Consider the following 56,568-nt stretch of genomic DNA (forward strand, 5'->3'; position numbering starts at 1 on the left):
AGGTGGTAGCCGGCCATCCGGCGGTCGGCGAGCAGTGGTCGGGTCGTGGCGAGTGCGGCTTCGGGTCCGTCGACATGGAGTACGGCGACCGCGCGCGCCCCCGCCAGCAGGCCCACGACGAGCAGGCCCGCGGGCAACATGAAGGCCAGCGCCTCGGCCGTGAGCGTCGGGAACAGGTGGCGCACCACCCTGGCGTCACGCACGCCGACGTAGGTCGCGTAGAGCAGGATCGAGAGTCCGGCGACCGCGGTCCCGGTCGAGGCCAGGCCGAGGACGATCGGCGGGCGCACTGTGCGTGGCATCTGCGCAGGCTACAGCCGGATCTCGTAGATCAGTTTGAAGGGCGTCTGCGCCGTGCCAGAAGTGGCTGAAGCCGGCCTCGGTCGCCGGCGCACGGGTCGCCGCCTCACCCGCCTGCGCACCGAGGGAATGGCCCGCGTCCGCCCGGTCGGACAGGGCCGTGGCCACCCCGGTCCGGGTGATGCGGGCGGCCCCAGTTCGGATCGCCTCGGCATACGCCGCGGACCCGTCACAGCAGACGACCTGCACCCCGGGACGCTCACGCACCCACCCGGCCAACTTGTCCGCCTTCCGGTCGGGCAGCACGAGGCCGAGCTGGGCGCCTTCCCGGCCCGCTGGCGCGACGCGTAGCAGCGGCCGGCTACCGCATGAGCGGGAACTTGGTCCAGTGCCGGCCGTCCGACGACTGGTACAGCGCGTACGCCATCGTGTCGAGCGCGAAGTACCCGTCGCCGCTGCGGTTCCGGCGTACGGGCATCGCCGTCGGTGAGAGACCGTCCAGGTCCGCTGGGGCGAAGTGGCCGTTGCGCAGCTCGAGGTAGTTGAGTTCCTGGCCAACCTGCAGCGTGCGGGACGTGCCGACGAAGAGGGTGCCGTCCGCGGCGACGAACGACCTGTAAAAGCTTTCGGTGCGGGTGTACGCGATGACGTCGCCGGTGCGGGTCCAGCTCCCGTCGAGGTGCTTCGAGTAGACGTACAGCTGCCCCCTCTCGGCGTCCTCGTATATCTCGCGGTCCTCGACCATCGCGTAGAGCGTCGTGCCGTCCGCCGACGACTGGACCGAGATGCTTTCGTTGCAGTCCTTGGTGCACGGCAGATCGGTGAACGCGTGGGTCGTCCAGGTCCGGCCCCGGTCGTCGGAGAACGCCACCGCCGGCCGTCCGGTGTTCTGCGCCCGACCGGCGACCACGATGCGGTCGCCGCCAGACTGGATCTGGCCGAAGGGATCGACAAGGTTGTACGCCGACGGCATGATCAGGTCCGGTTGGTGCGCGAGCGGCGAGATCCGGCGGGTCTGCGGGTCGACCGCGGACAGCTTGCACGGAGCCAGCGCGACGTGCGCGCGGCACAGCACCGCGGCTCCGGCGGGCACGGCCGGTACCGTCGCCGATTCGTCCGCCAGGTCGGCGAATGTGCGGCCGCCGTCGGTGCTCAGCCGCATCGGCGGTGAGTCGTCGCCGCTCGAATTTGCCCTGGTGAGCACGACACCCACGCTCAATGCCGTCACGTCCTGCACCGCGAGGCTGCTGCGCGCGGTCCAGGTCCGGCCGCCGTCGTCGGTCCCGAAGATCGTGTTCGCCGCACGGGCGTACGCGTGCTGCGAATCGGCCACCTCCGCCCAGCCCACTGTGACGGTCCGCGTGGAGACGGACGGGGACGGCGAGTTGTCGGCGGGCGGCGGGGCGGTGTGCCGCTCGGGCAGCCACACGATCGCGGCCCCCACCGCGAGGATCGGGACGGTCGCAAGCGCGGTCGCGACCACCGTCCGCCGTCGGTGGCGCCGCCGCCCGGCGTCGAACAGCGCATCGGACGTGGCGCGCGGCGCCGGTGCCGGCGAGCCCGCAAGGTCGTCCAGCAGATGCCTCAGTTCTGACACGACTCCTCCTTCAGCCCCGCGCTGAGCCGCTCCCGCAAGGCACTGAGTGCCTTGGCGGTCTGGCTCTTCACGGTCCCCTCCGAGCACCCGAGCACCGCAGCGGTTTCGGCGACGTCAAGCCCCTGGTAGTACCGGCAGACGATCGTCGTCCGCTGCCGCGGCGGCAGCTGCTGCAGCGCCGCGGCGAACACCATCCGGCTCGCGCTCGACTCGGCGCCCTCGCCGCCGACGGCCCCGTCCGGCACGTCGGCGTACGAGCGCTCCCGCCGCCGCCACGACCTGCGCGTATCGGCGAGAAAGGTCCGGACCAAGCAGGTGCGCACGTACGCGTCGAGCAACTGCGCGTCGCGGATCCGATGCCAGCCGGCCGCGACCTTGATGAACGTCGACTGCGTCAGGTCGTCGGCCCAGTGCCAGTCGCCGCACAGCAGATACGCCGTGCGGCGGACCACGATGTGCCGCGCCGCGAAGTACTCCCCGAACCGCCGCCGGGCGTCGTCATCCAGTCGCATCCCGCCTCCTCGGCGTTTAAGTGCCTGGATCGCCCCGATGCGTTGCCCGCCGCCACAAAGTTTTTCACCGGAAGTCCGGCGTGATCATAGGCTCAGCCGCGAAGCTCTGCCCGGTGACGCCCGGCACCATGACGGCGGCATGAGCGTGCACCTGATCAAGTCCGGACGCGCCATTGACACCGGCATGTTCGGAGAATTCTTGGCGCCCACCCGATGGCTTACGCTGACCATCCCAGCGTTGCTGAGATGGTCAGCTCGGCGGCAACCGGAGCTATTTGGTTAGTCGATTAGGGCGTTGAGCTTGTCCAGCATCCACACCGCGGTGATCGCGGTGGCGACCAGGCCCATCCCGTGGCCGGGATAGCCGAGGTGATAGGCGATCGCGTCGACGGCGGCGCCTGCGGCGGCGCCGATCGACATTGCCACAGTGGTGATCAGCGCGGTGCGGGTGGTCCAAGGCTTCCTGGGCATCAGGTCCTCCAACAGATCTGAGTCGGTCTAGCTTGCGACTCCAGTGGACGTCCAGATGGCTGTTCACCAAGGTGTGTAACGAACATGGCTTCGCTCGGATGGCCGTGACCAGGGCGAATGCACACATGTCCACCCGCCTGCACTGAACACAACGAACGCGGTGAACAGAGCCGATAGTCTGCCTGGCGTGAAGGTCGAGGCGGTGCAGTGAAGATCGACCCAGTCCCGGTCGGCTACCACCGAGAACTGCTGACCCTGCTGACCACCCTGCGAGCCAACTGCGGAAATCCGCCATTGCGCGCCATCGCAGCGAAGGCTGGCAGGTCGCTGACCTGGGTGAGTGAGGTGATAGGCGGCCGCAAAATTCCCAGCGGTGACGCGGCCGCCGCCATCGCGAAAGCGCTCGGCGCAACCGTCAATGAGCAGCGACGGGCGCGCGCCCATGCTGAGGCAGCCCGCGAGGTGAGACAACAGACCCACGAGCGCTCCACCGCGCAGCAATTGCCGCGCCAAGCCCGCGGCGCCGACGTGAGTTTGGCCGACAAGCTTGAAGTGCCGAACGCCATTACCGGCGGCATCTTGTTCAACACAGTCGTGCAGGGCAACGCCGTGACGGTCATGCTGCCGGCGACGGTAGCGCAGGCGTTGCGTGGTCTGCCTCCGACATCGTCAACGTTCACGGGTCGCGACCGGCACCTTCGGCTATTGCTACAAGCCCTCGCTCCCGATGCTGAGGGCGGACCGGTGCTCGTCTCGGCCGTGGCAGGACTTGCTGGCGTTGGCAAGACCGAACTGGTAGTGCAGATCGCGAAACGCGCCGTAAGGAAGACCGGCTGGTTTCCGGGCGGGGTTTTGTTCGTCGATATGTTCGGCTATGACTCGCAGCGGCAACTATCTGCTGGCGCCGCGCTACTGGGCCTGCTGCAAGCATTCGGGATGCGAGGTGAGCACATCCCTGCCGACGAAGCCGACCGAAGCCTATTGTTCCGCAGTGTGCTGGCCGCTTACGTCGAGCGCGGACGGCGGATCCTCCTTGTGATTGACAACGCCGCCTCCGCCAATCAGGTAATTCCGTTGCTGCCGAGCGACGGGGTCACAGCGACGTTGATCACGTCGCGACATACCCTCGATGTAGGCGCTCGCCTGCACGATCTGACCGAACTGAACCACGCCGCTTCCGTGCAACTGTTGGCTCGCCTGCTGGATCAGGCCCGTGGCCCGGAGGACACCCGCGTTCAAGACGAGGCTGATGCGGTTGCAAAAGTCGCCGACCTCTGCGCAGGACTGCCGTTGGCGCTAAGGATCGCGGCGGCGCTGCTCGCCGACCACGCCACCCGGCCGGTAACCTCGCTAGCGCGTACGTTAGCTGCCGAGCACACTCGCCTCGATCGCCTTGCTCGACAAGACCGAGCAGTGAAGGCCGCGTTTGACCTATCTTACGAAAGCCTCGACCACCGGCAGGCGTTGCTGTTTCGGCTGCTGCCAGTCAACCCCGGCCCGGATGTCTCAACCGAAGCCGTGTCTCACTTGGCAGACCTTGCCGTCTCCGAGGCCGAACAGATACTTGAGGATCTTGCTCGCGCTCACCTCATAGAACCAACATCCACCTGGGGCAGATGGCGGCAGCACGATCTGGTCCGGCTTTATGCCCGACAAGTATCCGGCCGAACTGACGAGATCGCCACTGTGACAGCGAGGTTGCTCCGCTACTACCTATCAGCCGCTCGTGCGGCTGACGAACATCTTCTGGCTCTGCCTGAGCAGCCAGTGACACATCACTTCAACAGCCGAGAGGATGCCTTAGCATGGTTTGACGCCGAGTGGCTTAATCTAAAGGCTGCGGTGGACCTCGCCGCCACTGTCGACCAACCGAGTACTGCTGTTGACTTGGCCGCCACTCTTGGGTGCTATCTGCCCTTGCGTCGGAGGTTTGCGGAATGGACCGCCATCGGCGCTGTTGCAATCCGGCTAGCCCGCCAAGTTGGCGATCCCCATCGAGAAGGTTTAGCACTAAACAATTACGGCATCGCCCTGCGTCAAACGCGACGATTAGAAGAATCGATCGTCGCCCACCAGGAGGCGATAAGCGCCTTCCAGCGATGCGACGAAACGGTCGGCCGCCTCGGGGAAGCAAGGGCCTGGAACCATTTCGGCGTAACTCTTCATGACCTGCGACGTTTTGATGACGCTGTCAGCGCTCACCAGCAAGCCATTACCCTTTTCCAGAAGGTCGAAGACCATCGCGGCGAGGGATGGGCTTGGTGCCACCTCGGCGAAGACCTGCGTGAGAACGATCTCTACGAGGAAGCGCTCACCGCCCAAGAGCGGGCCGTTCGCCTCCTCGCAGGAATCGGCGAGCGTAGCGGCGAGAGCGCCGCGCTCATCGGCATGGGATTGGCGCTTCACGACTTAAAGCGTTTCCCTGAGGCCATCGACGCTCAGCAACGAGCCGGCGCCATCTGCCAGGAGGTCGGAGACCGCCAGACCCTTGGGTATACACTCAATAACATTGGCCTGACGCTGGCCGAGTTGGAGCGCTTCGACGAGGCAATCGAAGTATATCAAGGCGACCTTGCAATCTGCCGGGAACTTAGTGATCCCCATGGCGAGGCAGGGGTGCTCTACAGCATCGGCCGTGTACTGAATACAATGCAACGCTTCGACGAGGCCATCGATTTTTTTCAGCAAGCCGCCATACTCTTCCATGAAACCGACGACTGTTACTGGGAGCGCATCGCACGCTCCATGCTCGGCTGGGCCTGGGTCCAAGTTGGACGTTTCGACGAAGCCCGGAACACCTGGCTGATGGCTCTCGAAACGATTGCCGACGTCAGCGACGAGGACGATGACGCGACGACCCTGATCAGAAAATGGCTCGACGACCCGCCGCCACCATAAACACTTTGACTGATCTCGAACATAGGCGTCTCAATAGACCGTCCTGCAGTGACAGTACCGGTCTCGAGGCCACCCACAGTGGCGACCGCGGCGGCGACGGTGCCGGATCGGCCTGTGGCTGCATCGCGCATCCCGCCACACCGAAGGCCATCACCGACATGCTGACGAACCCGGCCAGGCGACACCGTAAGGGGGTAGGGATTTAGACACTCGAGCAGCGTAATCGCGGCAACTGCTGCGTGGGGCCGTCTGGCCGCTCCAGCGCCTCGCGGACGGCGGGTCCAAGCCGTTATCGGCGCACCCGCACAAGAACACACCCGGAGGTCAGTCCGTGTGGCAACGGATTGTGCCGCAGTAGCGGCCGGAGTACGCCGACATCGCAGCACCATATGATCGGCAAGCAGCGCCATAGAGGTCACCCTTCCTTACCGTGCGTCACGCCGATCGATGACACCAGCACCCGCGCAGCGGCAGATCAGTGCGGACATTTCAAGGTCAAAGCGGTGATTGATGAGGATGAGCCGCCGTATTCCGGGTAGCTCAGGCCAGGAGCAGCGCGGCTGCAGACCGAAAGTCAGCGAGGGTCTTCATGCTGTCCAGCCCATCGAGATAGCACTGGTACGCGGAGCCAAAGTGCGCGGCGGCGCGGTACACGACGTCGGTCTCGCTGGTCGCTCTAACGGTGAGCGTGTTGGTCCAGTGGGTCATCCAGTCATCGCGGACCGTTGCGAGACTGACGACCATCTCGCCAGGTCGCAGGATGTCAGCCAGCACTGGACGGTCCGGGGCGTTGAGCGCGTCGGCGAGCGCGTCGAACCGGTCGCCGTCGAGGCCGAATACCGTCACCTGAGCGCGATCGCTGGCGAAGACGGCACCGTCCAGCCGGGTCAGGTCATCGAACGAGGCGAGCGGAAACAGTCCCGCGAAACCACCGTGGTCGATTTCCCACTGATCCGGCGGCGGATGAATCCGCACACTGGCCCTGGCCGGCACGAACCCCCGGTCGCCGTCGGCGACGTCCAGGTCGTACTCCCATCGCACCAACCGCATCGCATCCCGGTCGACACCGAGTCCCACCGCGGCATTGTCACGGTCCCAGTGAGGGATTCCGCACCGGTACAGGCCTTCGGTGACGGCCCAGGCCACGGCCCGCCACACTGCCAGCCGTTCGCCGGCGAAGTTGCCGATGCAGTACAGGTCCATCGGGTTGAGCTCCGGATCGTCCGGATACGGCGCCAGATCTTGAAGTCCGCGCCACACCTCGTTCACGAGCGTCGAATCCGCCCGCGCGGTGTACGTATGCAGCCCGTCCCGGAACGCATGCTCAAACCGCAGGAAAGCCCACGAACCGCTGGTGCCGTCCGCGCTGCCCATTGTCCGCCTCCACCGTCCAAGGTGTGTCCCGCTACGACGGCGCCGAGTCTGCCACCGTGACAGGACTACGACGATCCAGTTACCTACCCCGACAGTCCCGGTCATCGGCAGGACATGAAGCCTCGGCCCCCGGTGCGTTGCTGACGTTCTGTGACGACCGCCCAGCAAGCCATAGCGCCCGACCGGCGGCAGAAGCGGACGTCAAGATCCTATGGTTGACTGCTCACCGACACGTTGGCGCATCGCGCACGGCATGATGATCGGGTGCGCAGTGTGGAAGAACTGATGGCGACGCCAGATCCGGCGTGGCCGGCGCTGGAGGCGGAGCTGCTGGCTAATCCGCAGATCACCATTCTGCCGGCTGCTGCTGGGGCCGGCCGGGACTGCTTGTACCGGCTGCAGGTTTCTGCACGGTCGCGGCTCGGCGCTTTGGCGTTGCACACAGGCGGGTTGCTCGTCGACGACGGCTGGCTGAGGGTGCTCGGCGGCGGCGATGAGGCTGGCCTGCCGTCATTGGCGCAAGCCAACGGCTTGCCCGGCGATGGTCGGCCGCCCGCTTCGCTCTTGGTGGGTCATGACGTCCTCGGCGGGAGGTTCGAGGTCAACGGCGTCGATCCAGCGGCGCTCGGTCGTCCCGGAAACGCCGGCGAGGTGTGCTACTTCGGCCCCGACACGCTGACATGGGAGCCGCTCGGTGCAGGTCACGGCGCCTGGCTGTCATGGATCGCCGAGGGCGGTACAGCGCAGTTCTACGCGTCGTTGCGGTGGACGGACTGGCAGGCGGAGACCCGCGCGCTGCCGCTGTCGCACGGCATCACGGTCTACCCGTTCCTGTGGTCCCGCGAAGCGCACGAGGACCTCGCCGCAACCACCCGTGGTCCGGCCCCGATAGTCGAACTGTTCTCGTTGCAGGACGAGTTCGCCGCTCGATTTGCCGAAGAACCAGACGCCACGGCGTTGCACATCCGCGTCGACTGAACAACCGCCCCGACGATCCGACGTCAACCTGCGCGGCAGCCGCCCACCACCAGAACGGCAAGCCTCCGCCTCACGAACGGTGACGCGCCGGGCGACGGCGGCGCCATTGACGGCGACGCCGTCACTGGTGGTGACCAGCACGGTTCTACCGACGCGCAGCAGTCGCGGCATGTCCGCGCATCCGATCATGGTGTTGGTGCTCGGGGCATGCTGGCCGTCCCGTTGGAGGACGTGCTGATGTTGGGGCTTGGGGCTGCGCGGCACGTGACCCGTCAGCGGGTCAGGCATGGATTCGCGCGCCGGGCGCCGGAGTGCGCTGCCCCGGCGCAGGCGACCGCGCCGCACTCAGCCTCGACCGCGCCGTGCTCGCATCCCCGGGCACGCCGGACTGACCCGCCCGGGCCTCGGCGGCGGCGGGCAGCGTTCGTGTGCCGGTACCCTCGCCGGGTGACCTCCAACGACGACCCGGCCGACGGGCACGCCCGATTCCACCAGCTCAGCGCCGCCGTGCGGGAGAGCGGGCCCGATGACGACCCGGCGCTGCTCGCAGCTCTGCTCGCCGAGCCTGACCGGATCATGGCGGAGTCGGTGCTGACGTCTCTTGTGGACAGCCGGGCCGAAGGGCTGGGCTCGGCGGCGTCGTTCACCGCGTGGGCGGAGCCGGTGCTGGACGCGGTGGGCGCCGACGGGTTCATCGCACGGCGGGTGCAGGAGTGGGGCCTGTTCAAGACGCTGCAGTCCGGCGAGTCGGTGGATCGTGAGGCATTGGCGGCCGCGTCCAACTGGCTCCAGCGCAAAGTGGTCGAGGAGGCCGACTCAGCTGCGGTACTGGCGGTGCTGGGCGAGACCGGCCGCACGAAGCGGGTTCGCAACCTCGCGAAAACCCGCGCCGGACGCCTGCGATCCCCGGGCGGGTGACCAGCCGACTCGGCCGCACCCCGGCCCAGCGTACCGGCCACCGACCTGCACCGGCGCCCTCCGGACCCTGCCCCGGAGCGGCGTTGGTCACGCCCTGTTGGCGGTGCTGGCTGCGCCGCCGCGGCGGGACGCTTGACCGACCCCGTACCAGCCACGCTCCGCGATGGCACGCCTCGTGGCGATGCACCACAAGCCGCGCGCTGACGGCGGCATGACAGGATGGTGTGAAGCTCAAGCCAATCCGGTCATTCAGCCTCACGTGATACAGCGGGGATGTGGTGGAACGTCGGTATGCCGAATATCGGCCCGTGACGCCGTGGCGCAGGTTCCGACATCACGTCCAGTTGTGCCGCAGCGTGCAACTGAACCTGATCGGCTGGTCGACGATCGCGGTGCTGGCTCTGGCCGGCGCGGGAGTTGGATACGCCGGCTGTCGGTCTGCCGGTCTGCCGGTCGGACCCGGCCTAGCCGGAGGTGCCGCGACGGTACTGGCCGGTCTCCTCGTGCTGGATCGCTGGCGGTGGGCCCGGCTCCGTGGACACGGAGCAGCCGAACGCTGACCGCCACGCCGCTGAACCATCACTCCGCGGCGCGTGGATCGCGGCAGAAGACTGCGCCCGGCCTTGGTGTGGACATCTCGGTGCCACAGGATAGCTACAGCGCGATCGGCCGGTACTTCAGGATCTCCTCGACGATCGCCTCCGGCGACGCGTCGTCTCCCAGGTGTGGCGGTGGATGGTGGATGACGTCAGACGGCGCTGGATGCACAACGTTGACCTTCAAGAGATAGAGGTAGTACTCGTGTTCACGATCTGACTCCAGCACTCGCCGCACGATTTCGGTCAGCTCCTCGCGAGTGATGTCAATGAGCTTGGGCCAAGCAGGCCAAGTCGCCATCCGAGCGAAGTCCTGCGTGGAGATCGACCCGTGATAGCTGAGGAAGTCGTAGAGCTCGAGCGTGCTGCCCGTACGCGCATTGAAGGCGGCGATCGCTGCTTCGGTCGGTTCGCCGCGCCAGTGCAGGTCCTCGATCTGTTCGATCGCGGCACAGAGCTCGGTCAGCAGCTCTGGCGGGACCTCCGGCTCGCGCAGCTCGGGTCTCAGTTCCATACGATCATCTTCCACCTCGGTGGGCACTGTCTGGCGGGCGGCCACTCACGACCCGCGCTGCGGATCGGATCACGATTGCCTGCATATCAAACATGAGCGAGCACCCTCATCACGCCATCATGTCCATGACCCATTAGTCTCGCGTGATGATCGCCGCGCCGCGCCGGGTTCCGTCCGGCGTCGATCGGGACGTTTTGATGCGATGCTATGGCTATCGCTTCACGCGGGCAGGAACGGTCAAAGGAAACGATCCGTCCGACGCGCCCGCCGACCTCGCTGCGGCTCACGGCGCCGGGTGGCCGGTGCGTGAACCCGAACGGTGGAGCGCAGGTGAGATCGTAGAGCGGGCCGTCGAAGCGGCAACCGCGCTCGATGAAGGTGCGGTGCTCGCAGCGTTCGTCGCCGGGCTGGGCAGCGCTCCGCGCGGACGCCAGACGATCATCTCCTACGGCTGGGCGCGTTTCCTCAGGGCCGCGGCGCGGCACGCGGGCGGCGTACCCGATTGCGGACTTGATCCGGCCGCGGATGTCGATGTGACCCAGGTGTTGCTGCGGCTGTCGCTCGGCTGGGCGTGGAACGAGATTCCCGCCGGCTACCTGCCGGACCTGGAGGCTGCGGCAAGCGAAGGACTGCCCGAGCCGGACGCGGAGGACCGCGTACGGCTGCGTGCCCTGCTCGACCTCATCCGCTCATCGCCGGCGGGAACCACCCCGAGTGAACTGGAGAAACAGCTCGCCCGGGCGAAGCTCGTGCCCGGCACCGACAAGTACCAGCGGTACGGCATCCTGATCGGACTTTCGGAGTTCGGGATACTCCCCAGCCCGGTCCTGCCGTCGATGTGGGACCAGTTCATCCCTACCGCCGAGCGGCACGCAGCGTATCGCCTCCTACGAGGCGCGCCGCGGTCAGACATCACGGTCCCGCTCGCGGGATGGAGGGGCGGCATCGACGAGCGCCGCGCCGCACGCATGCTGGCGGTATGAGCGACAAGCGTGCGGATGCGCATTCTCAACTCGGCCTCATCAGATGCGCTGTCATCGGCATGTGCGAGCGTCCAGGAGATGCGGCAGACGACAAGCGAGCCTACGGACCGTGATGGCCGTACAGTTGGCCAGCGCGCACGGTCGGCGGCATGAGCGCGCATCTGATCAATAGAATTGGCGGATCGGGCGCGCTTTGCTTGACGCGCGCGTGGCCTTCGACAGTGCCGCTCAGCGGGCCCTCTTCGTCCCGCGCTTGCGGGGCGGTGTCAACAGGTCGGCGATGGCCGCGATCGCGGACGGCACCAGGCGGTAGTACGCCCAGACGCCGCGCTTGTCGCGCTCGAGCAGGCCGGCCTCGGTGAGGATCCGAAGATGATGGCTCACAGTCGGTTGGGACAGACCAAGCGGCGCGGTGAGGTCACTCACGGACGCCTCGCCCTCCGGAGCGGACTGGATCAGACTCAGCAGTTGCAGCCGAGCCGGATCGGCGAATGCCTTCAGTACTCCCGCGAGCCGCTCGGCATCGGCACGCGCAATCGGCTCGCCGACAAGTGGCGAGACAGCAGGCGTAGCAGTTGTCGCAGTTCCCACGCCTTCCATCGTTGCACCAATACCATCGATAGGCCGGTGGAACAGGGATCAGAACCTCCAACTGCGACCGCGAGACCGGTTCCAACGTTGCACAGTTGGGCGTCGGGTCCGGGCACGGACGGCGGTGAAGCCGCAGGTCACACGCGTGGCGATCATTGATCGCCATCCTGGACCGTGGCGAGCGCTTCACGGCTAACGGCTAGATGAGTAAGCGTGATCGAGCAGGTTCAACGCCGGGGCGCGCAGTCTGCTTACATGACTTTGGACCCGTTGATGAGCCGCCGGGGCGGAGACAGCGCCAGATTCGTCGACGGAATCAGGAGCGTGGTAATGGTGCGTGCGATGACCCCGGGCGGTCTGGCCGCGGCGGCCCTTCGGGACGAATTGTTTCCTGGCGAGGCGCGGTCGTTGGGGCGAGGCTGGGTTGCTTGGGTGGTGGCCGATCTTGAGTATCGGGCCGTGGTCGACCGCGCAGGCGGGAACAAGCGTTGGCATATGTTCGTCGGAGACGCTCGTCTCGGCCCTGCGATGGCGGACTACGGAGGTCTGTCGGTCCCCCTCGACCCGGTCGGCATAGGCCTGGGCTGGCCGGAGGGCAGCCGGCTGGACCCAGACCAGGCGGTCGCCGTGCGGTCGCTGTGCCGTGACGTGCTGTCATTCGCCAGCAACCGGCGCGAGCTTGCGCTGCTGCTGATGGCCCAGGAAGAGGTCCGTCACGGCGATGTCGTCGCCTGGCTGCCGGCCGGTAACTTGCCGGGCCGACTGGCACAGGCGCTGGTCATCGCGACGGATCTCGACGACCAGCCGTTGGCCGACACGATCCGACATCTGATCAGGACCCCAGGCGCACGAATCGTCAGCCGACGCCCTCACTACCGCCCCGACGTGACACAACCCGAGCGCGACCGCCCGGACGCCCTGTATCTGGACCGCGGTGACCTCGAACAAGACGTTGAACGAGAAGCCCGGCATTGGCTGGCGCGATATTGCAAGGTACTGAATCGGATCATCGATCTGTGACGCAGCCGGTCTCGGCCAGAGGACTGCACCGTCCTCGCGTCAATCGGCAGAGAGATCGGGCTGAGGGAGGTAGCGGCGAGCAGCCATCTCGGGTTTCGCTCGCCACCCCGAGGTCGCGGGCCGCCTCGCCGAGCTGGCCCTGGGCGAGGCTGCCGGGCTCGTGCCGGACCTGGCCGGCCCGCGGGCGTACGGCTTCGACGAGCTCATCCGCTCCTACCTGCGCGCGACGGGCCGGCGCCGCCCGCTGCTGCGGATGCCGATGGGCGGCGGCGCGACCGCGTGATCCGGGCCGGCGACAACCTGGCCGCGAACGTCCAGCCGCGGCCTTCAGCCGGGTAGCCCACGGCGAGCGTCGCGGGCTACCCCCGACCATTCCTCGTTGTAGGGGCGGCCGCGGTCGCCGACCTTCGCCTCGCCGGACCGGCACCGGTGTCCTGGCCTGCCGGGACGAATGTCCCTGGCGGGTCGGGACGATCGCGTGGAACCGTACGCGACGCACCGCCAGGGCCCGCGCCGACGGCCGGTTCCGAGCGACCCTCGTGCCCATACCCCGGCCCCGAGAAGACGAGGAGGTCCGCGAACCATGAGTGACACTCGGTTTGCCGCCCCGCACACGTTGCGGGCGGCCGGCATCTCGATGTTGAGCGGCGTTCTGTGCCTGGCCGGTTGCATGAACAATCGACTGCCGGCCGAGCCGCAGACCAGCCGCCCGGCATCGCCCGGCAGCAGCCCCGTGCCGCCGGGACCGGACGTTCCCCGTCTGCCCGCCGGCCTGGTCTGGTTCAACTGGGAAAACGCCAGTGTGAGCGTCTACGACCCGGACGACGGCCACACCGTGTACCAGGCGCCGGTAAACGGCGGGGAGAACCTGGTCGGGCTGACGGTTGCGGCCGACGGCGGCTCGGCCGTCGGCGAAGACCACTGCGGCCTGCTCGTCTTCCGCTGGGCCGGGCACCAGTTCACCAAGGTCGCGCAGCACCCGAGGCCCGGCGATGGCTGTTACGGGTTCATCGAGTACCGCGACGGCCGGTTCTGGGCCGAGTCCGGCCACGAACCGCAGGGCAACCCGCAGGTGTCGCTGGACCCCGCGCAGCCGCAGACGCTGCGCGCGGAGGCAACCGTAGACTCCCTCGTGACCGGCGACGTCACCGTCACGGGCCTGGCCGGGTCGCACAGCACCATGACCGCGAGCAGCCGGCGGGCCGGGACGATCGACATCTCCGGCGACGACGGGTCGGGCCGGCCGGTCTCCTACGTGTGCAGGTTCCCGTTCGACCACACGATGGTGCTGTGCACCGCGACGCTGGCGCTGAACCTGCCGGAGGACGGCTGGGCCGAGCCGTGGGGCAACGTGGCGGTCGCCAGGGTCGACCTGGCGGCGAAGGTGGTCACTCTCGAACAGGTCATGCCGCCTTCGACGACCGCGGTGAAGCAGATGTTCATCTTGCCGGACCGCAAGGAGATCTTCATCCAGATCAGCGGCGGCTGGTTGCGGGTCGACCGTGCCAGCGGCCAGGTGCGGCGGGTGGCGTCGCGGCTACCCGCCCAGGAACTGCAGCCCTGGGATGACACCCCGTGGCTGGACTGGTTGTGAACCGGCCAGTTGACCGGGACCGGCTCGCCGCGGCCTGGGCCGCCCTCAGCTTGACCATCACCTAGACGGTCTATTCCAAGGGGTCAGTGGTCGTAGGCGATCAGTGATCGCATGATCGCTGGTCGGTGTGCCAGTTGTGCCAGATCGCTGCGGTCATGGCCAGGAGGCGTTGCAGGACGCGGACGGCTGCGCCTGCAGGGGTGCGGCCGCCGTGCCGTTCGAGGTCGAGTTGGTTCTTGAGGGTCTGGTTGACCGACTCGATGTTCTGGCGGACGGCGCGCAGGATGAGCCGGCCGGGGCGTGGTGCTTCGTTGCGGTATGCGGGTCGGATGACGTCGATATCCGTTTCGTTGAGCCAGGTCTCGGTGATGCGGTCGCGGTAGCCCTTGTCCACGACCAGGATCAGGCCGCCGGGGTGGTGGAACATGGCTGGTTGCAGCGAGACCAGATCGATGAGGACGTCACGTTCGTCGACTTTCGGATTGGTCAGGGCGAACGCGACGGGGAGCCCGTGGATGGTGGTGACCAGGTGCAGGCCGCAGGCCCCAGAATCGGCGGGAGTGTGAGGCGCAGTAGCCGTAGCCGGCCCAGCCGGCGAGGTCGGAGCGTTTGACGGTCTCGCGTGAGGTGCCGCACTGCCCCGGGGTCGAGTCGGCGATGCGGATGGGGTGTTGCCACAGGTCGGTGTCCGCGGCGAGGACGGCGATGAGGTGCGCGATTTGTGGGCAACGGCCTGATGATTGCCGGAGGCTGAGGCGCAGGCGACTCCGTCACGCCTGCGTGCATTTGGGGTGGACGGTCGCCGGGCTGAGCAATAGCTTGCGGATGATGATCACGCTGACCACACAGCCTCGGCTCGAGGCGCCCACCGCCACCGTCCGCGCTTCCTATCTCACCGGTGAGCAGGCGGACTGCTTGGCCAGCGGCTTCGACACCGGCTGGCTGGGGCCAGCGAGCGAGGACTTCGATGGATATGTGGCCTCGTGTCAGGGCGTTCAGCGACGTTGGGACGTGCCGTTCTCTACCTACTGGTACATAGCGGGGGAGCATTACCTTGGCACGTTAGTGATCCGACACGAGCTCACCCCGGCGTTGCTCGGTGACGGCGGGCACATCGGATATCACGTGTCGCCGGCGTGGCGGCGACAGGGGCACGCCACCCGAATGCTTGCCGCCGGCCTGGCCGAGGCGCGGCGGCTCGGCTTCGCCGAAGTCCTGCTGACTTGTGATCCGGCTAACGAGGCGTCGCGGAAGGTCATCGTGGCCAACGGTGGCCGGCTCAACGAGACGCTCGGTGCGGAGCTGCGTTACTGGATCGACCTCGACCCGGCACGTCACTGATCCGGGAACCAAGACGTCGATCTCGCCCGGAGATGCCAAACGGCGACACGACCTCACCGGCTTCACGCCGCACACCGCGGTGGGCCTCCAGCCAAGATCGACGCTTGGGCCTTGACGAGGGCCTGATCCTTGATCGGGTGCACTGATCTCGGCAGTTCAGCGCGCCGGACGCCGCACGACCTCATCACGCGGCGTAACGGACGCGGTCGAACCCGCGCTCGCCCTCGGCGGCAGAAGAGGACCCCTTCAGCCGAATCTCGTTTCGCCCACGGATCGCGGCTATGAGCGTGCACCTGCGAGGCGCGTCTCCGATACGGTTGTGGGATGCGGCGGGTCACCGATGAAGCGGTTCTGGCAGTCGGCAGGCTGACGTTGGCCGCGACAGAGCTCGAGTATGTCCTGGCGTGGATCGGAGCTGATCAGGCGGGCGGCGACCAGGCGGCGGTGTTCGCTGTTACCGGGGAGCCGTTGCGAGCCGCGCGCGGGTCGGTCCAGTTCGCGCCACCGCAGAACAGGGACGAGTTCATCGGACTGGTCGACGCTGCGGGATCGTACTTGGCGCAGAGTCAGGCCGCGGTGCGGGCGATGTGGTTCGACAACAGCACGGTCAACGCGGCGACCTTCGATGAGATCGCCGGGCTGTTGCTGCGCTGCCGGGATCGGCTGCAGGTGCTCCTCGACGAAGCGGGGCGCGCATCCACCGTGTAGATCATGGCACGGAAACGCGGTCGGGCAGCCGCGCCTCGCAGACGCACGCACATCGGCAGATCCGGATGCGTATCGGCTGCGGTGGGGTGCCTGCGGGGGTGCAGTCAGATGGTCGGCGGCCGGCTGCGGTGAGCGGCCGGACGGGGGTCGGTTTGGCGGTGGTGTCCCAGCCAGGGTGCGGGGACTGGGGGTGCGGCTGGCGCGATGGCGCCAACAGCCCGGGCGGCCGGCGTTGTCGCGGACGTCCGCACGGCGACCCGGCAGATGATCTTCACTGAAGACGGTCGGCGCCGGCCTGGATCACGATCCGGGGACCCTGCTTGATCTTGGCCGGCGCCATGGCACCCAGTCCAAGATCCAGACCAACCGGCACGAACGGATCCCTACCACCACGCCCCGGCCTGGACCGTTGCGAAACAGCGGATCCCTTTCGGAACACAACAGGTCCACAGTGGACGAAGCGCGAGAGGCGGTTGATCTGCGTTTCCGCAGGTCAACCGCCTCTTGATGTTGCGCGCCCGAAGGGACTCGAACCCCTAACCTTCTGATCCGTAGTCCGCGCGCAGTCGAGTCCAGCTCACAGCCTCGATCAGCGCCGACCCGATAGCCCGATTACTCCATAATCGTGTAGCTCGTCCGTCCACTGTGGATCGACTCAAGTTTGGCAGATCAAGACGCGCCGATCGCGGCAGACATCCCATGTCTTGATCTCGAAGCGCGCTCAACGCGGATCATCGTATGGTGGCATCTCGTCGGCGAAGGTGCCGTAGGGAGCGCCGCCGGAGGTGTAGCCCGCAACGAAGAACGGCCTGCCGTCCAGCACGATCCACCACTCGTCATGGACCGGGCGAGTGGCACGCTCGACGGTACGGCAGGGGGTCGCTGGTGGGCGCTGCGCCCACTGCTGCGCCGAGTCAGGCAACGCGAACCCGAGCGCGGTCAGGTCGTCGTAGGCCGTGTACTCGTCGACGCCGTACCGCTTGGCGTAGTGCTTCACCGTGACCGCCGACCCGGAGCGGATCCACGCCCGTGCCGAGTCCCGGCGTTGCCGCTGGCGCATTCGGTGCCGGCGCGGTTGCATGCCCGGATGCTACCGGCGGCCGGTGTCCGTCCTACCGCATGCTGGACGACGCCGGATCGCGGGTCCTGCTCGCCCCGATAGTTACCAGCCTGCCGAGCGCCATCGGCGGCTACTTCCGTGCACCTGATCAATTGGTGGATTGGGCGCGCTTGTACCGGCGCGGTCGGTTGCTTGGCGCGCTCGTGGCCTTCGACAGTGCCGCTCAGCGGGCCCTCTTCGTCCCGCGCTTGCGGGGCGGCGTCAACAGGTCGGCGATGGCCGCGATCGCGGACGGCACCAGGCGGTAGTACGCCCAGACGCCGCGCTTGTCGCGCTCGAGCAGGCCGGCCTCGGTGAGGATCCGAAGATGATGGCTCACAGTCGGCTGGGAGAGACCGAGCGGCGCGGTGAGGTCACTCACGGACGCCTCGCCCTCCGGAGCGGACTGGATCAGACTCAGCAGTTGCAGCCGGGCCGGGTCGGCGAATGCCTTCAGTACTCCCGCGAGCCGCTCGGCATCGGCACGCGCAATCGGCTCGCCAGCAAGCGGCGAGATGGCAGGCGTAGCAATTGTCGCAGTTCCCACGCCTTCCATCCTTCCACCAACGCCGTCGGTGGGCCGGTGGAACCCTGCGCTTGCCGATAATGACATCCGCGCTGGTCAGAGGCGATGTCAGGCCGTCAGCGGATCTTGGCCCGTTCGAGTAGGTAGTCATACATAGCCGCCGAGGTGCGAGATGACGCTGCCTCGTACTGCTGCGACTGGCGTACCTCGGCGTGACAAACGCCCTCGCGATGCTGCGGCTGCTGCCGATGAGCGACCGGGCCAAGGATGTGGAGATCCGTGCGCCACGAACGCGGCTGGAGGTTGCGATGTAGAAGATCGTGCTGATGGTCGCGGTGCTGCACTGGTGATGGAGGTGGGCCCTCCGGGATCGCCCTGCAGGGGGAGGTCTCCAAGCCGCCCCAGGCTGCTTCGGTGAATGAGCCGGGGGGTGGTGAGCGCTGCGGAAAGGTGGGCGGCCGAATTCGATCTCACAAGAAGTTCTGCGGCCAGTGATCTTGAAGATCGCTTAATGCAACAGCGCCCTACCGCGCGGTGTGAACCCGCGACAACTCGGGGGCGTACTCGCCCTGCGGCGGTTCGACAGTGGCCTGTGTCGATGCCGACCGCTCCAGGAAGCGCAGCAGCTCGACCGGGAACGGCAGCACCACCGTTGAGTTCTTCTCAGCCGCCACCTCGACCACCGTCTCCAACAGCCGCAGCTGCAGCGCGGTCGGTGTCTGCGCCATCGTGGCCGCGGCCTCAGCGAGCTTGCGCGACGCCTGCAGCTCACCGTCCGCGGTGATGACCCGGGCACGCCGCTCACGCTCCGCCTCGGCCTGCCGGGACATCGAGCGTTTCATCGACTCCGGCAGCGAGACATCCTTGATCTCCACCCGGTCGATGTGGACGCCCCAATCGATCACCGGGCTGTCGATCATGACCTCCAGGCCCTGGTTGAGCCGCTCGCGATTGGTCAACAGCTCGTCAAGGTCGCTCTTGCCGATGATCGAACGCAGCGACGTCTGCGCCACCTGGAGAACCGCGAACATGTAATCCTGCACGTTGACGGCGGCCCGGACCGGGTCCACGACCCGGAAGTACACCACCGCGTCGACCGTGACGGTCACGTTGTCGCGAGTGATGCCATCCTGCGCCGGAACCGGCATGGTGACGATCTGCAGGTTCACTTTCTGCAGCCGGTCCAGCAACGGCACGATCAGGGCCAGGCCCGGCCCGCGGGTCACCTCGCGCAGACGCCCGAACCGGAAGATCAGACCGCGTTCATACTGCCGAACGATCCGGGCGCTGGCCAACAACCCGGCCACCGCCATCATCACCACGACAATAAACATCAAAACCATGGCAACACGCGCCATCCTTGCATCTCCACCCAGCTTAACGCGGTGTGCCACCGCAACGCACCGCGGTGATGACTGACCAACCGCGCCGAGCAACGGCGTCGCCCTGAGCCACTGCCAAACCGGACTGAATTGACCAGCGACTCGTCGTTGAAGCGATCTTCCCGTTTCCATGGGCAGGGCAAGGCAGCTGGGAACAGCACGCAAAGGACATAGCCTCGACCAGGCGATCGAGGCTATATGCGTTTCATGGTTAACGCTGAGCTATTCGCCCGCCTCGCCTGAGGACTCACCACCTTCTGCCGCGGCTGCTGCTTCGGTGGGAGCCTGCTTCGCCTCCTCCTCTGTCGCCACTTCCTCAGCCTGGGCCTGCTCGGCCGCGGACTCGGGCTTCTCGGTCGGCGCCGCGGACATTTCCTCAGCCTGGGACTCCGGGGCCGGTCCTTCGACCGGCTCCTCCTCGGCGGGTGCCTCGGTCTGCTCGCCTTCCTCCGCGGCTTCCGCGGGGGCCGGCTCAGCCCGCACGGACTCTGCGCCCTGCTCCTCACCGCCACCTTCTGCGCTGTCGGAACCCTCCGTTTCCGCCGGCTCGGTCGAGGGCTGCTCGTCCTGACCGCCCAACTCGCCGGCCCGGGCCGGCTCAGCCTCGGGCGCCTGCATGACGTCGCTCATCTCATGTCACCTCTCCACCTGTTCGTGTCCACCTGTTCGTGGTCGATAGGAAGTCTGGGGCGACGCTCACGAGGACGTGTTGCTGCATGCGTGACGGTCAGGCGTTGCACGCTTAAGCGGAGCCACTCCTGCGGCTCGGTCACCCGAGACCGGCACGTCCGCCCGTCGCGGGCCGCGGCCCGCAGTGGCATTGCGTACCGCGTATGGCGTTGCAATTCTGACGTTACTCCGTGTGATCCGAATGTATTCAGTCAGCGCTGGCCGGGTCCGGCATAGCACGGCACGTGCCTGCGGGACGATCGAGGCGCACCGTGCCGGAACGGGCTACTACGTCTGTTCCGCCAGAATCGCGTCGTCGAATGCTGCTGCGGTCGGTTGGGTCTGCTCAGGCATGCATGTTGAGCTGGTCGGTGGTGCGGAACAGCAACGACCACCGACCACATCAGGGCCGCGACCAGCGCCCTCCTGCCGTCGAAACCTTGCCGCCCGTCACCGATCTCGCCAAGGTCCTGGTCCACCGCGGACTTCCACCGGTAAGCGACGACGAGCTTACGAACAAAGATCAACCACCTACACGGTCAACCCCCACTCTGCTGGGCGCACAGAAACGGCTCAATGATCGGCAACTGGCGGTGCTGGCCTGGGTCGGCGCCGGTTGCCCCGATGGTGTGATGACCGGCGCACGTTTTAGGACGACCGCGGTCGCGCTGCAGAACCGGCGGCTGCTGACGGTCAGCCAGCGCGGCGGCCGGTGGGCCGCGGCGCTCACCGGCGACGGCAGTCACTGCCTGGCCCATGGCGCGTACCCGCCCGGGCCGTCAGCGGCTGGCGCGCAGCCAAGGCCGCCAAACAGCCCAAAATCACGACCGGAACTGCACATGGCAGCACGTTCAAGACCGCTACGGCGAGGTCGCCCGCTGGGGGCAAGCCGGGGCCGGCGCAGCGGCTCGTCGACGAGGTCCAGGCCGCCGGCGCCGCATGAACCTGACCACCGGCCGCTGGTCGACCGTCACCGTCTACGCCGTCACCAACCTCACCGCCGGCCAGGCCACACCAGCCGAACTGGCCGACGGGCTGCGTGGACACTGGACCATCGAAGTGCTCCACCATGTGCGTGACGCGACCTTCGCCGAGGACGCCAGCCAGATCCGCACAGGCAACGCCCCACAAGCCATGGCCACCCTCCGCAACGTCGCGGTCAGCGTGCTCCGACTGGCCGGCACCACCACGATCGCCCGAGCCCTCCGCGCCAACGCCAGAGACCCCCGCCGACCGCCGCAGGTCCTCGGCCTACTGACATAGCGCAAAGCGGTGAAATACCTACCTTGCAAAGGCCATAGAACGCACCGTCAGGGCCGAAGATACAGCGGCGCAGGGTGTGGGTCCGGCGAAACTCGTCGTGCAGCGCCCGCCGTTCCGCCTGTTCGGCACCGGTTTAGTCGGCGGTCCTGAAGCCGTACATTGCGACCTTGAAGGGATCGATCTGGTCCGCGCTGGTGTCGCCTTCGAGGACAAACCCGAACCATGCACGCAGCGCCGCCTCGCCGAGCTCGCAGCCCTTGAGTCTGCAGAGCACTTACTGCCCCGAACCCGGCGATGTCCAGATCCAAGGCGCTCACTCCCGGGATTCTTGTCGACCGGCTCGCACGAGCGGCCCGGCTGCGACGGCGCCCAGAACCAGGACCACCAACAGCTGAATGCCCTCGTGCCCGAAGCCGCCTTGGCCAAGCAGCAGCGCGGTGGTCAGCGGGACCAGCACGAAGTTGTTGCCGGCGTGTGCCAGGCAGGCCGGCCAGATGCTGCGGCTGCGGGCCCGCAGCCAGGCCAGGATGACCTCCTGGCACAGGATCCATGCCGTCCACCCGACCAGGCCCAGGGCCGGATGCCGGAACTCGGCGTAGCCGAGCAGCGCGAGCGGGTAGTGCCAGACCGCCGCGATCAGGCCGGCTGACAACGCGGCGCGGCGCGGGCGGCCGGGACAGATGCGCAGCAGCAGATAGCCGGTCCAGCCGAATTCCTCGCCCCAGAGGGCGACGGTGACGATCGGCGCTACCGCACAGAGCAGCAGCGGCACCGACCAGACGGGCACGCCGGGAACCAGGTCCGCCATCGGGCCGACGGACGGCTCCCACCGCCCGGATGCCGCGGCGACGCCGACCACCGCGGCGGCGACACCAAGTGGGCCCAGCCAGGCCAGCAGGTAGTACCGCCAGGCGGGGCGCAACCGTAGCCGGGAGCCGGCGTCCGCGAAACCCTCGCGGGTGACCCAACGCCGGACCACCAGCGCCGCGGCCGCCGGCGCGAACGCGACCGGCACCTGCACCAGCGGGTTCACCAACGACCAGCCGAGCAGCAGGCGGGCCACCACTTCCCAGCCCCAGGCGACACCGTACGACATCAGGAGAAATGCCGTCAGACCCCGCTTCCTCGCCCGCTCCCCGAAGCTCGTCGATCGGGCATCGATCATGGCGGTCGGCTCCCGTCGGGTCAGCTCGCGTGCTCAGCGAGGCTCGGAGGCTTCCGCGTACGGATACCGGCCACCGCTGCCGCCACGGTGAGCAGCAGGCAGGTGACGCCGATGCCGAGCAGCGGGAGCCATGGGATGGTGATGGGCACGGGGAAGCCGGCCAGGTCGGCCGTGATGGCGCGGCGCACGAGCCAGCCCAGCAGCACGGTGGTGGCGCCGCCCAGGAGCAGGCCGGTGCCGCAGACGAGAGCGGCCTGCCAGATGGCGGCCCGCCGGACCTGGTCGGGGATCGCGCCGACGAGCTGGATCAGGTCGCGTTGACGGCGCCGGTGTGAGGCGCCGATGAGGGTCGCGTTGACGATCGCGATGGCGGCGTAGACGCCGGCCGGTCCGAGCAGGATGGTGAGGCCGAGGTTGTTGGCCCGGCGGGTCCGCGCCGTGGTGGCGTCGATCCAGTCGCCGGCGTCGAGGAACCGGCTGTCGCTGCCGGCGAGCGTGCGCTTCAGGGACTCTCGCGCCGTGGCGGCGTCGGTGCGCGGGACGACGAAGACGGTCCCGGTCGCGCCGCCGGTGGCGGGTGGCAGCAGGTCGGCGGGGATGGCAAGCTCGCCGTACAGGTCGGGTGCGTCGGGGATGACGGCGACGACGCGCAGCGGGACCCGGTCGCCGTCGATCCAGACCACGAGGGTGCCGCCCAGGCCGATGCCGGCGTCGGTGACCCACGTGTTGGTGACCGCGACACTGCGTCCGTGGAAATCGTCGAGGGTGCCGCGAGCGGCGGTCAGGCCGCGGGCGGCGACGGCGGTGGCGGGGTCGATGATCTCGACCTCGTCGCGCTCGCCGGGGCGGCCGTTGTCGTCGCGTTGGAGCATGACCTGCCGGCGTGCGTCGGCGATCGCGACGGCCGTGTCGGACTCGACCGACGCGGCCGCGGCCGGGCTGCCCGCCTCGACGACGAGCGGCGCGTGCAGCCGGGCCCGATCCTGCGCGGTCGTCCAGTCGGCGGTGAAGCTGAGGGCCAGCAGCAGCGACCCGGCGATGGCGGAGATGGCCACGACCGGGGCGGCGACCGCCGCGGTGGCGCGGGTCGCGGCGCGCACCTCGTCGCGGGCCATCCGGGCCGTCACGTCCCGGCTGAGGCACGGGCGGGCAAGCAGGGCGGCGAGCCGCGGGACGACAGCGGGTCCGATGCTCATCAGGCCGATCACGACCACCTCGGGCAGCAAAATGGCGGCGATCAGCGCGAACAGCGGAGGCAGGTCGGCGGCGGCGATGACGGCGGCCACCACGCCGCCGAAGCACAGCGCCGCGACGGCGAACTGGATGATGCTGGGCCGGGTTCGCTCGATCGCGGCCTCCCGCAGGGCGGCGCTGGGGGTGATCCGGGCGGCGCGGCGCGAGGATCGCCAGGCTCCGAGGAGCGCGACCATCGCACCGGTGGGTGCGGCGACCGTCCAGGCGATCCACGGGCTCGGGGGCTGCAGGTCGAGCGTGGTGACCCCGATGGCCCGCACCAGCCAGAGCACCGCCGGGGCCAGCGAAGTGCCGAGCAGACCCCCCACCGTGGTGGCCGCGGCCGCGACGACGGCGGACTCGCCCAGCAGGAGCCGGCGCACCTGCCGTGGCGTCGCGCCGACCAGGCGCAGCAGGCCGAGCTCACGCCGGCGGCCGGCCACGACGAAGCCGAACGTGCTGCCGACCACGAAGAGGGCCATGAACGCCGAGAGCGCCGACATCATGCCGAACATCGCGGCCAGGTCGTCGAGTTGTGCCCGCTGGTCGGCGGTGACGCCGGCCCGGCCGCTGGTGGCGTCGACGCTGCCGATGAGCGTCACGGTGACGGCGATGAGGATGACACCGAACAGCAACGCGACGAAGGCACCCAGGTAGCCGCGCCATGAGCTGTGGACGGTCTGCCTGGCCAGGGCCAGCATCGTCGGGGCCCGCATCATCGCTCCAGGTCGTGCATCATCGCGGCGATCTGACCGGCGTCAGCGCGCGCGAGGTGACCGACGATCTGCCCGTCGGCGAGGAACAGCACACCGTCCGCGTACGAGGCGGCCAGCGGATCGTGGGTCACCATGACGACGCTCTGACCGCCGTCGGCCAGCGACCGCAGGAGTTCGAGCACGTCGCGTCCGGTACCGCGATCCAGGGCGCCGGTGGGTTCGTCGGCGAACAGCACGTCGGGCCGGCCGTGCAGCGCCCGGGCGATCGCGACCCGCTGCTGCTGGCCGCCGGACAGCTCCGACGGCCGGCGCCGGGCGTGCTCGGAGAGGCCGACGTGGGTCAGGGCGGTCCGCACGGTGGCCGGGTCGACCCGGCGTCCGGCCAGGCGGGCGGGCAGCGCGACGTTGTCGAACGCGGTGAGGGCGTCGAGGAGGTTGTAGGACTGGAAGACGAACGCCATCGAGGTACGCCGGAAGCGGGTCAGCTCGGTCTCGTTCAGCTTGTCGAGCCGGGTGTCGCCGACGATGACCCGCCCGCCGGTCGGCCGGTCGAGGCCGGAGGCGAGCTGGAGCAGGGTGGACTTGCCGGAGCCGGACGGTCCCATGATCGCGGTGAACGTGCCACGCTGGAACACGTGGGTCACGCCGCGCAGCGCGTGCACCGAGCCGGCGCGCGAGCGGTAGGTGCGGGTGAGACCGTCGAGCGTGACGGCCGCCGAGGATGGCTGATGCATGCCCTCAGTGCACCCGCGGGCGCGTGCTGCCACACGGGCTTGGACGCGACTTCGGGGGTAGCGCGCACGCTACCCCCCGCGGCCGAGGTGGTCCGTAGGATTGGCCCATGAGCGACGCCTGGACTGCTGTGCGCGGGCGCCCCGCACGGTTCCTGGCGTCGGCGTGGCCGTGGCGCTCTCTGGCGTACGTGGGCAGCACTGTGCCCGTCGGCCTCGGCTGGCTGATCCTCCTGCTGGTGGTCCTCGGCGTGGGCGTGGCCACGATCGTGGTCGTCGCGGGACTGTTCGTGCTCGCCGGCGTTGCGACGCTCGTCCGCCTCGCCGCCGCGGGTGAGCGTCGCCGGCTCCGGCTGGTCTTCCCCGGGCGGCCGGTGGACCGGCGACATGCGCTGCCCGATCGGGGGCGTGGCCGCGCATCGTGGCCCGAGGCGGGCGTCACGATCCTGCTGGCGACGGTGTTCTGGCTCGTGGACGCCGCGGTGGTGGTGCTGCTGTCGGCTCCGGCCGTGCTGATCCTCGCTCCGGTGCTGGTCCGTTACGACGGTGTCGAGGTCGCCGGGTGGCGGGTCGACAACGCCGGTGAGGCGTGGGCCGCGGTGGCCGCCGGCCTCGGCACGCTGGTCCTGCTGGCATACGCGATCACCGCGCTGGCCTGCGGCCAGGCGGCGTTGGTGCGGCACCTGCTGGACCCGCCCGAGGCCCGGCTGGCCGAAGCGGTCCAGCAGCTGCGCCGGTCCAGAAGCGGGCTGGTCGACGCGTTCGAGACCGAACGCCGCCGCATCGAGCGCGATCTGCACGACGGCGTCCAGCAGCGTCTCGTCGCGCTGACCATGACACTGGGCAGCGCCGAGCTGGACCTGCCCGACGGCCCCGGCCTCGACCTCGTCCGCGAGGCACACCACCAGGCCGAGCAGGCCCTCGCCGACCTGCGCACCACGATTCGGGGCTTCCACCCCCAGGTGCTGACCGACCACGGGCTCGCCGCGGCCGTCCACGAGATCGCCGGCCGGTCAGCCGTGCCGGTCCACCTCGACCTCGCCCTGAACGGCAGGCTCCCGCCCGCGGTCGAGGCCGCGGCCTACTTCTTCGTCAGCGAAAACCTCACCAACATCGCCCGCCACGCCCGGGCCCGATCGGCACAGGTGCACGCGTGGACCGACGACGACGCCCTGATCGTCTCGGTCGTCGACGACGGCGTCGGCGGCGCCGACCCGCGGGCCGGTACCGGCCTCGCCGGACTGCGGGCCCGGCTCGACGCCCTCGACGGCGACCTGCGCATCACCAGCCCCGCCGGCGGCCCGACCCAGGTGAGGATGACGTGCCCGATCCGCTGACGCCGCGGCCGAAGACGCTGCGGATCGTGGTCGCCGAGGACGCGGCCCTGCTCCGAGAAGGGCTGGTGCGGATCCTCGAACGCGCCGGGCACGAGGTCGTCGCGGCCGTCGCCGATGCGCAGGCCCTGCTCACGTACGCGGGCAACTGCCGCCCCGACCTCGTCGTCACTGACATCCGCATGCCACCCACCCACACCGACGAGGGACTGCGCGCGGCGGCGACAATCCGGGCCGCTCATCCCGGCATCGGGATCATGTTGCTGTCGGCCTATGTCGCCGACGCCTACGTCGGCGAACTGCTCGACTCAACCCCCGGCGGGGGCATCGGCTACCTGCTCAAGGACCGGGTCGGCCACGTACGCGACTTCCTCGACAGCATCGACCGCGTCGCGGTGGGCGGCACGGTCATCGACGCCGAGGTTGTCCGCCAACTCGTCGGCCTCCGGCACGCCGACGGTCCGCTCACGGGCCTCACCGAACGCGAACGCGAGGTTCTCGCGCTCATGGCCGAAGGCCACACCAACCACGCGATCGCCGACAAGCTGTTCGTAAGCGAGGCGGCGGTACGCAAGCACGTCGGCAACATCTTCGCCAAGCTGCCGCTCGACCCGCATTCAGATCGCCGAGTCTCGGCCGTTCTCACCTACCTGCGCGGCTGACCGAGCGCCACATCGCGCGGCCTACTGGAAGTGAATCAAGGCGGCCTTCTTTCACGTCGACCTCCCCTTTGCGGCGATCCAAGTATGTACCGCGCTACCCGCCCCGCCGAGGGCGCGGCGCGACTGACGTCCGTAACCGAAAGACCCGGCTGCACGTCCAGGTAGCGCACGTCCAGATAGCCGTGCGGCCGCACGGGCGGCGACAGCGTGCTGAGGTGGTACTCCAGGTCTGCCGCGGTCGATGGCGCCTCCAGCACCCCTTGATCCAGTTTTGCGAACGTCATGTCGACCGGGGCGTTGTACCTGCCAAGAATGCCATCCGGGCAGCTCAGGCGGCGTGATCGTATTGGTGAAGGACGCCACCGAGGTGGCCACGCCGGTGGATGTTCAGCCGGACGAGTTGGTCCGGGTCGGTGATCGGTTCGGGCAGCGGCTTCAGCGGCCGGACATTCACGATCCCCTGATGCGGTCGGTGTAGGTTGTAGAACCGCTTATGCTCCCGCAGCGTATACACAGAAGCCGCTGGTTCCAGATCAACGTGCAGTGAGGAGCGCAAGCCAGCCGGCGATACCGCAGAACACGAAGTAGATCAGACGCAGCGGCATGCGTCATGATGATGCCCGACGTCATGGCCGAACGTCGCATCTGCCCATGTCAACCACGGTGACGGGCTTTGGAACCCCGACGGGTCCGTATGTGACACGTCGGACGAGCGCTTCGAACGGTCCGCGGTGGCCGGCGTGGCGCATGCGGTCGGCGAGGACCACCGTCACGATCCAGGTTCCCGTTGCGAGCAGCGCCGTGCCGGCGACGTCCAGGGTGCCGGAGAGGTCGAGCAGGAAGGGCGTGAAGGCGATGGCCCAGATCACCGACTGCATCAGGTAGCAGGTCATCGACCGTTGGCCCGCGGCGGCGATCGCGTCGGTGACCGGCCGTCGGCGTCCGGGGAGCCAGGCCGCGATCAGCGCCAGCAGGGCGGCATAACCGAAGCCGCCCAGCATCCCGGTCGTGTCATGCAGGGAGCCCAGCAGTTCGAGCGTCGGTTGGTTCGGCGGCGTCACCATGCCGGCGAGAATCAGCGAGACCGGCTGAGCGCCGAGCACCGCGGCACCGATGCCGATCGACGCTGTGACGCCCAGAAGCATGCGGTGCCGCTCCGGGTGCTCGAGGATGCGCCGGCGGCCCGCCCACAACCCCACCATGAACGGGCACATAAAGCCCAGCGGGCCGAGGGACGCCACGAAGAGCGCCGCCAGAGCTCGTTCGGCCACCATGGTGCCCGCGTCCGGCGGAAGCATTGCGGCGTCGGGTCCGGCCAGGCTGATGACGAGAGAGTCGTCGCTCGGCAGGGAGGTGAGCACGAAGAACGCGAGCGCTGTCAGCACCAGCCAGCGGTCGTGCCAGCGCACCGCCCATGCTCCCAGGAACAGCAGCACCCCGTAGGCCGCGAGGATGTCACCGACGTAGAACAGCAGCGCGTCCAGCAGACCCACGACCACGAGTGCAGCGCTGCGCCGCCATAGCAGCCGGCGCACCACCCGAGGTCTCGATGCCTCGTGGCGGCGGACGATCTGGGCGACGCCGTACCCGAACAGTAGCCCGAACATCGGGAACGCACGGCCGTCGACGAAGGTCGAGATCAGCCAGGTGACGGCCGCGTCGAGACCCGATCCGTTCTGCGGGTAGCCACCCAACACCGATGGGCCGGTCAGGAAGTAGTGCGAGTTGGCCAGCGCGATGAACAGCAGCATGAACCCACGCGCCAGGTCTGGCGCCAGAGCGCGGGCCGCGGGAGTAGTCGGCCCGGGTGATCGCGTGGGCACGTCGGCTGTCATGCGGTCACCGTACGGGCCGGTGACCGGGCTCCGCAGTCGCCGAATGTAGATCCTGAAGCATGCCATCGCACCCCCTGCGTCGCCATTGGTCGCTGGTGGCCGGGCTGACCTCAGGGCCTTTGCAAGGTAGGTACTTCACCGCTTTGCGCTATGTCAGTAGGCCGAGGACCTGCAGCGGTCGGCGGGGGGTCTCTGGCCGGCCGTCTACTGTGGATCTGAAGCGCTCCGTGGATGCTCGTCTGTTTCGGAGCGATTGAGTGTGCCCACGTCCAACCGAAGGCGACGTTGCCCGACGGTGTCCCGCAGGACAAGCGAGCCTCGGAAGCCGGCGAATGATCGAGCCGCGCGCTGGCCATGTCAACGGTTCTTCGTTAAATCGGCAGTGCGGTTTCGAGCCGTCCTGGCGACCACATTGCCACGCACTCCGCGCGACTTCTCACGCAGGCAGGCCAGCTGGTATGCCCCTTGGCATTCGAAGGCGGCGGCCCTGGAGAGGCCGGCGTGCTCCGCGATCCTGGCAACGGACGCCTTCTCCAAACCCATCTCCGCGATGACAGCCACGGTGGCTGACGTCCTCGATCCTCCCGGTCTACTCGCGGACCCCGACCATGACCGCGATGACCGCGGCTGGCCTGGACTACGTCCTGATCACCTCGATGCCCTCGGCTTCGTACACCGCAGGCCCGGCTAACGCCGCAGTTGGGCGGCTCGGGCCAGTGTCGACTCCGGAGGCTCGCCGGCCGTCAGGTCTATGTCTTCGGTGATCCGCCCGTCGGCGAGGTGGAGCAGTCGGTCGCAGCGGGCCGCGATGTGATGCTCGTGGGTCGCCAGCAGCACTGTCATCCCGCGTGCTCCGCGCAGGTTGAGCAGCAGGTCGAGGATCTGCGTGCCGTTGGCGGAGTCGAGGTTGCCGGTCGGCTCGTCTGCGAGCAGTAGTCTCGGCTCGCCGATGAGCGCGCGTGCGATCGCCACCCGCTGCTGCTGGCCGCCGGGCAGCTGAGCCGGCAGCGCTCGCTCCCGCCCGGCGAGGCCGACCGCGTCAAGTAGGTCCCGTGCGCGTGCGCGCTTGTCGAAGCCGACCCGGAAGGGCAGGACCGGCGCGATGACGTTGTCCAGGGCCGTCAGGGCGGGCAGTAGATGGTACCGCTGGAAACGAATCCGACCGTCCGGCGATACTCGCTCAGCTGCTTGCGCCGCAGCGCCGTCGCCTCGACTCCTCCACCACGATCGTGCCGTTGTGCGGTGCCTCGATGGCGCCGATGAGGTGCAGCAGTGTCGATTTGCCGGACCCGCTCGGCCCGGTGATCGCGGTGCAGCTCCCGCCGGCGACTTCCACGATGAGGTCGTCGGCCGCGATGATCTCCTGGGCACCGGTGTGGAACCGGTTCGTGAGTCCGGAGATGGTCAGTGCGGCACCTGTTGGCATCGGTCACTCCTCGGCGAGCAGTCGGGCGGTCGGGATGCGCTGGACGAGCAGGGCGGGTACGAGCGCGGCGGCGGTGGCCGACAGCGCGCCGGCCACGATGGCGGCGACCGCGGTGACGACGAGGCCAGTGGTGATGTCGCCGACCAGCCAGGCAGCCCCGACGAGACCCAGGCTGGCACCGAACGCGCCGCCGAGCACGCCGATGCCGAAGCCTTCGGCGGCGATCAGTCGCGCCAGCGCTGCGGCGGTCCAGCCGAGCGCGCGCAGTGTCGCCAGCTCGGCGGCGCGGTCGCGGATGTTGAGGTACAGCACGTCGGCGACGGCGAACGCGCCCAGCAGTACCGTCGCCACCACGGCGATCGTGTCGACCGTCCGGACCTGGAGCGACACCGCGTCGCCGAGCAGCGTTCCGACGATCGCACCGTGGAAGGCGAACGTGACCGCTCCCAGCAGCGTGGCCGCGGTGGTACCGATCGCCAGTGCCGATGCCCCGAGCAACGTCCGCCCCGGCACTCTGAGCAGGTTCGCCAGCCCGAGCATGAGCGGACCGCGTGGACTTCCGGTCCGGCGGAGGAGCGCCACGGCGGGACGCAGCCCGCAGGCCGGGCGCATCCGTGCCGCGTTCGCCGCCGGCACGGCGCCGGCGAGCAGCGCAAGCGCGAGCGCGATCGGTACGGCGAGCAGCACCTGCGACCACGTCAGGCGAATGTCGAGCAGCAGCCCGAGTGGCGCGGCCAGCAACACCGTGCCAGCCCCGGCGACCAGGCCGATTGCGGCGACCTCGCCGAGCACCGCAGTGAAGACCTGGCGGGCCGGCCAGCCAAGAGCGGTGAGCGTGGACAGTTCGGCACGCCGGTCGCGGACCCCGGCGGCGACCGCGTTGGTCAGAAACAGCGCGCACACGACCAGCACCAGTGCGAACAACACGACGCTCTTGCGGTCAACGGCGCTGACGATGGCCGCGGCGACGCCCTTGTGCGTCCAGGGCTCGGTGACCCGCAGTTCGGGTCGTTGGTACTTGCCTGCGGCCAGGGTCACCGTCTGCGGCGTCGGCGACGATCCGTAGGCGATGTCTACATCGAGCCCGGTCGCTGCGGCAATCTGCTCTGCGACGATCCGGACCCGCTCGCGGGAGGTCGACGTGAAGCCTTGCACCCCGGTGACCCGTACGCGAACGGCGCTGATCGGAGCGTCCTTGTTGGGCGCGTCGGTTTCCCGCAGGGTCTCGGCCAGCGCCTCCAGCGTGGTGAGCAGCATCGGCGGGGAGGAGAGGTAGCCGGCCGGGTTACCGTCGGGTCGTAGTGCCTGGTCGCCGAGCAGGTCACGGGTGCGCTGGTCGGCGCCGACCGCCTCGGGCGCTTGGTAGGTCTCCAACGACACGCGGCTGAGCGGGTCGAACGTGGCGAGCTTGCGCGGGTCGAACGTTCCCACCACTTCGGTGCTGTGGAAGACGCTCGAGGGGTTGTTCCAGTTGACCTGGCCGATCTCTCGGAACGCGGTGTCGTCGATCTGCCACGGCACGGCGAGTCCGCGTACCTCCGGCGTGCGCCACGCATCCGGGTCAGCGTCGATGGTCTCGGCGACCAGCGTGCCGTCTGGAGCGGTGCGGTACCGCACGCCTCCGACCTGCATGAACTGAATGAGGTCGGGGCGGTAGCCACGCTTGGCGAGCGTTTCCGCGAAGGCCTGCTCGGCAGTGAAGTTGCGGGTGGCCAACTGCTGGCCGTGCAGGCCGTCGAGCATCGCGAGCGCGTCCTGGGCCGACGACCCCGGCGGCGGTCGGTCGAGCGCCGTCCGGGTCATCGTGACGATCGCGCTGTTGTCCGGGTACGCCCGGTCCGTCGCGATTACCGGCAGGATCCTGTTGATGCTGTCGGACCGCGTCCGGTCGGTGCTGTCGAGATACCGGCCGCCGGTGAGTGCCTGGCGCAACCCGACGAGCCGCTCCTCGGCGATGGGGTCGACGCCGGCGACGAGGAGCGGCACGTGCCAGGTGAGGCGGGCGACCGCCCGGTCGGAGGCCGGCGACGGAGGGCGCTGCTCGAACCGGCCGTCCCGGGTCAGTTGCAGGACCTGCATGTCGGTGTAGTCGCGGTCGGTCATCAGGTCGGACATGGTCGCCCGGGTCAGCCAGGCGCAGAGCGGCGCGCCGTCCTCCAGTACCGCGAAGCCGTCGCACAGCTGATCGACGGGAAGTACCTCGCCGCCGGTGAACCGGACCGTCGTCCCCCGGTTCTCAAGCACGGGCCAGGAGATCTCGTGCCTGGTGACGTAGACGTACAGCGGGCGGGCGGTCACGGTGGAAAGCCCTCGGTCGGCGAGAAACGTGCGGTCGAGGCGGATCACCTGCCGGTCGAGGTTCTTGTCGATCAGGTCGGTGATGTCGACGTCGACGGTGATCCCCGCGTTGGCGTAGCCGGCCATCGCGATCGGCGCCGCGACGTCTACTCCGGGCACCGCGGCGACCTTGTTGACGTCGTCGAACGTGAGTCCGCCGTAGATGCCGGACAGCGAGTTGGGCCGGATGAGGGCGCGTTCGTTCTCCAGCGCCGTCCGGGTGCCCTTGGGTCGGACCAGGATCTCGTAGGCGGTTTTGGCGCTGCTGTCGACCTCGCCGGTGACCTCCAGCCGCGCGGTGTCGATGGCGCCGGTAAGCACGGTGAATCCGGTGGTCGCGGTGAGCACGCCTAGCAGGAGTGCCACCGACCTCGCCGCGCGCCCTCGCAGTGAAGCCCAGATGAAGGAGATCACGGCGCTACTCTGTCGCAATACATTGCGACAATGCAAGATGCGGGTACAGTCCGGGTATGCCGATCCACCACGCGGTGCTCTCACTGCTGGCCCACGGGCCCAGCTACGGATATGAGCTCAAGAGCGCCTTCGAAGCGGCAGTCGGCCCGCAGTGAGGCCCGCTGAACACCGGCCACCTGTACCAGATCCTCGACCGTCTGTACCGCGACGGCATGGTGAGCTCCGAACGACGGGTCCCAGGCGGTGAAAACCGGACCGCGTGATCTACGAGACCACCGAAGCTGGAGCGGTCGAGCTGCGGCGCTGGCTCTCCGAAGCAAGCCCCCCGTAGCGGCGGCTTCCGGGACGACTTCTTCCTGAAAGTGACAGCGGCCGCACGAACAGGCGATTCGGATACGGTGCAGATGGTGCTCGGCCGGCAGCGCACTCATCTGCTAAGGGAACTTCGCAACCTCGACGGCCTGCGGCCGCGCGGCGACAGACCCGGTGGTCGGCCTGTTGCTGTCGTCCGCAACCCGGCACGTGCAGGCGGACCTGTCCTTCATCGACGAGGAAGTCGTCGTCACGGAGGTCCGCGACCTTGAACCACTCGCCGAGCAGCATCGACGCCACCCGGCGGGCCGGCGCCGGGCCTCTGCGGTTCCGGGTGTCGGGGCCGGTGACCGTCGTGGCGGATGCCGGCGAGGCGGTGGTGGTCCTGTGCGCGAAGCTGCGACCGCTGCTCGCAACACGGCCATCGCGCACACGATCAGACCGTCGTGGTCCTGGCCAGGAAGGCGACCACCTCCTCGCGCAGATCCGCCGCTCCGACGATCGCCGTGCTCACCAGCAGCCCAACGACGGCCGGTCCGAGTTTGGCCAGCGCCTTGTCGCGGTAGCTCGGGGTGGGGAATCGCAGTATCTCATCCGCCGATTCCGAAGCGGGGTCCAGGCGGCGGACAGCAGCCAGCCCACCGACCCACCGGTTCGACCGCCGCGTGCAACGCCTCGCATATGGTCGGCAGCGACCTCAGCCAGCCCGCGCGCTGCGGCTGCCGCACAAGCGGACTCGATATGTCAATCCTTCGACGTCGTCGGGTACAGCCTGGTCATTGCCCGGAGCGTAGTGGTGATGCGTGCGACCAGCTCGGGAGGGGCGAGCGCCTGCGCGTCCGCACCGAGCCGGAGCAAGCTGGCCGCGGCGTGGTCCACGTTTCCAGCGGGATGGTGACGCGTCGCCATCCGTCCGGGTCGGCGGGTGTGAGGGTGCGCGCTGCCAGCCGGCCGGCCCTCGGGCCAAGGATGTCGGGTAGCGCGGCGATCCCGGCAGGCGACAGGCGTACCACGGCGACCTCGGCCGTTTCGGCCCGCTCGTATCGTTCGACGTGTGCGTGCCAGAACGTGGTCAGGTCGAAGCCGTCCGGGCGGGTGAACAACTCCGGCAACTGCCGGAGCTCGACGATGGCGGAGACCCGGTAGGTGCGCGGCTCACCGCTCCCGGCGGCGATCAGATACCAGACTCCCGCCTTGAGGACGAGGCCGAGCGGGTGCAGCCGCCGGCCGACCACGCCCGGCCGAGGGGCCCAGCGACGGTACCGGACCTCGATGACCTGGTCCTGCCAGAGCGCCTCCGCGACGGCGAGCAGGTGCGGCACCGCGTCCGGCTCCCGGTACCAGCCCGGCGCGTCGAGGTGGAAGCGCTGCCGGATCCGTCTCGACGCCTCCCGGTACGGGGTGGGCAACGCGGCCATCAGTTTGAGTTCGGCGGCGGCTACCTGGGCACCGAGTCCCAGCTCGGCGGCCGGCTGCGGCATGCCGGTCAGGAACAGCGACTCGGCCTCGTCAGCGGTCAGCCCGGTCAACCGGGTGCGGTAGCCGTCCATCAGCTGGTAACCGCCGGTGGGTCCCTGCTCGGCGTAGATCGGCACGCCCGCCGCGGCCAGCGCCTCGACGTCGCGGTAGACGGTCCGGGCGGTGACGCCGAGCTCCGCGGCGGGCTGTGCGGCGCTCATCCGCCCACGGTTCTGCAGCAACAGCAGCAGGGACAACAACCGGCTGGCACGCACCGCGACAGTCTTCCGGACCACTGACAGAAGATGTCAGGGGTAGCGCCCCATGATCGCCGGCATGAACGACTTCGACTTCATCATCGGCTCGTGGAACGTGGCCAACCGGCGCCTCAGGACGCTCTTCGCCGGCAGCGAGGAGTGGGACCACTTCCCGAGCACGGTGACCAGCCAGAGCATCTTCGACGGTGCCGGCAACACCGAGGAGATCGTCTTCCCGACGCTCGGCAGCCGCGGCTTCTCGCTGCGACTGTTCGACGTCGAACGCAAGGAGTGGTCGATCCACTGGGCGAGCAGCACCACCGGCCTGCTCTACCCGCCGGTGGTGGGCACCTTCACCGACGGCCGCGGCGACTTCTACGGCGACGACACCCACGACGGAAGGCCGATCAAGGCGCACTTCATCTGGTCAGACATCACCTCCACCTCGGCACGTTGGGAGCAAGAGTTCTCCGCCGACGGTGGACACACGTGGGAATCCAACTGGGTCATGGAATTCTCCCGCGCCTGACCAGCGGCCGGCGACACGGCTCCCCTGACTTCGGGACGGTCGGCGCCACCACAGTGGATGGTCGACGGACCCAGTTCCTCATCACCGGCAACTCCACCACGCAGGCGGTCCGGCAAGCCTGCACACCGTATCGGAGGTCGCCCTGTACGACGCGAACCGACCGTGAGAGCTTCCAGCGCACGGCCGTGTTCGAGGCCGACTTGGCCCGTTGCTGCACCAATTCGACAGGGCGGGTTGCTGCCGTACGCGACGACGGGCACTGTTGCACTTGGCGATCGGGAGACCGCGGTTAAGGCCGGTGCGGGCCGGTGTCAGATGGTGGCGGCGAGCGCGGTGAACGCGGCAGCGAGTCGGAGTCCGCGTGGAGCGTCGACGCCGAGTTCGTAGTGGCCGCGGCGAACGTTCTGCATGAACGCGTGCCCGGCGATGATCGTCTGCGCGGTCCGGGCAGTACGGAGTCCACGCATCGGTCTGAGCCGGTGTTTGAGCTGGCTGTGATCGGCCTCAATCCGATTGTTGGCGTGCCGTTCCACGTGGTGCCAGGCCGAAGGGACCAGCTCATCGAGCACGGCCGGGTACACCGGTGCCGCGTCTGTGACCACCTCGCTCGGTGTTACCTTCAACGTGGCCAACGCCCGGCGGAGGAACCGGCGGGCCGCGGCAGCGTCACGGCGGGCGGAGAAAAGCACGTCGATGACCTGGCCATACTGGTCGACGGCCCGGTACACGTACCGCCATACGCCGTTGACCTTGATGTACGTCTCGTCGACGAACCACCTGTCGCCTGGTGAATGCCAGCCGAACCTGGCTGCGTCAGCCAGCAGCGGTGTCAAACGCTGGACCCAGCGGAAGATCGTGACGTGATCGACCTCGACACCACGCTCGAGCAGTAACTTCTCGACGTCGCGGTAGGAAAAGGTTGTACCGCAGGTACAGCCGAACGGCGACCATGACCACCTCCGGCGGGAACCGCAAGCTGGCGAACGCTGACTGCGGTGGTACGGCTGCCCGCCGGTTCGAGAACCTCACTGCTCACGTCTGCTTCGATCTTGCCGAACGGCGGATGCAACAGAGCCCACGCAGGATTACAACTTACCTTCGTACCGACGACCCGAAGTGTTGGCGGCACGGTGCATGAATCATGACCATGGCAGTTCCCGCCCATCCGTGCGCGAACGGCGGCAGCTCCGGACGCTTGACCGATCGTGTTGGCGGGCAGTGGGCTGCCCGCTGCGTCGGGGGAAGTGGCACCGGGTTCACCAGAGTTGCTGTTGCCCGGGAACCTCGTCGCTGATCGAGTCGGGGAGTTGCCACAGCCGTACGGTGGCATCCTGCCCCCTGGTGATCCAGCGGCCATAGCCGTCGGTGGCGGCAATTGCGTTCTGGGTCATGTAGTGGCCGTAGTTGACGTTGGCCTGCCAGCGCAGGCTGGTCGTGACGAAGGTGTGCCGCAGCATGTGTGGGTGCTTCCTCGGCATCCGGACGCCGGCGGTGGAGGCCAGGTGCTTGAGCCGGCGGGTCGCAGCGTGTCGGTCCATCCGGGTGCCGAGCGTGCTGCGCAGGATCGGCCCGTCGAGGCGGCCGTTGACGGCGCGTTCGATGGCCCGGGCGACGGCCGGGGGCAGCGGGATGAGCACGACCCTGCCGCCCTTGCCCCGGACCCGTAGGATGCAGGTGCCCGAGCCCGAGGGTGGGCGACTCCGCAGGCACGGTGGCCGGCGGGTGAGTGGGCAAGGATGCCGTCGATGACGCAGGTCCGGTAGAAGACGACCACGATCGACAACCGTCGGGACACTGTAGATGGTTGGTACTGGCGTACGTCCTGCAGCCAGCGCAGGTACCGTTCGATATCCGTCCGGACCGCTGCGAGCGGATCGAGGTCATGGTCGGCGCACCAGCATAGGAAGACCCGTAGGTCTGACTCGCAGTGTAGCCGGGTCTGACGGCGGTAGAGGCCGAGGTGCTCGGCGGTCGCCGCACGCAGTACGAACTCGTTCGGGGGCCCGCCGCTGACGGCTGGGACGGTGATGGCAGCCATACATCACGATGCATCAGATGAACGCCAGGGCGCTCGCCGCGGCATACGTGCGCGCCTGATCTTGTAGCACGCGTCTGCGTGGGTGACCATGGCAGCCATGAGCCGGCCAGGCCGAGCCGGCGCCACGTCGGGTGGGGCATGAGGATGCGTCGCATCAGGCTGTCGTGGCTGCGTCGCCGACCCGCCGGAGCCGGGCAGGACCGTCGGTGGGCGTAGCTCGCGTCGACACTCGCGGACGTCGGCTTCTGGAGCGACCTGCCAGCCGCCGCGGTGGACGACCAGCGGCGCGAGGTGGCGGCAGGAGGGTATCCCTTCAACTGCGCCGTCCTTGACGATGTGACCTTTCGTGCCGACGGCGAGGACCTTGCGGAGGGCGGCGTTGAGGACCTGTTCGGCGAGATGGCTCCGGCGCTGCGGCGATTCGGTGTCACACTGCGGATCCGCACGGTATGCGGCAACGGCGACGAGGAGGGTTACGTCCTGGACATCAACGGATGCCGTTTCCCGGTCCTGGACGCCGACGATTGGCGTTACAACTCGCCGTGGTTGGAAGCGACCGTTCGCCCCCTCGCCGTCGTGAACGACCTGCTCGCCGCGGCGGGCACGCCGGTTCGTGTCTTCACGCTCTACGCGGGCGAAAACGACGGTCTGGCATTGCTGCTGGACCCAGCGGTCGTTCACACCGTACGACGCAGCGGCCTGGTCGATGACCGCAACACTCCTGAACTTCCAAGACCCAACCGCGACCGCTGAAACTCCACGTCCTCAGCGGGTCCTCCGCTGTGGAACGTCAGCGACGCCCGTGCCTACCGCGCGACCAGCGGCTACGGATTCGACCGACGCGTCAAATCGCGCGTCTCGGCGAGCGCATCCCGGCCGCGGTCGCAGACAAGCGCGCAATCGCGTTCGGACGGCGGCTGCTGCCCGGCACGTAGACGTCGATGAGAATCAAGTCGCGCAGCCGTGCTGCGACGGACAGGTAGCGCACCGATCCAGACAGGGCGGAGCTCATGTCCCCAACTGGGTCATGTGTCCCTGACGAGTGATCCCCGCAGCCGTCGTGAAGTCCGCTGGAGCTGAAGCCTGCACCTGCGGCGGGCACCGAGCCGAAGCGTCGCACATGCTGGCCAGCGCTGGCCGTACCCCCGTACCCTGCCGGGATGTTCTCCGCGATCTTCGACGGCATCGGACGGTATCCGCGTTCGATGATCGGTGGTGTGGTCCTCATCGCGGTAGGGTCCGCCGGGGTGCAGCTGCTGGCGGCGCCGGACAGCGACACCAGGTACGCGATCCCGGCGGTGCTGTCGTTGCTCGTGCTCGCGTCCAGCGTGCTGTCGCTCGTCGCGTTGGCCAGGCCCCGGCCTGCGGCGTTCGTCGTCGATGCCCGGTCGGCAGCGTTTCGTACCGTCTCGCACCCCCGTCAGGTCCTCGCCACTGCCGCCGCTGTGTTGATCAGCACGGCCCAGGCCACGTCCCGGATGGCCGCGCATGCCCGGGAGGGCGATCCCGCCTGGGACCCGATGTCCAGGACGTCGGACGTGCTCGCTGCCGTGCTGGTCGTGCTGGCGGCGCTGCTCGTCGCGGCGGTATGGCGCGGCAGCGGTCTGTGGCTTCGACAGGACGGGCTCACGGAACGCAACCCACTCGGCTCCGTCACCGTGCCGTGGGACGCCCTGTCCCCAAGTGCACTACCGCCGACCACACCGTCCGCTTGGTCGTTGCGGCTCGGGTACGCCAAACCCGAGCTGGTTCGACGCCGTGGACTGGCCAGCAGCCGGCGGATCAGCACGGACACCGTCAACGCGCTGTTCCTCGCGCATACCCTCCACTACTACCTCACGCATCCTGAACAACGGCAGGCCATCGGCACCGAATCCGGGTACGCCGACCTGCTGCGGGTGCTGTACGGCGCGACACCGCGTCAGCCGGTCGACGGGTACACCCGGCGAACCCCATGAACATCCCGACGACTACTGCGGCGGAGACGCCGTCAATCGCCGCGTCATCGACTGACACATGGCTGTTCGGGGGACCTCGAGCATGGGGTTCCTCGCTACGATGCCGGTCACATCTACGGGGGGCAATACCGCATGTCCGTGCCCGGTTCCGAAATCCCTGAGGGTCCTCCTGCTTCGCAGGCCGCCGCTGCGTCGGCGCCCGGCGACTACCCGGCCCTGCCCGACGCCGGCCTGCCGCCCGGAGGTGCCCCGGCTCCCGCGTCCGGCGGAGCTTCAGCGGCCGGCAACGGTCCGACGTTTGGCGACGGCGCCGCGTTCGGCAACCCTCCAGCATTCGGTGACGGTCTGGCGTCGGTGGACACGACCCTGCTCGCCGGCGTCCCCGCGTCCGCCGAGGTGATGTTCGAGGACGGAACCCCGGGGCCGCGCAAACCCCGCCGCCTCGGCGCGGTCCTGGCCGCCGCCGGCGTCGCCACCGCAGTGCTCGTGGCCGGCGGCGCGTTCGCCGTCGTCCGCTACTGGAACGGCCCGGTCGGCACCCTCCCCGAGGCGGTCATGCCGGCCTCGGTCGCCGCGTTCGCCCGCCTGGACCTGGCACCTGGCATCGGGCAGCGGGTCAAGTTCGACGCGCTGTTACGCCGCGCGGGCGGCAGCGGCCCGAAGTCGGTCGACGAGACCAAACGCCAGGCGTTCAGTGACCTCCAGGCATCGATCTCCTACGACGACGTCGCCGCCTGGTTCGACGACCGGATCGGCGTCGCCGTCTGGCCGGACGCCGCCGGCAAGCCCACGGTGCTCGCAGCCGTCGCCGCGAAGGACTCGCAGAAGGCGAAGAAGAGCCTCGCCGCCGTACAGCAGAAGCAAGGATCGGACCACTTCGGCTTCGCCATGCTCGACGGCTACGCGCTGCTCGCCTTCGCGAAGAAGGACTCCCAGCAGACCGCCGACGCCGCCGCGAAGGCCCCGCACCTGTCGGCCGACCCGGCCTTCACGGCCGCCCTCGCCAAGCTCCCCGCCGACCAGCCCGGCCTCGCCTGGGCCGACCTGAGCCGCGCCGCCGCCCTGGAGCCCACCGTCTCCGACCTGGCCTTCGGCGAGTCCATCGGCGGCCCGGGCGCACCGTTCGGTGGGCCGGGCGAGCTCACGGACACCGCGGGCGCCGCACCCATGCCCGAGCTGTCCGGCACCCTGATCGCCGGCCTGCAGGCCACCGACGACGCGCTCGAACTGCGCGCCCGGTTCATCAACACCAAGAACGTTCCCTTCACCGGTACGGGCAACGGCGCCGACCTCATCGCCAACCTCGGCGCGCTCCCTTCCGACGCGCGGATGGCCGCCGCGGCCGACAGCCCCGCCGGTGACCTGTCCGCGTTCGGCGCCGAGGGCATGGCCCTCACCGCGTTCCTGTTCCCCGAAGCCCTCATGGGCGCCGAGCCGGCGGGCTCCGACGAGCCCCCGTTCAAGCTCCCGCCGAACATCGACCCGAACGACGACGAGGCCGTCGACAAGTACCTCAGCGAGCACCCCGAACTCTTCACCGACCTCCTCGCGGGATCCGTCGGCGACCCGGCCGTACTCAAGGGCGGCGAATCCCTGGCCAAGGCGCTGCCGACCGCCAAGTCCTTCACCCTGACCATCGCCGGCGCCGACACCGACGAGCAGGGCCTGCCGGTCCAGCTGGACCTCCGGCTGCCCACTGCGGCAGCCGCCACGCAGCTCAAGAACGACCTGGCCTCCGTCGTGAGCACCGCCAAGGCCACTTGCACCGTCCAGGGCGACCATCTGGTCCTGCGCACCGCCAAGTACGCCGGCGCCCAGACCCCGCTGTCGTCCACCCCGCTCTTCAAACAGACGATGCAGGGCGCTCTGCAGAACCCGACGGCCGCGATCTACGTGCCCGGCACCGCCGACATGGCCCCGATCAAGTCCATGGGCCTGACCACGGCCCGAGACGGCCAAGACACCGTGCTTCTGGCCCGTATCCTCCTCTGACCCTCCTCCAAGAATCGAGATCATGATCGGGTGCGCGCTTCTCGGCACAAGCGCGCACAGCCGCACGGTTCGATGCGCCCGCCAGTCACCACGAAGCGTGACGATCTTCGAACCGGTTGCCGCGCGAGACCTGCGGCATGAGCGAGCGTTCGATCTTCAGCGTGCGTGTCGATGTGTTCGGACGGTCAGCAGGCCGCCCGGCAGTGCTGCCGGATTAGATGGGTAGTGCAGCCGGTGTCAGGCCGTTGCGCCGTCCTGTGGCTGAGGCCTGAGATGCCGGAACGGAGCGGTCAGGGCGGCGGCGCGGACGTGCGCCGGTGATCTACGCGCCATTACCCCTTGTGGTGGTCACCATGGCGTGCCGCGCCCGGACGTGATCAGATTTCCAGGGCGGCCGGTGGGACGCCGTGCTTGCGGCCGCAGGCGGTGAGCGCGAGGACGCCGTGTCCTTCGTGTCTGGTGCCGGGGCCGATCGAGCCCGGGTCGACCGACAGGCGACCAGCGACGGTGGACGCGGCGAGGTACCCGGCCGTGCGGCCCTCCTCCATCAGCACCGCGCACTGCTCGATCAGCTGGGCCGCGAGCCGGCTTCGGATGACCGGGTCGGGCGTCGGCACAGACGGGTCGGAACCGGTCGCGGCCGCGACGTCGAACAGCGGTAGTTGTCCGGCCACCACGATGATCGGTTCCGGCCATGGCACTGTCGGGCCTGGCGGAGCCTCGTCATCGTCATCGAGGTCGTCGTCAAACCTGCCGTCGGACTCGGCGACGACCGTTCCTTCCACCGCGATGCACCAGGCGGTCCAGCCGTCGCCGCAGCTCATGCCGTACCAGTGGGCGGCACCGAAGCGGCGGCTCAGCGCCACGGCGGTCGCGGCCGCATGGCCTCGCACAGCGTCCTCGCCGGCGTCGTGGCTCGGCACCGGTCGGCCGAACGCGAGGGTCCAGCCCTCCAGCGTCGGTGAGACGTAAACCCGGGCACAGCCGCCGTGCTCGTGGTCCCACGCATGATGGTCGGCGTTCCAGGCCGCAGCCCCGAGCCGCATCGTGACCGGCACCGGGTCCGACAGGTCGAGCGCGTTCAGCACGGCGGCCTGGTCTGCGGTGGGCACGGCAAACCACGTGCTGCACAGGTGCATCGGCTCGGGCATCTCGTGCGCCTGCTTCACCCGGATCAGACGCTCGACGACCATCCGGTCAGTGTCGTCGAGCGCCGCCGCGCCACCGACCTGGGCCAGCGCCGTCAGCGCGGTGCGTCGGCTGTGACGGTCGGGTGCGGGCGCGCGCCGGATGGCCCGCAGCGCGTCGACCGCAGCGGCGCCGAGCGCTGGCAACGCGCACACCACGGCGGCGCGCACATCGTCGTCCGGGTCACCGAGCAGGGGCAGCAGTTCGTGCAATGCCACAGCGACACGCTGACCCAGCACTGCGACGACCCGGCTGCGGACCGCAGGGGAACGATGGCGCAAGAACGGCACGAACACGGCCGGGTCATCGACGTTCAGCCCGGCGAGGGCCCACCCCGCTCGGCGCGCCACCTCGGTCGAGCCCTCACCTGACAGCAGCGCCACGAGTGAGGCGAGCGCCGGCGCCCCGATCCGCTGCACCGCCTGGATGACGACCCCGGCAGCGACCGGTGAGGACTCGTCGCGAAGGAGAGCGAGCACCGGCGCGACCGCCGCAGCCCCCGCCGCCGCGAGCGCATCAATCGCAGCGTCGCGCTCGCGCTGGTCGTCGGCCGCGAGCTCGGCTACGAGCGCTGCAACATCCACGGCATCGCAGGCTACCAGCGAGGTCCGGCATCACCGCTCCGCCAAGATATCCGTTTTCCATGCGCTTCTATCCTGATCGGGCACACGTCCTCGGCGATGCGGGAGGGCCGAGTCAGCCGAAGCGTCGCTACTCCAAGATCACGTGCGCGGACATCGGCATGTGCGAGCGTCCAGGAGATGCGGCAGACGACAAGCGAGCCTACGGACCGTGATGGCCGTACAGTTGGCCAGCGCGCACGGTCGGCGGCTATGAGCGGATGCGGAACCGCTGGCGTGGCTGCGGGTGGCCCCTATCGGGAGGATTCGTCGATGAGCCAGGTCGTCACGACGGTCGGCGTCGGGCTCATGCCGTGTCCGTCGGCCGTCAGCCGCGCCTCGAGTCCGTTGATGCACACGAGCCTCTCATCATCGGTCCACCACCCCACCGAGAATCCGCTCGCCGAGTTCATCGGCCGTAGGCGTGGATGACGGGCACGTAGGGCGGTCAGGTAGGCATTGGCGTCCGGCGGTGTCTCCGTGGACAGGAGTCGCTGTTGGTGGGCGTGGTGGAGCAGGGCGTCGCACTCCAGAAAGTGATCGAGTGAGGGAAACGCCGGCGCGTCACGGTCCAGGAAGCCGAACCACACCGTTTCGTCGGGGCGCACAGATCCACTGCGGCAGCCGTCGGGCGTGGCGTCCATGACGGCGTACGCAAAGACGACCTGTCCTGTATCGAGATCGACCTCGAATGTGGGCTCGAACAGGATCTCGGCTTGACGAAACACGCTGAAGTAGGTCAATCCAGAATATCGACGCTGAATACGCCGAAACGTGGCCAGGATACCCTTATCGCTGTATCCGAGCACCGAACGCATCGCAGCCCGGCACTCGTCATCACTCGGCCCCGGCTCGAGCGGCGCCACCCGCGCGTGCATGGTCAGGAACTCCTGCGCACGCGCGCCCAGCGGTGATGGGGAGACAAGGACGTGCGCTTGCGACATCAGCCAATTCTCCGACACGGCGCGGCACGCGCTCACCGTCCGCCTCTCGGCATGTGCGAGCGTCCAAGAGATGCGGCAGACGACAAGCGAGCCTACGGACCGTGATGGCCGTACAGTTGGCCAGCGCGCACGGTCGGCGGCAGATGCGGAAACCAAGAGGGCTTGCCAGGCGCCTCACCGGTACAGGGTATGGACCGCTGGATTTGCCTGGTCGCGGCAAGACGGGCGGGCGTGCAGCCACCAGTGGTCGACCTGGCGGGACACCCAGGGCGTCACGCCGGGCTCCTCGGCCCGAACTTTTCGCGAAGCTTGGCAAGGTGCTGCGGCGCGTCTACCCACTCTTCGACGAAGCCGCAGTTCATGCATACATAGCGGGCGACCGGGACAGGCCTTGTGAACTGGCCTACCTGGATGTTGTTACCGGATCCGTACGCACCTGTGTGGCCTGGAATGCGAATGATGTCCGACGCATGACACTTGGGACACGCATGGCTGTACTTCATGGTGCGATCATCGGTCATGACCGCAAGGCGCAGGGCCTCCGCCATCCTCCTGATCTTCGATCGTTTCTGCGGGCGGCAGCGGCGTCGGCGTGCACGCATATCAAGCAGATGCGCGCGACTCGCAACTACTCGTCATGACGGTCGACCCCTACTGACAGTGACCTGACGTCCTGGTTTGACTCGTCCGGTGCCTTGCACCTTGGTCAATAGCTGGTGCCTGTCGTGACGGTGGCGGGCTGCAGGAGCCGCCGGCCGTCCGCAACGGCCTGGCGGCGCTGGCTGGCGTCGGGGTGTCAAGCAGCGGACGGGGCTGGCGCGCAAAGGCGACACGGAGGCGGTGATCAGGTAACTACGATCACTGGCTCTGAGCGTCGGAGGCGTTGAATGACCGTGCAAGAGCAGACATCGACACTGGCCAGTGGGGTTGAGTGGGTCCGCAGGTTGGGGGTCGCGGTGTTGGCCGGTGGCGTTGCCGGGCTGGTCGCCGGGGGTGTCGGCGGGCGGCTGATCATGCTCGCGCTGGCCCGGATGAACCATCCCCGGGCGACCGGGGTGCTGAGCGATGACGGCTTCGTCATGGGCCAGTTCACCCTTGCCGGCACCGTCAACCTCATGCTGGTCTGCACCGTCATCGGCGCGATCGGCGGGCTGGTCTGGGTTGCCATCCGGGGTCTGCGCTTCGGTCCAGTGTGGTGGCGGCGGGTCAGCGTGCCGCTCGGAGCGACGCTCGTCATCGGGTCGATGATGGTCCACAGTGACGGTGTCGACTTCACGCTGCTCGACCCGCCGCTCGTCGCCGTGGCCCTCGTTCTCTGTATTCCGCTGCTCGCGACGGTCCTCGTCACGTGGCTCGGCGACCGCTGGATCGGCAGCGACCAGACCGTCTGGCAGCGGATGCCGGCGATGGTCGCCTGGATCGCCAGGGGCGCCTTGGCCCTGTTCGCCGGCTGGGCGCTGGTCGACATCGCCACCAAGGTCAGTCAGATCCTCTGACGGACGCCCGCCCGGAAGCCCGTCAGGAGGCGAGCGAGATGGTCACGGGGCCGCCGGTGGGGTCGGCGGCCGTGACGAGACTGAACGGGACCCGGAAGACGCGGCCGGGGGCGGCGGGCCAGGGGAGACGGGCGGCGCCGATGCGGTGGCCGTCCTGGGTGGCGAGGACGTGGGGGAAGCGGCGGTAGGTGTCGGTCCACAGCTGGAGGCGGCCGCGGACCGGGGGCGGGCCGGTCGGGTGGAACCGCTGCGGTGCGACCCAGCACAGCGGGGGCTCGCAGGTCAGGGCGACGGGTCGTACATCAGCGGCGGCACCGGCGAGGAAGGACAGGACGGCGGGGGTGACGTGGCGGCCGTCGAGGGCGGCCAGGTCGGCGGTGTCGACGGGGTGCAGGAGGTTGCCGGCCGCGAACACGCCCGGGACGCTCGTCGCGAGGGTGGTGTCGACGCGCGGGCCGCGGGTGCCGGGGTCGAGGGCGAGGCCGCCGGTGCGGGCGAGCTCATGTTCGGGGATCCAGTCGCCGGTGAGGACGACGGTGTCGCACGGGACCCGGTGGCGGCGGCCGGTGCGCAGGTCCTCGATGTCGACGGACTCGACGCGGCCGTGGCCGTTGACGGCGGTGACGCGGGTGCGGGTCAGGACGGGGACGCCGAACGCGAGCCGGCCCGGCACGCGCAGCGTCGCGTGCGGCGACTCGGTGGTCATGAGCGCGGGGCGGCAGCCGGCGTGGCGCAGGGTGAGGGCGGCGGACCAGCTGACGAGGTCGGCGCCGACGATGACCGCCCGGGTGCCGATGTCGCGCCGGTACAGGTGGACGAGCTGCTGGAGCTGGCCGGTGGTGTACACGCCGTCGGGGCGGTCGCCGGGGATGTGCCTGGCTGGTCTCGGGCGTTCGCGGGCGCCGGTGGCGAGGACGACCGCGTCGGCGGTGATGACGCGCCGGCCGCGGGGGGAGGTGACCTCGAGGGAGCGGTCACCGGTCCAGCCGGTGACGGTCGCCTCGGTCTCCAGCCGGGCGCCGGCCGACAGGGCCGCGTCGGTGAGGCGGCGGGCATAGGCGGGGCCGGACACGAAGCGGTGAAGGTCGCGGATGCCGTACCCGAGGTGGGCGCTGTGCCTTGGGATGCCACCGGTCGCAGCCTCCCGCTCCAGGACGAGGACCCCGTCGCCGAGCCGCCGGGCGAGGGCCGCGGCGGCGGTGAGCCCGGCCGGCCCGCCGCCGACGATCGCGACCCTGACGTGCTCATTCATGCCCACCACTGGTGCCTCCGAGCGTCTCGACCAGGTCGCGGAGCTGGGCGCCGCAGTAGAAGCCCTGGCAGCGGCCGTTCATCGCCCGTGTACGGCGGCGCAGGCCGTTCAGATCCGCCGGCGGGATCGGGGACGTGTACGCGTCGCGGATCTCGCCCATCGTGACCCGCTCGCAGAAGCACACGACGCGCCCGTACTCCGGGTCGGCGGCGATCGCGGCCGCGTCCTGGTACGGGCGGGGGAACGCCTCGCCGAGGTTCGGCATGCGCGGTGGGTCCGGCAGTTCGTCGCGGGGCGTCACGTCCAGATGGCCGGACAGCAGCGAGCCGACGTGCTCGGCGATCGCCATCCCGGCGGTGAGGCCGGTGGAGCGGATGCCGCCGACGAGCACGTACCGGCGCGCGGGGTCGACGTCGATCAGGTAGTCGTCGCGGTCGATCGCGGCGCGCAGGCCGGCGTACGTGGCGGTGACCTCCTCGTCGAGGAGGCGCGGCAGCAGCGCGCGGCCTCTGTCGAGCAGGAAGTCGAGGCCCTCCGGCGAGGTGCCGGTCGCGGTGCGGTCGTCGAGGTCCTCCGCCGTCGGGCCGAGCATGACGTTGCCGTAGACCGTCGGGCTGACCAGGACGCCCTTGCCCACCTTGGACGGCACGGGCAGCACGATGCACGGCACCAGCGGCCGGGCCGCCTTGTCGAACACGAACAGCTCCCCGCGGCGCGGCGTCACGGTGAACCGTTCGTGGCCGAACAGCCGGTCGACGGTGTCGGCGCCGAGCCCGGCCGCGTTGACCACCCAGCGTGCGGTGACGTCGCCGCCCGTACACACGAGGCGAACGGCATCGGGAGTGCTGTCGACGTCCATGACGCGGTGCCCGAGCAGGAGCGTCACGCCGCGGTTGACGGCGTCGGTGGCGAGGGCCAGGTTGGTCGTCCACGTGCAGGTGATCGACTCCCCGGGCACGGTCATACCGCCGAGAGCGCCCGTACCGAGGTCGGGGACGCTCGCGTAGATGTCGGCGGCGCTGACCAGCTCGCACTCGAGGTACCCGTTGCGCTCCGCCTTCGCCCGCAGTGCGGGTAGCGTCGCGAGCTGCTCGTCGTTCCACGCGACCAGCAGCGCGCCGGTGCGCTCGACCGGGATGCCGGTGGCCTTCGCGTAGTCGCCGAGCATGGTGTACCCGCGGGCGACGAGACGGGCCTCGAGCGTGCCCGGGGTGGCGTCGAACCCGGTGTGCAGGATCGCCGTGTTGGCCTTGCTGGTGCCGTCGCCGACGTCGTCGCGGGCCTCGACCAGCGCGACGGTGAGCGAGGTGCCGCCGAGCATGCGGGCGATCGCCGCGCCGACGAGGCCGCCGCCGATGACCGCGACGTCGTAGGTGGTCATCGGTGTTCGACCGCGGCGTGGAAGCGGGCCATGTGCTCGGCGGCCCGGTCCGGCGACCATCGCGGCTCGTAGACCGCGGACGGCTGCCACCCGCCGGTCACGTCCGCCGCGGTCAGTGCCGGGTCGAGGGCGAGCGCGGCGCAGGCGGCGGCGCCGAGCGGGGTCGCGTGCGGCGACGGGTACACCTCGACCGGCAGCTGCGCGAGGTCCGCCTGCGCCTGCATGAGGACCCGCGAGCGGGTGAGCCCGCCGTCGACCCGCAGCCGCGTCAGGGGCGTGCCGAGGTCGTCGCCGGCGAGCCGCGCGACCGCCGCGACCTGCGCGGCCACGCCTTCCAGGACGGCTCGGACGAGATGGCCGCGGCCGGTGCTGAGCGTCATGCCGGTGAGCTGCGCGGTCGCGCCGGCGTCCCACCACGGCGCGGCGAGCCCGGCGAGCGCCGGCACGCACAGCACGCCGCCGTTGTCGTCGGCGGCGACGGTGTCGAGCTGGTCGGCGCCGTCGATGAGCCCGAGGTCGGCGAGCCAGCGCACCGCGGACGCGGCCGTGTACACCTGCCCGTCGAGGCAGTACTCCACCCGGTCGCGCAGCCGCCACGCGATCGACGCCGACAGGCCGTGCGCCGACCTTCTCGGTGCCGCGCCGAGCTGGGCGAGCATGAAAGCGCCCGTACCGTACGTGCACTTCGCCTCCCCGGCCCGCAGACAGGCCTCGGCGAGCAGCGCCGCCTGCTGGTCGACGATGAGCCCGGTCACCGGCACCTCGCCGCCGAACGCCGTGGTCGTGCCGACGACCGCGTCGCTCGCCACGACCTCCGGCAGCGCCTCCCCACCGAGGCCGAACACGTCGAGCAGCTCCCCGCTCCACGCGCCCGTGTCGAGGTCGAGCAGCAGCGACCGGCTGGCCGTGGACGCGTCCGTGACGAACGCGCCGCACAGCTGGTGCACCAGCCACGTGTCGGTGGTGGTGACGACACCGTCGGTGGTGAGGTGCTCGCGGAGCCAGCGCATCTTCGGCGCGGAGAAGTACGGGTCGAGGACCAGTCCGGTACGGGCGGCGACCGTCGTCTCGTGGGCCCGCCGCGCGTCACAGACCGCCTCCGCGCGCCGGTCCTGCCAGACGATCGCCGACGTGAGCGGCGCGCCGGTCGCCCGGTCCCACGCGAGGACCGTCTCGCCCTGGTTGGCGAGCGCGACCGCGGTGATCCGGTGCCCCTCGGCGGCACGCCGGCCGGCGGTGAGCACCGACTCCAGCAGCGCGCCCGGGTCCTGCTCGACACCGCCGCCGCCGATGTACGAGGGCCGCAGCGGCTCCTCGGCGATCGCCAGCACCGCCCCACGGCCGTCGGTGACCACGGCCTTGGTGCCCGACGTCCCCTGGTCGACCGCGAGAATGCGCATGGTCACGTATACCAGTTCTCGTTCGCTCCCTAAAGATGAACAACAGGTGAAGCAGGCGCGAACTCCCTTCCGGGATCTCGGCACCGGGCGTTCAGCGTCCTACGGTCGTAGGTATGACGACCATGGTGCGGCAGCGGGTCGACGTCGCCGCGGCCAGGGACCTCGCCGAGGCCCTGCTCACCGACCTGCCGCAGCGCTGGGCACACACCGCGGGCGTGGCCGCCCGGGCCGTCGAGCTCTGCGCCGCCCTGGGCCCCGCGATGTCCCCGGCCGACCGCGACCGCGTCGTCGCCGCCGCCTGGCTGCACGACATCGGCTACGCCGACCCCGTGCGCGACACCGGCTTCCACCCGCTGGACGGCGCCCGGTTCCTGCGGGGCGCCGGCTGGGCCGCCCGGATCAACGCCCTGGTCGCCTACCACTCGGGCGCCTGCTACGTCGCGGAGGTCCGCGGCCTGCACCACGAGCTGGCGGAGTTCCCGCGCGAGCTGTCCCTGGTCGCCGACGCCCTCACGTACGCCGACCAGACCGTCGGCCCGGACGGCACCCGCGTCGACGTCCGCACCCGCATGGCCGAGATGCTGTCCCGCCACGGCGCCACCTCCGACAACGCCCGCGTCCACCACCTGCGCGCCCCCGACATCCTCGCCACCGCCGCCCGCGTCGAACACCACCTCCACCTCGCCACCGCGTAGCACCCTCCGCGCGGCTCAGGTCGCCGCGCGGTCACGGGACCACGCGGACGGCTCGGTAGTCGAAGCCGTCCTGGCCGGGGGACTCCCAGTCGAGGCGGACCACCTGGCCCTGCTCCAGGGCCCGGAACCCGGGCATGTCGATGGCGCTGAAGTGCGCCCAGCACCCGCCCGGCGTGTCCGGCGAGTCAAGGACACCCCAGCCCTCGTCGATCCGCCACTCCCGAGTCGTCGCCGTCGTCGTGCCGGTGCGCACCTGCTCAGTCACCCGCGCAGCGTAAGCCGGACGTGCCGCCACCAACGCGGTTTCCGCAGCACGAACGACCTGGAGTGAATGGTCGTCTGTGCCACTGACAGCGACTGCCGCGCTGCCTTGCGCATGGCTCGTTGTGTAGGAGCAGATTCGCCGCGCAGGCCGGCCAACCGAACACGGTGCGGCGCCCGTTGGTGACAGCGATCCGGTCGCGACGCGCCGCGACCGGATCGTCCGTGCGACGCGTCAGCCGAGAGCGGCCTTCACGTCATCGAGCGTCGCTGGCGTATTCGTTTTGGACACGAACGGTGACGGACCTGCGAATTTGAGTTGTCCGCTCGCATCGACCGTGGCGATCCCGGCGACGTACAGTCCGGCGGCCTTCACCGGCACCGTGGCCGGCTTCGGTGCCGCAAAAATCGCGAACGCGGTGCCGGCCAGTTCGGTCGGACTCTTGAGCCGCGAGTCGGCCTTCTGTACGTTCGCCAACTTGTCATGGGTGTACCCCAGGCGGGGACCCTTCTTGTCTTCTTTGTTCCACTTGCCGCTCAGGTACACGATCGTGAGCGTGGCACCGGGCTTGATGTCGCCCTTGATGACGGAGTCGAGCTTGAACGAGATCGACCCGTAAACCTCTGGCCCTTCGCCGGGGATGTTGCCCTCGGCGTTCGGGTCGACCGGCACCTCGTAGGCCACGTCGTTCACGGCGGTCACCGTCCCGGTCGCAATGACCGGACGCTCGGCGACGAAGGCCTTGAGGCTGTCGAAGGGCACCGACGACCCCTCGTACGCGGTCGCCACCACTGCATCGTTGCCTGCCGCGGGACTTGCGCATCCGCCGAGCAGCACCACAGCCGCCACAGCAATCCACTTACGCACCGTGGCCACCTAACTACGCGACGCGGGAGGTGCCGTAGGCGGCGCCGGCCAGGAGCACGACTCCGCCGATTCCCACCATCCAGCGGGTGCTCCCGTCGCCGTTCGGGTCTTCCACCCGGCCGGTCGGGTCCTTCGGGTCGTACCGGACTTCCATCCGCGCGCCTATCTTGACCTCGGTCGCATCGCCAGTGTTCGACACGTCGGCCTGGACGGTCCTTCCGTCGGCGGTGGTGAACCGAACTTCCGCGAAAGCGCCGCCCTTGGTGTACGACACCGACACGATTTCGCCCGTGGTGACCAGCCCACGTTGCTGCAGGATCCGATGGTCGTAGTGCATCTGGAGCGCGATGCACACGAACACCAGCCCGGCGACGGTGGCCAAGACGATGCCGGCCCACTCCTTCGTGTTGGCGTACGGCGAGCTGTGCCGTGCGCGGCGTCGCCTGGGCAGCGTGGGGCGCGTTTTCAGCCTGGTCAACCTCGTCGCCTGATCGTCCGGCCGCAACCGTCGTCGCCGTTTCCGCTTCCCGGCCATGCGCTCATTATCCGTCGCGAGGCAGCGGCCAACGTGTCAGGACAAGTCACGTCAAGCCGTTGCTCGTGTGGGCCGGTATCGCAGGGCGATCACCCCCGACCGGAACTCATGGCGGTCCACGAGCTCGAGCTGGATGCGTTCGCGCAGGCCGGTGAGCAATGTCGGTCCGTGTCCGGCGAGGACCGGCTGTACAACGAACACGTATTCGTCGATCAGTCCCAGATCTGCCAACGCCAGGGGGAGTGTCACGCCACCCATGAACAGGCCTTCGCCTGGCGCGACCGAAGCGGCTCCATCGCATCGCCGACCGCCGGCACGCTGGCTGGGACGCGTCGCGGCACTCCTTCAGGCCGACCGCTCCGCGGCGCTCTACTCCTCAGCTTGGGGCTGGACAACCGTGCCCGACACGTGGTTGAAGATGGAGACCGCGAGCTGCTGCCGGCCAGCAGCGTCGGCCACCGGCAGGCCGACCTGCTCATCCCGTCCGGCCATGCCCGTGCAGCGTTCCACGATCTCGCCGATCTGATACATCACCCGGACGATCGCCTCGGCCTCGGCCCCCGAATACCAGTACGGGACCGTCACGCCGGCCTCGTCCGCGTACAGGCTGACCTGAATGCCGGTGGGCTCGTGGTCGAGCTCGAAGTAGCCCTCATGCCGACGAACGTCGACGTCGCCCAGGACGCTCCGCGACTCCTCGACGATGCGCTCCCAGGCCGCGCCGTCCGGCGCCTCCAGCGCCTCGTCGTCGTCATCGTCGTCCCAGCCCTCGTCCTCGACGTCCTCAGCGTCGGACGGTGAGGCCGAGTCCTTCAGCAAGAACGTGAGGTCATAGCTCATGTGTTGGCACGGTACCGGGGGCGGCGCCGGTCAAGGCCATCCGCACTGCGCAGTCCTGCTTCGGCGACGAGGCCGGCCCGAGAGCCGAGCAGAACTCGCGGAATCCCCGCACCTGAGTCTGCGCAAGGTGCGGGGTGTGTTAGCTGGAAGCGGGCAGCAGGTCGTGCTGAGTGCTACGCGGTAGTTTGTCGCCGCTGGTGTGGACGCCGTTGGGCTGGATGGTGTCGGAGCGTGCGGCGAATCTGCTGGATAAGGCGAGGATGCCGAAGGCGCCGACGTACAGCAAGGCGCCGACGCTGAGCCAGATCAGCCTCCGCGGCGCGTTCTGCGGTCCGGCCGCTTCTTGCGGGCGGCTCGGGTCGGCGGGCGTCGCGGGTGCCCGCCGACCGACGCTTGGGTGGGGCGGTCAGGTCAGGGTGGCCGTGTCGATCACGAACCGGTACCGCACGTCGGAGGCGAGGACCCGTTCGTAGGCGTCGTTGACCTGGTCGATGCCGATGACCTCGATGTCGGCGCCGATGCCGTGCTCGGCGCAGAAGTCGAGCATCTCCTGCGTCTGCGGCAGCCCGCCGATGATCGAGCCGGTGAGGATGCGCCGTTGCAGGCTCAGCGAACCGGAGTGCACCTGCATCGGCTCGGGCGGTCCGCCGACACTGACCAGCACCCCGTCGACGACCAGCAGCGACAGGTAGGCGTCCAGGTCGACCGGGGCGCTGACCGTGTTGATGATCAGGTCGAACGTCCGGGCCAGGGCGGTGAACGTGTCCGGGTCGGCGGTGGCGTAGTAGCCGGACGCGCCGAGCGCCAGGCCGTCCTCGCGCTTCTTCAGCGACTGCGACAGTACGGTGACGTCGGCGCCCATCGCGTGGGCGAGCTTGACCGCCATGTGCCCCAGCCCGCCGAGGCCGACGACGGCGACCCGCTTGCCCGGCCCGGCGCCCCACCGTTGCAGCGGCGAGAAGGTGGTGATCCCGGCGCACAGCAGCGGCGCCGCGACGTCCAGGCCGATGCCGTCGGGGATGCGGCAGACGAATCGCTCGGTGACGACGACGGACTGGGCGTAGCCGCCTTGGGTGGGCCGCCCGTCCCGGCCGACGCCGTTGTAGGTGGGGGTGCTGCCGTTGAGGCAGTACTGCTCCTCGCCGCGTTCGCAGCTGGAGCATTCGCCGCAGGAATCGACGAGGCAGCCGACGCCGACCCGGTCACCGACGGCGAACCTCGTGACGTTCGCACCGACTTCGGTCACGATCCCGGCGATCTCGTGGCCCGGCACGACCGGGTAGTTGGCCGGGCCCCACTCGCTGCGCACGGTGTGGATGTCGGAGTGGCAGATCCCGGCGAACCTGATGTCGATCCGCACATCGAGCGGCCCGACATCGCGCAGTTCGATCGGGTGCGGCCTGAGCGGTTCGGTGGCGGACAGCGCGGCGTAGGCAGCGACGGTCGTAGGCATGACGAACGGAACTCCAATGAACTCGACAAACGACGGTGGCCGGCGTGCGATGGCCGACCGCTGGGCTTCTTCCAGGGAACCTGGATCGGCGAGGCGGTGGCAGAGTCTGCGAGAGGGGTACCGCCAGTGACTCCTTCGCCGATTGCCGACCTCGTACCGTAGATGACGTGGGAGAACCCAAGAAGGTCGCCGCCGACGTGCGCCAGCAGCTGCGCGAGTTCCTGGCCACCCGCCGGGCGCGGCTCACGCCCGAACAGGCGGGCCTTCCCGTCTTCGGCGGCAACCGCCGGGTCAAGGGCCTGCGCCGGGAGGAGGTCGCCACCCTCGCCGGGATCAGCGTTGAGTACTACATCCGCCTCGAACGCGGCGAAGCCCACGGCGTGTCCGAATCCGTCCTCGACGGCATCAACCACGCACTGCAGCTCAACGAGGCCGAACGCGCCCACCTCCTCGACCTGGTCCGCGCCAGCGGTGGCACCCGCCCCCTCAAGCTCGTCACCGCCCGACAAAGCCTGCGCCCACCGATCCAGCGCATCCTCGATTCGATGACCACCACCCCGGCCGTCGTCTACTCCGGCCGTCTGGACGTCATCGGCACCAACGCCCTCGGCCGTGCCCTCTACGCCCCCATGTACGACGACCCGGTCCGGCCGGTCAACACCGCACGGTTCGCGTTCCTCAACCCGGCCGCCCGCACCTTCTGGCACGACTGGGACAAGATCGCCAACGATTCCGCCAACCTGCTGCGCGCCGAGGCCGGCCGCAACCCCTGCGACAGCGACCTCACCGCACTCGTCGGAGAGCTCTCCACCCGCAGCGAAGACTTCCGCATCCGCTGGGCCCGCCACGACGTCCGGCTCCACACCACCGGCGTCAAACGCGTCCACCACCCCGTCGTCGGCGACCTCGAACTACCCTACGAAGCCACCCCCCTCGCCGCCGACCCCGGCCAGACCCTGCTCATGTACACCGCCGAGCCCGGCACCCCCAGCGAAGACGCCCTCCACCTCCTCGCCAGCTGGGCAGCATCCGAAGCGCCCACCAACCGCAGCGCCAAGTCCGGGCGCGGCTGACCAACCGACACCGCGGCACCGCCCACCGGCCCGTTCGAACCCACCTGTGATGATCACAAGACGACGTTCATCGGCCCTTGCTGTCCCTTCCAATATACTTCAAGCGTGTACTGAAACCTATGCGCAGTTTACTTCAAGCAAAGAGTAAACGCGGGTTGGAGATGCTTCACACTTGGAGTATGTTGGGGTGATGGACGGCGCCCCGGAGGTCGCAGAGCCGCAGTGGCTCGACCCCGATGAGCAGCAGCACTGGTATGCGTTCGCCTACGTGCTCACCCAACTGCCCGCCGCACTGGAGGCGCAGATGCAGCGGGACGCGGGCATCTCCCACTTCGAGTACGTGGTGCTGTCCGCGTTGTCGATGGCGCCGGAGCGCACGCTGCGGATGAGCGAGGTCGCCCAGTACGTCGGCAGCACGCTGTCCCGGCTGTCGAACGTGGTGATCCGGCTGGAGAAGCGCGGCTGGGTGAGCCGGCACCCCGACCCGGCCGACGGGCGCGCCACCCTGGCGACGCTCACCGGCGACGGCATGGCCAAGGTCGCGATCGCCGCACCCCGCCACGTCGCCGCCGTGCGCCGGCTGGTCATCGACCCGCTGACCAAGGCGCAGCAACGTCAGCTCGGCGCCGTCTCCCAGCGGCTGCTCGCCGCCCTGAACGCGCCATGCCCCACCGAATGGGCACCGCCCGGCGCGGCCGTGCCGGCCGAGCACGGCTGACCCGTCCGCGTCGCGCATTCCCACTCACCCGGCCGTCCGGCCGGGGCTACACCTCTGAAGGAGCTTCGCCATGCCCACCATCGCCATCGTCGGAGCCGGGCCGGGTCTCGGTC

At 69.2% G+C, this 56,568-nt stretch carries 54 protein-coding genes and 2 pseudogenes (1 of these 56 only partly in view); 22 read left to right on the forward strand and 34 right to left on the reverse strand.

Annotated features, from left to right (window positions below; all coding sequences use genetic code 11):
* The 4 genes from ABZ321_RS45740 to ABZ321_RS45755 form a co-directional block, all read right to left on the reverse strand.
* A partial coding sequence (locus tag ABZ321_RS45740; RefSeq protein ID WP_354902596.1) for a hypothetical protein occupies positions 1-302 on the reverse strand: 302 nt, incomplete at its 3' end.
* 359 nt (positions 303-661) lie between these two features.
* Positions 662-1,897, reverse strand: coding sequence for a hypothetical protein (locus tag ABZ321_RS45745; protein WP_354902397.1), 1,236 nt, complete (start codon positions 1,895-1,897; stop codon positions 662-664).
* Entirely contained in the window at positions 1,885-2,409 is a 525-nt protein-coding gene (locus tag ABZ321_RS45750; RefSeq protein WP_344507182.1) for a SigE family RNA polymerase sigma factor, read from the reverse strand. Before ABZ321_RS45750 ends, ABZ321_RS45745 begins: the two co-directional genes overlap by 13 nt.
* Before the next feature lie 279 nt (positions 2,410-2,688).
* On the reverse strand, positions 2,689-2,880 hold the full coding sequence (locus ABZ321_RS45755; RefSeq protein WP_344507180.1) for a hypothetical protein: 192 nt from the start codon (positions 2,878-2,880) through the stop codon (positions 2,689-2,691).
* 207 nt (positions 2,881-3,087) lie between these two features.
* Here ABZ321_RS45755 and ABZ321_RS45760 point away from each other — a divergent pair, with 207 nt between their 5' ends.
* The gene (locus ABZ321_RS45760; RefSeq protein WP_354902401.1) at positions 3,088-5,778 is read left to right on the forward strand and encodes a tetratricopeptide repeat protein; all 2,691 of its coding nucleotides are present in this window, start codon (positions 3,088-3,090) and stop codon (positions 5,776-5,778) included.
* 540 nt (positions 5,779-6,318) lie between these two features.
* Here ABZ321_RS45760 and ABZ321_RS45765 read toward each other — a convergent pair.
* Positions 6,319-7,152 (reverse strand): hypothetical protein, encoded by an 834-nt coding sequence (locus tag ABZ321_RS45765; protein WP_354902404.1) that lies wholly within the window; start codon positions 7,150-7,152, stop codon positions 6,319-6,321.
* Between the two features lie 264 nt (positions 7,153-7,416).
* Here ABZ321_RS45765 and ABZ321_RS45770 point away from each other — a divergent pair, with 264 nt between their 5' ends.
* Together ABZ321_RS45770 and ABZ321_RS45775 are read left to right on the forward strand one after the other, a co-directional pair.
* On the forward strand, positions 7,417-8,130 hold the full coding sequence (locus tag ABZ321_RS45770; RefSeq protein ID WP_354902406.1) for a DUF2625 family protein: 714 nt from the start codon (positions 7,417-7,419) through the stop codon (positions 8,128-8,130).
* A gap of 447 nt (positions 8,131-8,577) precedes the next feature.
* The gene (locus tag ABZ321_RS45775; protein ID WP_354902409.1) at positions 8,578-9,048 is read left to right on the forward strand and encodes a hypothetical protein; all 471 of its coding nucleotides are present in this window, start codon (positions 8,578-8,580) and stop codon (positions 9,046-9,048) included.
* 654 nt (positions 9,049-9,702) lie between these two features.
* Here ABZ321_RS45775 and ABZ321_RS45780 read toward each other — a convergent pair.
* Positions 9,703-10,158 (reverse strand): bacteriocin immunity protein, encoded by a 456-nt coding sequence (locus tag ABZ321_RS45780; protein ID WP_354902411.1) that lies wholly within the window; start codon positions 10,156-10,158, stop codon positions 9,703-9,705.
* 146 nt (positions 10,159-10,304) lie between these two features.
* Here ABZ321_RS45780 and ABZ321_RS45785 point away from each other — a divergent pair, with 146 nt between their 5' ends.
* Positions 10,305-11,141 (forward strand): hypothetical protein, encoded by an 837-nt coding sequence (locus ABZ321_RS45785; RefSeq protein ID WP_354902413.1) that lies wholly within the window; start codon positions 10,305-10,307, stop codon positions 11,139-11,141.
* Between the two features lie 228 nt (positions 11,142-11,369).
* On the opposite strand, the gene ABZ321_RS45790 is transcribed toward ABZ321_RS45785, so the two are convergent.
* Positions 11,370-11,741 carry a metalloregulator ArsR/SmtB family transcription factor gene (locus ABZ321_RS45790; protein ID WP_354902415.1) on the reverse strand — a complete coding sequence of 124 codons (372 nt, stop codon included), beginning with the start codon at positions 11,739-11,741 and terminating at the stop codon, positions 11,370-11,372.
* Positions 11,742-11,945: 204 nt separating this feature from the next.
* Between ABZ321_RS45790 and ABZ321_RS45795 the strand changes: the two genes are divergently transcribed.
* From ABZ321_RS45795 to ABZ321_RS45805, 3 genes are all read left to right on the forward strand, one after another.
* Positions 11,946-12,752 (forward strand): hypothetical protein, encoded by an 807-nt coding sequence (locus ABZ321_RS45795; protein ID WP_354902417.1) that lies wholly within the window; start codon positions 11,946-11,948, stop codon positions 12,750-12,752.
* Between the two features lie 160 nt (positions 12,753-12,912).
* Complete coding sequence (locus tag ABZ321_RS45800; protein WP_344507166.1) at positions 12,913-13,035, forward strand: hypothetical protein; 123 nt, start codon at positions 12,913-12,915, stop codon at positions 13,033-13,035.
* 300 nt (positions 13,036-13,335) lie between these two features.
* The gene (locus ABZ321_RS45805; RefSeq protein WP_354902420.1) at positions 13,336-14,346 is read left to right on the forward strand and encodes a hypothetical protein; all 1,011 of its coding nucleotides are present in this window, start codon (positions 13,336-13,338) and stop codon (positions 14,344-14,346) included.
* Between the two features lie 100 nt (positions 14,347-14,446).
* Here the strand turns inward: ABZ321_RS45805 and ABZ321_RS45810 are convergent, their stop codons facing one another.
* Positions 14,447-14,881, reverse strand: a complete 435-nt coding sequence (locus ABZ321_RS45810; RefSeq protein WP_354902587.1) for a transposase — start codon at positions 14,879-14,881, stop codon at positions 14,447-14,449.
* Positions 14,882-15,174: 293 nt separating this feature from the next.
* On the opposite strand from ABZ321_RS45810, the gene ABZ321_RS45815 reads away from it, so the two are divergent.
* Positions 15,175-15,687, forward strand: coding sequence for a GNAT family N-acetyltransferase (locus ABZ321_RS45815; RefSeq protein ID WP_354902422.1), 513 nt, complete (start codon positions 15,175-15,177; stop codon positions 15,685-15,687).
* A 324-nt stretch (positions 15,688-16,011) separates the two neighbouring features.
* The gene (locus tag ABZ321_RS45820; protein ID WP_344507158.1) at positions 16,012-16,395 is read left to right on the forward strand and encodes a hypothetical protein; all 384 of its coding nucleotides are present in this window, start codon (positions 16,012-16,014) and stop codon (positions 16,393-16,395) included.
* A gap of 721 nt (positions 16,396-17,116) precedes the next feature.
* On the opposite strand, the gene ABZ321_RS45825 is transcribed toward ABZ321_RS45820, so the two are convergent.
* The 4 genes from ABZ321_RS45825 to ABZ321_RS45840 all read right to left on the reverse strand — a co-directional run bounded on the left by ABZ321_RS45825 (position 17,117) and on the right by ABZ321_RS45840 (position 20,032).
* Positions 17,117-17,476 (reverse strand): hypothetical protein, encoded by a 360-nt coding sequence (locus ABZ321_RS45825; RefSeq protein ID WP_344507156.1) that lies wholly within the window; start codon positions 17,474-17,476, stop codon positions 17,117-17,119.
* Between the two features lie 202 nt (positions 17,477-17,678).
* Positions 17,679-18,050, reverse strand: coding sequence for a metalloregulator ArsR/SmtB family transcription factor (locus ABZ321_RS45830; RefSeq protein WP_354902425.1), 372 nt, complete (start codon positions 18,048-18,050; stop codon positions 17,679-17,681).
* Positions 18,051-18,544: 494 nt separating this feature from the next.
* Positions 18,545-19,378: a slipin family protein gene (locus ABZ321_RS45835; RefSeq protein ID WP_344507152.1), complete on the reverse strand. Its 834-nt coding sequence runs from the start codon at positions 19,376-19,378 to the stop codon at positions 18,545-18,547.
* Positions 19,379-19,624: 246 nt separating this feature from the next.
* Positions 19,625-20,032, reverse strand: coding sequence for a hypothetical protein (locus tag ABZ321_RS45840; protein WP_354902428.1), 408 nt, complete (start codon positions 20,030-20,032; stop codon positions 19,625-19,627).
* A 978-nt stretch (positions 20,033-21,010) separates the two neighbouring features.
* On the opposite strand from ABZ321_RS45840, the gene ABZ321_RS45845 reads away from it, so the two are divergent.
* Positions 21,011-21,334 carry a hypothetical protein gene (locus ABZ321_RS45845; protein WP_354902430.1) on the forward strand — a complete coding sequence of 108 codons (324 nt, stop codon included), beginning with the start codon at positions 21,011-21,013 and terminating at the stop codon, positions 21,332-21,334.
* A 313-nt stretch (positions 21,335-21,647) separates the two neighbouring features.
* Here the strand turns inward: ABZ321_RS45845 and ABZ321_RS45850 are convergent, their stop codons facing one another.
* The 3 genes from ABZ321_RS45850 to ABZ321_RS45860 all read right to left on the reverse strand — a co-directional run bounded on the left by ABZ321_RS45850 (position 21,648) and on the right by ABZ321_RS45860 (position 25,182).
* Complete coding sequence (locus ABZ321_RS45850) at positions 21,648-22,430, reverse strand: CPBP family intramembrane glutamic endopeptidase (protein WP_344507146.1); 783 nt, start codon at positions 22,428-22,430, stop codon at positions 21,648-21,650.
* A gap of 89 nt (positions 22,431-22,519) precedes the next feature.
* Entirely contained in the window at positions 22,520-24,448 is a 1,929-nt protein-coding gene (locus tag ABZ321_RS45855) for an FtsX-like permease family protein (protein ID WP_354902433.1), read from the reverse strand.
* Positions 24,448-25,182 carry an ABC transporter ATP-binding protein gene (locus ABZ321_RS45860; protein WP_354902436.1) on the reverse strand — a complete coding sequence of 245 codons (735 nt, stop codon included), beginning with the start codon at positions 25,180-25,182 and terminating at the stop codon, positions 24,448-24,450. Before ABZ321_RS45860 ends, ABZ321_RS45855 begins: the two co-directional genes overlap by 1 nt.
* A 107-nt stretch (positions 25,183-25,289) precedes the next feature.
* On the opposite strand from ABZ321_RS45860, the gene ABZ321_RS45865 reads away from it, so the two are divergent.
* The 3 genes from ABZ321_RS45865 to ABZ321_RS45875 all read left to right on the forward strand — a co-directional run bounded on the left by ABZ321_RS45865 (position 25,290) and on the right by ABZ321_RS45875 (position 27,653).
* Positions 25,290-26,516: a sensor domain-containing protein gene (locus ABZ321_RS45865; RefSeq protein ID WP_354902438.1), complete on the forward strand. Its 1,227-nt coding sequence runs from the start codon at positions 25,290-25,292 to the stop codon at positions 26,514-26,516.
* A gap of 17 nt (positions 26,517-26,533) precedes the next feature.
* Positions 26,534-27,175, forward strand: coding sequence for a response regulator transcription factor (locus tag ABZ321_RS45870; RefSeq protein WP_344507269.1), 642 nt, complete (start codon positions 26,534-26,536; stop codon positions 27,173-27,175).
* A 349-nt stretch (positions 27,176-27,524) separates the two neighbouring features.
* Positions 27,525-27,653, forward strand: coding sequence for a hypothetical protein (locus tag ABZ321_RS45875; protein WP_344507138.1), 129 nt, complete (start codon positions 27,525-27,527; stop codon positions 27,651-27,653).
* 148 nt (positions 27,654-27,801) lie between these two features.
* Here ABZ321_RS45875 and ABZ321_RS45880 read toward each other — a convergent pair whose 3' ends face one another.
* From ABZ321_RS45880 to ABZ321_RS45895, 4 genes and pseudogenes are all read right to left on the reverse strand, one after another.
* Positions 27,802-28,926 (reverse strand): DUF418 domain-containing protein, encoded by a 1,125-nt coding sequence (locus ABZ321_RS45880; RefSeq protein WP_344507136.1) that lies wholly within the window; start codon positions 28,924-28,926, stop codon positions 27,802-27,804.
* 771 nt (positions 28,927-29,697) lie between these two features.
* Positions 29,698-30,436: pseudogene (locus ABZ321_RS45885) on the reverse strand (ABC transporter ATP-binding protein).
* Positions 30,437-30,439: 3 nt separating this feature from the next.
* Positions 30,440-33,139 carry an FtsX-like permease family protein gene (locus ABZ321_RS45890; protein ID WP_354902441.1) on the reverse strand — a complete coding sequence of 900 codons (2,700 nt, stop codon included), beginning with the start codon at positions 33,137-33,139 and terminating at the stop codon, positions 30,440-30,442.
* Between the two features lie 1,136 nt (positions 33,140-34,275).
* Entirely contained in the window at positions 34,276-35,253 is a 978-nt protein-coding gene (locus tag ABZ321_RS45895) for a WYL domain-containing protein (RefSeq protein WP_354902443.1), read from the reverse strand.
* A gap of 40 nt (positions 35,254-35,293) precedes the next feature.
* Between ABZ321_RS45895 and ABZ321_RS45900 the strand changes: the two genes are divergently transcribed.
* Positions 35,294-35,743, forward strand: a complete 450-nt coding sequence (locus ABZ321_RS45900; RefSeq protein ID WP_344507128.1) for a hypothetical protein — start codon at positions 35,294-35,296, stop codon at positions 35,741-35,743.
* A gap of 311 nt (positions 35,744-36,054) precedes the next feature.
* Here the strand turns inward: ABZ321_RS45900 and ABZ321_RS45905 are convergent.
* Both ABZ321_RS45905 and ABZ321_RS45910 read right to left on the reverse strand, forming a co-directional pair.
* Positions 36,055-36,694, reverse strand: a pseudogene (locus tag ABZ321_RS45905) (IS6 family transposase).
* 305 nt (positions 36,695-36,999) lie between these two features.
* Positions 37,000-37,575, reverse strand: coding sequence for a tyrosine-type recombinase/integrase (locus ABZ321_RS45910; RefSeq protein ID WP_354902590.1), 576 nt, complete (start codon positions 37,573-37,575; stop codon positions 37,000-37,002).
* Between the two features lie 476 nt (positions 37,576-38,051).
* Here ABZ321_RS45910 and ABZ321_RS45915 point away from each other — a divergent pair, with 476 nt between their 5' ends.
* Positions 38,052-38,534 (forward strand): hypothetical protein, encoded by a 483-nt coding sequence (locus ABZ321_RS45915; protein ID WP_344507126.1) that lies wholly within the window; start codon positions 38,052-38,054, stop codon positions 38,532-38,534.
* Between the two features lie 91 nt (positions 38,535-38,625).
* Here ABZ321_RS45915 and ABZ321_RS45920 read toward each other — a convergent pair whose 3' ends face one another.
* Positions 38,626-38,793, reverse strand: coding sequence for a hypothetical protein (locus ABZ321_RS45920; protein ID WP_344507124.1), 168 nt, complete (start codon positions 38,791-38,793; stop codon positions 38,626-38,628).
* A 148-nt stretch (positions 38,794-38,941) separates the two neighbouring features.
* On the opposite strand from ABZ321_RS45920, the gene ABZ321_RS45925 reads away from it, so the two are divergent.
* Complete coding sequence (locus tag ABZ321_RS45925) at positions 38,942-39,739, forward strand: hypothetical protein (protein WP_354902446.1); 798 nt, start codon at positions 38,942-38,944, stop codon at positions 39,737-39,739.
* A 138-nt stretch (positions 39,740-39,877) separates the two neighbouring features.
* Positions 39,878-41,731 (forward strand): hypothetical protein, encoded by a 1,854-nt coding sequence (locus ABZ321_RS45930; protein WP_354902448.1) that lies wholly within the window; start codon positions 39,878-39,880, stop codon positions 41,729-41,731.
* Positions 41,732-42,108: 377 nt separating this feature from the next.
* Here the strand turns inward: ABZ321_RS45930 and ABZ321_RS45935 are convergent, their stop codons facing one another.
* From ABZ321_RS45935 to ABZ321_RS45945, 3 genes are all read right to left on the reverse strand, one after another.
* The gene (locus tag ABZ321_RS45935; protein WP_354902451.1) at positions 42,109-43,215 is read right to left on the reverse strand and encodes a HEAT repeat domain-containing protein; all 1,107 of its coding nucleotides are present in this window, start codon (positions 43,213-43,215) and stop codon (positions 42,109-42,111) included.
* A gap of 578 nt (positions 43,216-43,793) precedes the next feature.
* Positions 43,794-44,483 (reverse strand): hypothetical protein, encoded by a 690-nt coding sequence (locus tag ABZ321_RS45940; RefSeq protein WP_354902453.1) that lies wholly within the window; start codon positions 44,481-44,483, stop codon positions 43,794-43,796.
* A gap of 272 nt (positions 44,484-44,755) precedes the next feature.
* Positions 44,756-45,031: a hypothetical protein gene (locus tag ABZ321_RS45945; RefSeq protein ID WP_354902456.1), complete on the reverse strand. Its 276-nt coding sequence runs from the start codon at positions 45,029-45,031 to the stop codon at positions 44,756-44,758.
* 339 nt (positions 45,032-45,370) lie between these two features.
* Between ABZ321_RS45945 and ABZ321_RS45950 the strand changes: the two genes are divergently transcribed.
* Positions 45,371-45,979 (forward strand): hypothetical protein, encoded by a 609-nt coding sequence (locus ABZ321_RS45950; RefSeq protein ID WP_354902458.1) that lies wholly within the window; start codon positions 45,371-45,373, stop codon positions 45,977-45,979.
* Positions 45,980-46,001: 22 nt separating this feature from the next.
* On the opposite strand, the gene ABZ321_RS45955 is transcribed toward ABZ321_RS45950, so the two are convergent.
* The 3 genes from ABZ321_RS45955 to ABZ321_RS45965 are packed head-to-tail and all read right to left on the reverse strand — an operon-like array spanning position 46,002 to position 50,012.
* On the reverse strand, positions 46,002-47,231 hold the full coding sequence (locus ABZ321_RS45955; RefSeq protein WP_354902461.1) for an FAD-dependent oxidoreductase: 1,230 nt from the start codon (positions 47,229-47,231) through the stop codon (positions 46,002-46,004).
* A complete protein-coding gene (locus ABZ321_RS45960) occupies positions 47,224-48,612 on the reverse strand; it encodes an NAD(P)/FAD-dependent oxidoreductase (RefSeq protein WP_354902463.1) in 1,389 nt (462 codons plus the stop codon). The genes ABZ321_RS45955 and ABZ321_RS45960 overlap by 8 nt, the downstream gene beginning before the upstream one ends.
* Positions 48,609-50,012, reverse strand: coding sequence for an FGGY family carbohydrate kinase (locus tag ABZ321_RS45965; protein ID WP_354902593.1), 1,404 nt, complete (start codon positions 50,010-50,012; stop codon positions 48,609-48,611). Before ABZ321_RS45965 ends, ABZ321_RS45960 begins: the two co-directional genes overlap by 4 nt.
* A 113-nt stretch (positions 50,013-50,125) precedes the next feature.
* On the opposite strand from ABZ321_RS45965, the gene ABZ321_RS45970 reads away from it, so the two are divergent.
* A complete protein-coding gene (locus tag ABZ321_RS45970; protein ID WP_354902464.1) occupies positions 50,126-50,707 on the forward strand; it encodes an HD domain-containing protein in 582 nt (193 codons plus the stop codon).
* A gap of 31 nt (positions 50,708-50,738) precedes the next feature.
* Here ABZ321_RS45970 and ABZ321_RS45975 read toward each other — a convergent pair whose 3' ends face one another.
* The 6 genes from ABZ321_RS45975 to ABZ321_RS46000 form a co-directional block, all read right to left on the reverse strand.
* Positions 50,739-50,972 carry a cold shock domain-containing protein gene (locus ABZ321_RS45975; protein ID WP_354902467.1) on the reverse strand — a complete coding sequence of 78 codons (234 nt, stop codon included), beginning with the start codon at positions 50,970-50,972 and terminating at the stop codon, positions 50,739-50,741.
* A 231-nt stretch (positions 50,973-51,203) separates the two neighbouring features.
* Positions 51,204-51,836 (reverse strand): hypothetical protein, encoded by a 633-nt coding sequence (locus tag ABZ321_RS45980; protein ID WP_344507106.1) that lies wholly within the window; start codon positions 51,834-51,836, stop codon positions 51,204-51,206.
* Between the two features lie 13 nt (positions 51,837-51,849).
* Complete coding sequence (locus ABZ321_RS45985; RefSeq protein ID WP_354902470.1) at positions 51,850-52,371, reverse strand: DUF3592 domain-containing protein; 522 nt, start codon at positions 52,369-52,371, stop codon at positions 51,850-51,852.
* Positions 52,372-52,422: 51 nt separating this feature from the next.
* The gene (locus ABZ321_RS45990; protein WP_354902473.1) at positions 52,423-52,620 is read right to left on the reverse strand and encodes a hypothetical protein; all 198 of its coding nucleotides are present in this window, start codon (positions 52,618-52,620) and stop codon (positions 52,423-52,425) included.
* A gap of 120 nt (positions 52,621-52,740) precedes the next feature.
* The gene (locus tag ABZ321_RS45995) at positions 52,741-53,211 is read right to left on the reverse strand and encodes a hypothetical protein (RefSeq protein WP_344507102.1); all 471 of its coding nucleotides are present in this window, start codon (positions 53,209-53,211) and stop codon (positions 52,741-52,743) included.
* A 406-nt stretch (positions 53,212-53,617) separates the two neighbouring features.
* Positions 53,618-54,664: an NAD(P)-dependent alcohol dehydrogenase gene (locus ABZ321_RS46000; protein WP_354902476.1), complete on the reverse strand. Its 1,047-nt coding sequence runs from the start codon at positions 54,662-54,664 to the stop codon at positions 53,618-53,620.
* A gap of 167 nt (positions 54,665-54,831) precedes the next feature.
* Between ABZ321_RS46000 and ABZ321_RS46005 the strand changes: the two genes are divergently transcribed.
* The 3 genes from ABZ321_RS46005 to ABZ321_RS46015 form a co-directional block, all read left to right on the forward strand.
* On the forward strand, positions 54,832-55,737 hold the full coding sequence (locus ABZ321_RS46005) for a helix-turn-helix transcriptional regulator (protein WP_354902479.1): 906 nt from the start codon (positions 54,832-54,834) through the stop codon (positions 55,735-55,737).
* A gap of 190 nt (positions 55,738-55,927) precedes the next feature.
* A complete protein-coding gene (locus ABZ321_RS46010; RefSeq protein ID WP_354902482.1) occupies positions 55,928-56,455 on the forward strand; it encodes a MarR family winged helix-turn-helix transcriptional regulator in 528 nt (175 codons plus the stop codon).
* A 70-nt stretch (positions 56,456-56,525) separates the two neighbouring features.
* Positions 56,526-56,568, forward strand: the 5' end (the start) of a protein-coding gene (locus ABZ321_RS46015) for an SDR family NAD(P)-dependent oxidoreductase (protein ID WP_354902485.1). Its footprint extends 623 nt past the window's final position; 43 of the gene's 666 nt are visible here — the first part of the coding sequence; the start codon lies at positions 56,526-56,528; the stop codon falls past the right edge of the window.

Origin of the sequence: Dactylosporangium sp. NPDC006015, from assembly GCF_040614215.1 — a bacterium.
GTDB classification, from domain to species: Bacteria; Actinomycetota; Actinomycetes; order Mycobacteriales; family Micromonosporaceae; genus Dactylosporangium; species Dactylosporangium maewongense.

Bases quoted from the DNA above. Each gene is read 5' to 3' on its own strand.
- ABZ321_RS45750 (WP_344507182.1), bottom strand. From the start codon at position 2,409: ATGCGACTGGATGACGACGCCCGGCGGCGGTTCGGGGAGTACTTCGCG.
- ABZ321_RS45755 (WP_344507180.1), bottom strand. From the start codon at position 2,880: ATGCCCAGGAAGCCTTGGACCACCCGCACCGCGCTGATCACCACTGTG.
- ABZ321_RS45765 (WP_354902404.1), bottom strand. From the start codon at position 7,152: ATGGGCAGCGCGGACGGCACCAGCGGTTCGTGGGCTTTCCTGCGGTTT.
- ABZ321_RS45780 (WP_354902411.1), bottom strand. From the start codon at position 10,158: ATGGAACTGAGACCCGAGCTGCGCGAGCCGGAGGTCCCGCCAGAGCTG.
- ABZ321_RS45785 (WP_354902413.1), top strand. From the start codon at position 10,305: ATGATCGCCGCGCCGCGCCGGGTTCCGTCCGGCGTCGATCGGGACGTT.
- ABZ321_RS45790 (WP_354902415.1), bottom strand. From the start codon at position 11,741: ATGGAAGGCGTGGGAACTGCGACAACTGCTACGCCTGCTGTCTCGCCA.
- ABZ321_RS45805 (WP_354902420.1), top strand. From the start codon at position 13,336: ATGAGTGACACTCGGTTTGCCGCCCCGCACACGTTGCGGGCGGCCGGC.
- ABZ321_RS45815 (WP_354902422.1), top strand. From the start codon at position 15,175: ATGATCACGCTGACCACACAGCCTCGGCTCGAGGCGCCCACCGCCACC.
- ABZ321_RS45820 (WP_344507158.1), top strand. From the start codon at position 16,012: ATGCGGCGGGTCACCGATGAAGCGGTTCTGGCAGTCGGCAGGCTGACG.
- ABZ321_RS45825 (WP_344507156.1), bottom strand. From the start codon at position 17,476: ATGCAACCGCGCCGGCACCGAATGCGCCAGCGGCAACGCCGGGACTCG.
- ABZ321_RS45830 (WP_354902425.1), bottom strand. From the start codon at position 18,050: ATGGAAGGCGTGGGAACTGCGACAATTGCTACGCCTGCCATCTCGCCG.
- ABZ321_RS45835 (WP_344507152.1), bottom strand. From the start codon at position 19,378: ATGGCGCGTGTTGCCATGGTTTTGATGTTTATTGTCGTGGTGATGATG.
- ABZ321_RS45840 (WP_354902428.1), bottom strand. From the start codon at position 20,032: ATGAGCGACGTCATGCAGGCGCCCGAGGCTGAGCCGGCCCGGGCCGGC.
- ABZ321_RS45845 (WP_354902430.1), top strand. From the start codon at position 21,011: ATGAACCTGACCACCGGCCGCTGGTCGACCGTCACCGTCTACGCCGTC.
- ABZ321_RS45850 (WP_344507146.1), bottom strand. From the start codon at position 22,430: ATGTCGTACGGTGTCGCCTGGGGCTGGGAAGTGGTGGCCCGCCTGCTG.
- ABZ321_RS45855 (WP_354902433.1), bottom strand. From the start codon at position 24,448: ATGCGGGCCCCGACGATGCTGGCCCTGGCCAGGCAGACCGTCCACAGC.
- ABZ321_RS45860 (WP_354902436.1), bottom strand. From the start codon at position 25,182: ATGCATCAGCCATCCTCGGCGGCCGTCACGCTCGACGGTCTCACCCGC.
- ABZ321_RS45865 (WP_354902438.1), top strand. From the start codon at position 25,290: ATGAGCGACGCCTGGACTGCTGTGCGCGGGCGCCCCGCACGGTTCCTG.
- ABZ321_RS45880 (WP_344507136.1), bottom strand. From the start codon at position 28,926: ATGCTGCTGTTCATCGCGCTGGCCAACTCGCACTACTTCCTGACCGGC.
- ABZ321_RS45900 (WP_344507128.1), top strand. From the start codon at position 35,294: ATGAACGACTTCGACTTCATCATCGGCTCGTGGAACGTGGCCAACCGG.
- ABZ321_RS45920 (WP_344507124.1), bottom strand. From the start codon at position 38,793: ATGAGCTCCGCCCTGTCTGGATCGGTGCGCTACCTGTCCGTCGCAGCA.
- ABZ321_RS45925 (WP_354902446.1), top strand. From the start codon at position 38,942: ATGTTCTCCGCGATCTTCGACGGCATCGGACGGTATCCGCGTTCGATG.
- ABZ321_RS45940 (WP_354902453.1), bottom strand. From the start codon at position 44,483: ATGTCGCAAGCGCACGTCCTTGTCTCCCCATCACCGCTGGGCGCGCGT.
- ABZ321_RS45945 (WP_354902456.1), bottom strand. From the start codon at position 45,031: ATGGCGGAGGCCCTGCGCCTTGCGGTCATGACCGATGATCGCACCATG.
- ABZ321_RS45950 (WP_354902458.1), top strand. From the start codon at position 45,371: ATGACCGTGCAAGAGCAGACATCGACACTGGCCAGTGGGGTTGAGTGG.
- ABZ321_RS45955 (WP_354902461.1), bottom strand. From the start codon at position 47,231: ATGAATGAGCACGTCAGGGTCGCGATCGTCGGCGGCGGGCCGGCCGGG.
- ABZ321_RS45960 (WP_354902463.1), bottom strand. From the start codon at position 48,612: ATGACCACCTACGACGTCGCGGTCATCGGCGGCGGCCTCGTCGGCGCG.
- ABZ321_RS45965 (WP_354902593.1), bottom strand. From the start codon at position 50,012: ATGCGCATTCTCGCGGTCGACCAGGGGACGTCGGGCACCAAGGCCGTG.
- ABZ321_RS45970 (WP_354902464.1), top strand. From the start codon at position 50,126: ATGACGACCATGGTGCGGCAGCGGGTCGACGTCGCCGCGGCCAGGGAC.
- ABZ321_RS45985 (WP_354902470.1), bottom strand. From the start codon at position 52,371: ATGGCCGGGAAGCGGAAACGGCGACGACGGTTGCGGCCGGACGATCAG.
- ABZ321_RS45995 (WP_344507102.1), bottom strand. From the start codon at position 53,211: ATGAGCTATGACCTCACGTTCTTGCTGAAGGACTCGGCCTCACCGTCC.
- ABZ321_RS46000 (WP_354902476.1), bottom strand. From the start codon at position 54,664: ATGCCTACGACCGTCGCTGCCTACGCCGCGCTGTCCGCCACCGAACCG.
- ABZ321_RS46010 (WP_354902482.1), top strand. From the start codon at position 55,928: ATGGACGGCGCCCCGGAGGTCGCAGAGCCGCAGTGGCTCGACCCCGAT.